Annotated in this window: 59 protein-coding genes (1 of these 59 only partly in view); 34 read left to right on the top strand and 25 right to left on the bottom strand. The window is 72.8% G+C overall.

Annotated elements, in window-relative coordinates:
• The 7 genes from AB0F68_RS23560 to AB0F68_RS23530 form a co-directional block, all read right to left on the bottom strand.
• A protein-coding gene (locus AB0F68_RS23560) for a ribokinase (RefSeq protein WP_357341705.1) crosses the window boundary here: on the bottom strand, positions 1–714 show its 5' portion. The gene continues 243 nt to the left of window position 1, outside the view; only the first 714 of its 957 coding nucleotides appear in the window; the start codon lies at positions 712–714; its stop codon lies off the left edge, out of view.
• Positions 714–2,069 carry an ADP-ribosylglycohydrolase family protein gene (locus AB0F68_RS23555; RefSeq protein ID WP_357341704.1) on the bottom strand — a complete coding sequence of 452 codons (1,356 nt, stop codon included), beginning with the start codon at positions 2,067–2,069 and terminating at the stop codon, positions 714–716. Before AB0F68_RS23555 ends, AB0F68_RS23560 begins: the two co-directional genes overlap by 1 nt.
• Entirely contained in the window at positions 2,066–3,211 is a 1,146-nt protein-coding gene (locus AB0F68_RS23550) for an ADP-ribosylglycohydrolase family protein (RefSeq protein ID WP_357341703.1), read from the bottom strand. The genes AB0F68_RS23555 and AB0F68_RS23550 overlap by 4 nt, the downstream gene beginning before the upstream one ends.
• Positions 3,212–3,292: 81 nt before the next feature.
• Positions 3,293–4,570, bottom strand: a complete 1,278-nt coding sequence (locus tag AB0F68_RS23545; RefSeq protein ID WP_357341702.1) for a sugar ABC transporter substrate-binding protein — start codon at positions 4,568–4,570, stop codon at positions 3,293–3,295.
• A gap of 65 nt (positions 4,571–4,635) precedes the next feature.
• Positions 4,636–5,475, bottom strand: coding sequence for a carbohydrate ABC transporter permease (locus AB0F68_RS23540; RefSeq protein WP_357341701.1), 840 nt, complete (start codon positions 5,473–5,475; stop codon positions 4,636–4,638).
• Positions 5,472–6,416: a sugar ABC transporter permease gene (locus AB0F68_RS23535; protein WP_357341700.1), complete on the bottom strand. Its 945-nt coding sequence runs from the start codon at positions 6,414–6,416 to the stop codon at positions 5,472–5,474. Before AB0F68_RS23535 ends, AB0F68_RS23540 begins: the two co-directional genes overlap by 4 nt.
• Positions 6,413–7,534, bottom strand: a complete 1,122-nt coding sequence (locus tag AB0F68_RS23530) for a LacI family DNA-binding transcriptional regulator (protein ID WP_357341699.1) — start codon at positions 7,532–7,534, stop codon at positions 6,413–6,415. Before AB0F68_RS23530 ends, AB0F68_RS23535 begins: the two co-directional genes overlap by 4 nt.
• 268 nt (positions 7,535–7,802) lie before the next feature.
• Here AB0F68_RS23530 and AB0F68_RS23525 point away from each other — a divergent pair, with 268 nt between their 5' ends.
• The 14 genes from AB0F68_RS23525 (at position 7,803) to AB0F68_RS23460 (ending at position 22,857) form a co-directional block, all read left to right on the top strand.
• On the top strand, positions 7,803–8,888 hold the full coding sequence (locus tag AB0F68_RS23525; RefSeq protein WP_357341698.1) for an endonuclease/exonuclease/phosphatase family protein: 1,086 nt from the start codon (positions 7,803–7,805) through the stop codon (positions 8,886–8,888).
• A gap of 161 nt (positions 8,889–9,049) precedes the next feature.
• Entirely contained in the window at positions 9,050–10,183 is a 1,134-nt protein-coding gene (locus AB0F68_RS23520) for an N-acetylmuramoyl-L-alanine amidase (protein ID WP_357341697.1), read from the top strand.
• A gap of 137 nt (positions 10,184–10,320) precedes the next feature.
• Entirely contained in the window at positions 10,321–10,734 is a 414-nt protein-coding gene (locus AB0F68_RS23515; protein ID WP_357341696.1) for a VOC family protein, read from the top strand.
• Positions 10,735–10,830: 96 nt separating this feature from the next.
• Complete coding sequence (locus AB0F68_RS23510; RefSeq protein WP_357341695.1) at positions 10,831–11,916, top strand: endonuclease/exonuclease/phosphatase family protein; 1,086 nt, start codon at positions 10,831–10,833, stop codon at positions 11,914–11,916.
• Positions 11,917–12,112: 196 nt separating this feature from the next.
• Positions 12,113–15,328: a penicillin acylase family protein gene (locus AB0F68_RS23505; protein WP_357341694.1), complete on the top strand. Its 3,216-nt coding sequence runs from the start codon at positions 12,113–12,115 to the stop codon at positions 15,326–15,328.
• A 62-nt stretch (positions 15,329–15,390) separates the two neighbouring features.
• Positions 15,391–16,137, top strand: coding sequence for an ABC transporter permease (locus tag AB0F68_RS23500; RefSeq protein WP_357341693.1), 747 nt, complete (start codon positions 15,391–15,393; stop codon positions 16,135–16,137).
• A gap of 128 nt (positions 16,138–16,265) precedes the next feature.
• Positions 16,266–16,760 (top strand): DUF2231 domain-containing protein, encoded by a 495-nt coding sequence (locus AB0F68_RS23495; protein WP_357341692.1) that lies wholly within the window; start codon positions 16,266–16,268, stop codon positions 16,758–16,760.
• Between the two features lie 90 nt (positions 16,761–16,850).
• A complete protein-coding gene (locus AB0F68_RS23490) occupies positions 16,851–17,768 on the top strand; it encodes an NADP-dependent oxidoreductase (RefSeq protein WP_357341691.1) in 918 nt (305 codons plus the stop codon).
• Between the two features lie 39 nt (positions 17,769–17,807).
• Entirely contained in the window at positions 17,808–18,995 is a 1,188-nt protein-coding gene (gene dinB, locus AB0F68_RS23485) for a DNA polymerase IV (protein ID WP_357341690.1), read from the top strand.
• A gap of 21 nt (positions 18,996–19,016) precedes the next feature.
• Positions 19,017–19,409, top strand: a complete 393-nt coding sequence (locus AB0F68_RS23480; protein ID WP_357341782.1) for a VOC family protein — start codon at positions 19,017–19,019, stop codon at positions 19,407–19,409.
• 171 nt (positions 19,410–19,580) lie between these two features.
• The gene (locus AB0F68_RS23475) at positions 19,581–20,513 is read left to right on the top strand and encodes a hypothetical protein (RefSeq protein ID WP_357341689.1); all 933 of its coding nucleotides are present in this window, start codon (positions 19,581–19,583) and stop codon (positions 20,511–20,513) included.
• Complete coding sequence (locus AB0F68_RS23470) at positions 20,510–20,959, top strand: ABA4-like family protein (protein WP_357341688.1); 450 nt, start codon at positions 20,510–20,512, stop codon at positions 20,957–20,959. Before AB0F68_RS23475 ends, AB0F68_RS23470 begins: the two co-directional genes overlap by 4 nt.
• 9 nt (positions 20,960–20,968) lie before the next feature.
• Positions 20,969–22,234 carry a histidine kinase gene (locus AB0F68_RS23465; protein ID WP_357341687.1) on the top strand — a complete coding sequence of 422 codons (1,266 nt, stop codon included), beginning with the start codon at positions 20,969–20,971 and terminating at the stop codon, positions 22,232–22,234.
• Positions 22,231–22,857 (top strand): response regulator transcription factor, encoded by a 627-nt coding sequence (locus AB0F68_RS23460; RefSeq protein ID WP_357341686.1) that lies wholly within the window; start codon positions 22,231–22,233, stop codon positions 22,855–22,857. The genes AB0F68_RS23465 and AB0F68_RS23460 overlap by 4 nt, the downstream gene beginning before the upstream one ends.
• A 13-nt stretch (positions 22,858–22,870) precedes the next feature.
• Here the strand turns inward: AB0F68_RS23460 and AB0F68_RS23455 are convergent, their stop codons facing one another.
• From AB0F68_RS23455 to AB0F68_RS23445, 3 genes are all read right to left on the bottom strand, one after another.
• On the bottom strand, positions 22,871–23,584 hold the full coding sequence (locus tag AB0F68_RS23455) for an RraA family protein (protein WP_357341685.1): 714 nt from the start codon (positions 23,582–23,584) through the stop codon (positions 22,871–22,873).
• A 105-nt stretch (positions 23,585–23,689) separates the two neighbouring features.
• Positions 23,690–25,009 carry an FUSC family protein gene (locus tag AB0F68_RS23450; RefSeq protein WP_357341684.1) on the bottom strand — a complete coding sequence of 440 codons (1,320 nt, stop codon included), beginning with the start codon at positions 25,007–25,009 and terminating at the stop codon, positions 23,690–23,692.
• A gap of 62 nt (positions 25,010–25,071) precedes the next feature.
• Positions 25,072–25,824 carry a dienelactone hydrolase family protein gene (locus AB0F68_RS23445; protein ID WP_357341683.1) on the bottom strand — a complete coding sequence of 251 codons (753 nt, stop codon included), beginning with the start codon at positions 25,822–25,824 and terminating at the stop codon, positions 25,072–25,074.
• Between the two features lie 128 nt (positions 25,825–25,952).
• On the opposite strand from AB0F68_RS23445, the gene AB0F68_RS23440 reads away from it, so the two are divergent.
• The 4 genes from AB0F68_RS23440 to AB0F68_RS23425 all read left to right on the top strand — a co-directional run bounded on the left by AB0F68_RS23440 (position 25,953) and on the right by AB0F68_RS23425 (position 27,857).
• Positions 25,953–26,285 carry a hypothetical protein gene (locus AB0F68_RS23440; protein WP_357341682.1) on the top strand — a complete coding sequence of 111 codons (333 nt, stop codon included), beginning with the start codon at positions 25,953–25,955 and terminating at the stop codon, positions 26,283–26,285.
• 80 nt (positions 26,286–26,365) lie between these two features.
• Entirely contained in the window at positions 26,366–27,091 is a 726-nt protein-coding gene (locus tag AB0F68_RS23435) for a L,D-transpeptidase family protein (protein ID WP_357341681.1), read from the top strand.
• 84 nt (positions 27,092–27,175) lie between these two features.
• Positions 27,176–27,574 carry a DUF2267 domain-containing protein gene (locus AB0F68_RS23430; RefSeq protein WP_357341680.1) on the top strand — a complete coding sequence of 133 codons (399 nt, stop codon included), beginning with the start codon at positions 27,176–27,178 and terminating at the stop codon, positions 27,572–27,574.
• A 13-nt stretch (positions 27,575–27,587) separates the two neighbouring features.
• On the top strand, positions 27,588–27,857 hold the full coding sequence (locus AB0F68_RS23425) for a hypothetical protein (RefSeq protein WP_357341679.1): 270 nt from the start codon (positions 27,588–27,590) through the stop codon (positions 27,855–27,857).
• A 4-nt stretch (positions 27,858–27,861) separates the two neighbouring features.
• Here the strand turns inward: AB0F68_RS23425 and AB0F68_RS23420 are convergent, their stop codons facing one another.
• Together AB0F68_RS23420 and AB0F68_RS23415 are read right to left on the bottom strand one after the other, a co-directional pair.
• Positions 27,862–28,791 carry a YegS/Rv2252/BmrU family lipid kinase gene (locus AB0F68_RS23420; RefSeq protein WP_357341678.1) on the bottom strand — a complete coding sequence of 310 codons (930 nt, stop codon included), beginning with the start codon at positions 28,789–28,791 and terminating at the stop codon, positions 27,862–27,864.
• A 62-nt stretch (positions 28,792–28,853) separates the two neighbouring features.
• Positions 28,854–30,131 (bottom strand): multidrug effflux MFS transporter, encoded by a 1,278-nt coding sequence (locus tag AB0F68_RS23415; protein WP_357341677.1) that lies wholly within the window; start codon positions 30,129–30,131, stop codon positions 28,854–28,856.
• Positions 30,132–30,243: 112 nt separating this feature from the next.
• On the opposite strand from AB0F68_RS23415, the gene AB0F68_RS23410 reads away from it, so the two are divergent.
• Positions 30,244–31,008 (top strand): DUF427 domain-containing protein, encoded by a 765-nt coding sequence (locus AB0F68_RS23410; protein WP_357341676.1) that lies wholly within the window; start codon positions 30,244–30,246, stop codon positions 31,006–31,008.
• A gap of 188 nt (positions 31,009–31,196) precedes the next feature.
• Positions 31,197–31,967, top strand: coding sequence for an alpha/beta fold hydrolase (locus AB0F68_RS23405; RefSeq protein WP_357341779.1), 771 nt, complete (start codon positions 31,197–31,199; stop codon positions 31,965–31,967).
• Between the two features lie 6 nt (positions 31,968–31,973).
• On the opposite strand, the gene AB0F68_RS23400 is transcribed toward AB0F68_RS23405, so the two are convergent.
• From AB0F68_RS23400 to AB0F68_RS23355, 10 genes are all read right to left on the bottom strand, one after another.
• Complete coding sequence (locus tag AB0F68_RS23400; RefSeq protein WP_357341675.1) at positions 31,974–32,885, bottom strand: carbohydrate ABC transporter permease; 912 nt, start codon at positions 32,883–32,885, stop codon at positions 31,974–31,976.
• A complete protein-coding gene (locus AB0F68_RS23395; RefSeq protein WP_357341674.1) occupies positions 32,882–33,832 on the bottom strand; it encodes a sugar ABC transporter permease in 951 nt (316 codons plus the stop codon). The genes AB0F68_RS23400 and AB0F68_RS23395 overlap by 4 nt, the downstream gene beginning before the upstream one ends.
• A gap of 8 nt (positions 33,833–33,840) precedes the next feature.
• Complete coding sequence (locus AB0F68_RS23390; RefSeq protein ID WP_357341673.1) at positions 33,841–35,193, bottom strand: extracellular solute-binding protein; 1,353 nt, start codon at positions 35,191–35,193, stop codon at positions 33,841–33,843.
• A 129-nt stretch (positions 35,194–35,322) separates the two neighbouring features.
• Entirely contained in the window at positions 35,323–36,453 is a 1,131-nt protein-coding gene (locus AB0F68_RS23385) for a low temperature requirement protein A (protein WP_357341672.1), read from the bottom strand.
• 189 nt (positions 36,454–36,642) lie between these two features.
• Positions 36,643–37,419, bottom strand: coding sequence for an NAD-dependent deacylase (locus AB0F68_RS23380; protein WP_357341671.1), 777 nt, complete (start codon positions 37,417–37,419; stop codon positions 36,643–36,645).
• A gap of 25 nt (positions 37,420–37,444) precedes the next feature.
• Positions 37,445–37,732 (bottom strand): DUF1905 domain-containing protein, encoded by a 288-nt coding sequence (locus AB0F68_RS23375; protein WP_357341670.1) that lies wholly within the window; start codon positions 37,730–37,732, stop codon positions 37,445–37,447.
• 4 nt (positions 37,733–37,736) lie between these two features.
• Positions 37,737–38,159: a thioesterase family protein gene (locus AB0F68_RS23370; RefSeq protein ID WP_357341669.1), complete on the bottom strand. Its 423-nt coding sequence runs from the start codon at positions 38,157–38,159 to the stop codon at positions 37,737–37,739.
• A gap of 42 nt (positions 38,160–38,201) precedes the next feature.
• The gene (locus AB0F68_RS23365) at positions 38,202–39,041 is read right to left on the bottom strand and encodes an amino acid ABC transporter ATP-binding protein (protein ID WP_357341668.1); all 840 of its coding nucleotides are present in this window, start codon (positions 39,039–39,041) and stop codon (positions 38,202–38,204) included.
• 4 nt (positions 39,042–39,045) lie between these two features.
• The gene (locus AB0F68_RS23360) at positions 39,046–39,840 is read right to left on the bottom strand and encodes an amino acid ABC transporter permease (RefSeq protein ID WP_357341667.1); all 795 of its coding nucleotides are present in this window, start codon (positions 39,838–39,840) and stop codon (positions 39,046–39,048) included.
• Between the two features lie 82 nt (positions 39,841–39,922).
• A complete protein-coding gene (locus tag AB0F68_RS23355; RefSeq protein WP_357341666.1) occupies positions 39,923–40,741 on the bottom strand; it encodes a basic amino acid ABC transporter substrate-binding protein in 819 nt (272 codons plus the stop codon).
• 215 nt (positions 40,742–40,956) lie between these two features.
• Between AB0F68_RS23355 and AB0F68_RS23350 the strand changes: the two genes are divergently transcribed.
• From AB0F68_RS23350 to AB0F68_RS23340, 3 genes are all read left to right on the top strand, one after another.
• A complete protein-coding gene (locus tag AB0F68_RS23350) occupies positions 40,957–41,556 on the top strand; it encodes a TetR/AcrR family transcriptional regulator (protein WP_357341665.1) in 600 nt (199 codons plus the stop codon).
• Positions 41,553–43,181 carry an acyl-CoA dehydrogenase family protein gene (locus AB0F68_RS23345; protein WP_357341664.1) on the top strand — a complete coding sequence of 543 codons (1,629 nt, stop codon included), beginning with the start codon at positions 41,553–41,555 and terminating at the stop codon, positions 43,179–43,181. Before AB0F68_RS23350 ends, AB0F68_RS23345 begins: the two co-directional genes overlap by 4 nt.
• A gap of 72 nt (positions 43,182–43,253) precedes the next feature.
• Positions 43,254–44,069, top strand: a complete 816-nt coding sequence (locus AB0F68_RS23340; RefSeq protein ID WP_357341663.1) for a hypothetical protein — start codon at positions 43,254–43,256, stop codon at positions 44,067–44,069.
• 39 nt (positions 44,070–44,108) lie between these two features.
• Here the strand turns inward: AB0F68_RS23340 and AB0F68_RS23335 are convergent, their stop codons facing one another.
• On the bottom strand, positions 44,109–44,708 hold the full coding sequence (locus AB0F68_RS23335) for a TetR family transcriptional regulator (protein ID WP_357341662.1): 600 nt from the start codon (positions 44,706–44,708) through the stop codon (positions 44,109–44,111).
• 142 nt (positions 44,709–44,850) lie between these two features.
• On the opposite strand from AB0F68_RS23335, the gene AB0F68_RS23330 reads away from it, so the two are divergent.
• From AB0F68_RS23330 to AB0F68_RS23290, 9 genes are read left to right on the top strand one after another with little or no spacing between them, the layout of a single operon-like run.
• Positions 44,851–45,615, top strand: a complete 765-nt coding sequence (locus tag AB0F68_RS23330; protein WP_357341661.1) for an SDR family oxidoreductase — start codon at positions 44,851–44,853, stop codon at positions 45,613–45,615.
• Positions 45,615–46,397 carry an SDR family oxidoreductase gene (locus tag AB0F68_RS23325; RefSeq protein WP_357341660.1) on the top strand — a complete coding sequence of 261 codons (783 nt, stop codon included), beginning with the start codon at positions 45,615–45,617 and terminating at the stop codon, positions 46,395–46,397. Before AB0F68_RS23330 ends, AB0F68_RS23325 begins: the two co-directional genes overlap by 1 nt.
• A complete protein-coding gene (locus tag AB0F68_RS23320) occupies positions 46,394–47,377 on the top strand; it encodes an NADPH:quinone oxidoreductase family protein (protein WP_357341659.1) in 984 nt (327 codons plus the stop codon). Before AB0F68_RS23325 ends, AB0F68_RS23320 begins: the two co-directional genes overlap by 4 nt.
• Positions 47,374–48,066 carry an HAD family phosphatase gene (locus tag AB0F68_RS23315; RefSeq protein ID WP_357341658.1) on the top strand — a complete coding sequence of 231 codons (693 nt, stop codon included), beginning with the start codon at positions 47,374–47,376 and terminating at the stop codon, positions 48,064–48,066. The genes AB0F68_RS23320 and AB0F68_RS23315 overlap by 4 nt, the downstream gene beginning before the upstream one ends.
• Before the next feature lie 6 nt (positions 48,067–48,072).
• Complete coding sequence (fabG, locus tag AB0F68_RS23310; RefSeq protein ID WP_357341657.1) at positions 48,073–48,828, top strand: 3-oxoacyl-ACP reductase FabG; 756 nt, start codon at positions 48,073–48,075, stop codon at positions 48,826–48,828.
• 17 nt (positions 48,829–48,845) lie between these two features.
• A complete protein-coding gene (locus AB0F68_RS23305; RefSeq protein ID WP_357341656.1) occupies positions 48,846–49,298 on the top strand; it encodes a MaoC family dehydratase in 453 nt (150 codons plus the stop codon).
• Complete coding sequence (locus AB0F68_RS23300; protein ID WP_357341655.1) at positions 49,295–50,323, top strand: phosphotransferase family protein; 1,029 nt, start codon at positions 49,295–49,297, stop codon at positions 50,321–50,323. Before AB0F68_RS23305 ends, AB0F68_RS23300 begins: the two co-directional genes overlap by 4 nt.
• A complete protein-coding gene (locus AB0F68_RS23295; protein WP_357341654.1) occupies positions 50,323–51,573 on the top strand; it encodes an acyl-CoA dehydrogenase family protein in 1,251 nt (416 codons plus the stop codon). Before AB0F68_RS23300 ends, AB0F68_RS23295 begins: the two co-directional genes overlap by 1 nt.
• A 10-nt stretch (positions 51,574–51,583) precedes the next feature.
• A complete protein-coding gene (locus tag AB0F68_RS23290; protein WP_357341653.1) occupies positions 51,584–52,828 on the top strand; it encodes a MalY/PatB family protein in 1,245 nt (414 codons plus the stop codon).
• A gap of 151 nt (positions 52,829–52,979) precedes the next feature.
• On the opposite strand, the gene AB0F68_RS23285 is transcribed toward AB0F68_RS23290, so the two are convergent.
• Complete coding sequence (locus AB0F68_RS23285; RefSeq protein ID WP_357341652.1) at positions 52,980–53,342, bottom strand: STAS domain-containing protein; 363 nt, start codon at positions 53,340–53,342, stop codon at positions 52,980–52,982.
• Positions 53,343–53,603: 261 nt separating this feature from the next.
• Here AB0F68_RS23285 and AB0F68_RS23280 point away from each other — a divergent pair, with 261 nt between their 5' ends.
• On the top strand, positions 53,604–54,356 hold the full coding sequence (locus AB0F68_RS23280; RefSeq protein ID WP_357341651.1) for a GAF and ANTAR domain-containing protein: 753 nt from the start codon (positions 53,604–53,606) through the stop codon (positions 54,354–54,356).
• 70 nt (positions 54,357–54,426) lie between these two features.
• Here AB0F68_RS23280 and AB0F68_RS23275 read toward each other — a convergent pair whose 3' ends face one another.
• Positions 54,427–54,987 carry an NAD(P)H-dependent oxidoreductase gene (locus AB0F68_RS23275; protein ID WP_357341650.1) on the bottom strand — a complete coding sequence of 187 codons (561 nt, stop codon included), beginning with the start codon at positions 54,985–54,987 and terminating at the stop codon, positions 54,427–54,429.
• A gap of 138 nt (positions 54,988–55,125) precedes the next feature.
• Between AB0F68_RS23275 and AB0F68_RS23270 the strand changes: the two genes are divergently transcribed.
• On the top strand, positions 55,126–55,590 hold the full coding sequence (locus AB0F68_RS23270) for a MarR family winged helix-turn-helix transcriptional regulator (RefSeq protein ID WP_357341649.1): 465 nt from the start codon (positions 55,126–55,128) through the stop codon (positions 55,588–55,590).
• The last annotated feature ends 99 nt before the right edge of the window (positions 55,591–55,689 follow it).

Raw genomic sequence — 55,689 nt, 5'->3', positions numbered from 1 at the left:
CTCCAACCGCAGCCCCTGCCGGTCGGCGTAGGCGGCCCCGCGCGCCCCGAGCGTCAGCACCACTCTGGGCACCAGGGTCAGCAGCGCGTCGAGCAGCGCGGGCGGGTCACCGTCGGGTACGCCGGCGACCACCGCCGCCTCGTGCTCGTTGACCACCAGCACGTCGACCAGGTCGAGCAGCTCCGGGGGAAGCGGGCGGGCGGGCGCGGCGTTCAACACCACCGTGGTCCCGGCCGCCCGCGCCCCGCCCGCCGCACGAGTCACGGCGGGCAGCGGCACCTCCAGCTGTACCAGGAGCACATCCGCCGCGGCGACCACCCCCTCGTCGGCGCCGTCCAGCTCGGACAGTTTTCCGTTGGCGCCCGGCGCCACCACGATGAAGTTCTCCGCCGTCCCGTCCACCGCGATCAGCGCCACCCCGGACGGGCCGGGCACCTCCCGCAGCCCACGGACGTCCACCCCGGCGCCGGCGAGGTTGTCCCGCAGCACGCGGCCGAAGTCGTCCTGCCCCACCGCGCCGATGAAGGCGCAGGCCGCGCCCGCCCGCGCCGCCGCGACGGCCTGGTTGGCGCCCTTGCCACCGGGAACGGTGGCGAACCCCTCACCGAGCACCGTCTCACCCGGGCGAGGCAGCTGCGGCGTGGTCACCACCAGATCGAGATTGGCGCTGCCGACGACCGCGATCCGGGCGGGGCCACGCTCGGAACCGGCCATCAGAGCCCGTCCACCAGCGCAGCGGTCCGGCGGGCCAGCTCGTCGAAGCCGACGCCGTCGAACGACGCGATGCTCGAGGCGAGGCGGTTCTTGAGCGGGGAGATCCACTGCTCGGGTAGCCGGTCGGCCCCGCACAAGGCACCAGTGATGGCGCCGACGCTGGCCCCGTCGGAGTCGGTGTCCCAGCCACCGACGACGGCGGCACAGATCGAGGTGACGAAGTCACCGCGTCCGTAGGCCAGGGCGTAGGTCACCAACGCCGCGTTGTTGATTACATGGACCCAGTGCAGCCCCTCGTGCATGGCGTGCAGCCGGTCCAGCGCGGCCTCCAGATCGAGGCCACTGTGCGCCAGTTCGCGGGCCGCGGTGATGGCGGCGGCGAGCCGACTGCGGGGCGGCACCACGGAGAGCCCCGCGTCGATCACCGTCTCGACATCGTCCGTGACACAGGCGGCCGCAGCCATGGCCGCCACATACATCGCCCCGTACAGGCCGTTACGCGTGTGGCTGACCCGCGCGTCGCGCCACGCCATCTCCGCCGCCGCGGCGACGTCACCCGGGTTCGCCCAGCCGTACAGGTCGGTGCGGATCTGCGCGCCGATCCACTCCCGGAACGGGTTCCCCCGGGTGGCGGTTTCCGGCGGGTCATAACCGTCCAGCAGGTTCCGGTAAGCGACACGCTCGGCGGTGAACACACGTCCCCCCGGCAGCTCGAGCAGCCAGGTCTGCGCCACGTCATCCGGGGTGAAATCCCGCCCGTACGTCTCGAGGATGTGCAGCGCCAGCAGCGTGTAGTTTAGGTCGTCGTCCTCCGGCATCCCGTCGATGTTCTCCACCAACGAGGTCGGACGGCTGGCCCGGTTCCACGGCCAGGCGGCGTTGACGTCGTCGGACAGGCCGACCGCGGTGAAGTAGTAGTCCAGCGGGTAGCGGCCGGTGTCCTTCAGGATGGCCCGGATGCCCTCGCGGGGGATCTTCTCCACCGGCTTGCCGAGCAGACACCCGCTGGCCCTGCCCAGCCAACCGCCGTGCAGCCGCTCAAGCAGCGTATTGCGGTCGGTGGATTTCGGGAGCACGGGTCCGGTCGGCCAGGTCGCCCGGATGGCCGCGAAGTCGTTCGGCTCGTCCGCGCTGCCGACGCCGGCGTGTCGGCTCAACTCGTCGAGCAGTTCCCGGGCCAGCGCGCGCATCTCCGGCGTGGCCGGAGGCTGCGACGCCCCACCGTACGGAGGTTGCGGCGGACCACCAGCGGCCTGCCACCGCGCCGCGACGTCGGTGACGTCGTGCCCCTCGGCAGCGGCCTGGCGCAGCTCGTGCGGCAGCACATCCTCGGGTTGAACCCAGGTGACCCTCATGCGCCCGCCACCTCGAGCTCCGCGAACGCCGCCTCGTACGCCTCGTGCCGCACGCGGTCCTTGGCCCGGATCTCCACCGCGATCTCGGCCATGCTCCGGCCGGTCGCCGTCAGGTCAAGCCGGCTGTTCCGCCCGACGACGTCCCGCCACTCCTCCGGGATCGCCTCGATCCCGTGGAGCGCACCGCAGATGGCACCGGCCATCGTGGCGATGGAGTCGGAGTCCCGGCCGTAGTTCACCGCGCCGAGCACCGCATCGGTGTAGTTGCCACGTGCGACGATCACCATGCCGAGCGCGATGGGAAGCTCCTCGATGGCGTGCAGCCGACTGGGGCGCCGCCCGCCCAGACCCGGTTCCCGGTAGTTCGGCCCGACGGTGTCGAAGGGCACGACGGCCTCGCGCAGCACCCCGATCGCGCTCTGCCAGTCGTCGACCGTGGTCGCCGCCTTGGCCACCACCTCGATCGCCGCCCGGGTACCGTCCCGCGCTACCGAAAGCGCGGCCTGGATGACGTCGTCCACGCCGGCCCCGGGCCGCATCGCCTCGGCCACCGCGGCGGCGAAGACGCCGGCGGCTTCCCGACCGTAGCTGAGCTGGTGGGCACCGGCGACCTCGATCGCCTCGGCATAGGCGCCTCGCGGGTTGGTCGCGTTGGCGATGCCGACCGGGGCCATGTACATCGCCGCGCCACAGTTGACGACGTTGCCGTTACCGGCTTCCCGGGGGTCGACGTGCGCGTAATGCAGGCGATGAACCAGCCACTTCTCGGCGAGGAAGATCCGGTTGAGCGCGACCGTCTCCTTCTCAAGCTCCGGGATCCACACCTTCTCGTTCATCAGGAGCGGAACCAGCAGGTCAGCCATGTCGTACGCGTCGAGGTGATCGCGCTTCGCCTCGTACACCTTGACGATCGTGTTGGTCATCAACGTGTCATCGGTGATGTGTCCATCGCCCTTGTGGTACGGCGACATGGGCCTGGCGGTTTGCCAGTCGGGCAGGAACGGTCCGACGATGCCGGTGACGTACCCGCCGTAGCGGGCCTTAATCTGCTCGGGGCTACGTCCCTCGGTCGCACCGCCGAGGGCATCACCGACAGCCGCGCCAGCCAGGCATCCGATGGCCCGCTGCTCCAGCACCTTCATTCTCGGTCTTCCTTTCCGGGGCCGCTCGCCGCGCGAGGCGACCCCGATCTCTGCTATTACCGGTCGGCTGGTAGGTCCCGACTAGCGGGTGTTGACCGTCTGCCAACCCGACTTCAGCTGGTTGCCCAGCACATCGATGCTGATCTTGTTGGCAAAGAACTGCTGGAATGCCGGGGTGGCGATCTGCGACTTCCACTGCGGGTAGGCCTCCGCCTTCTGGAACGGCGCAACCGCCAGCGACTTGCCACTGAGGATCATCGTGTCCCAGCCGTTCGCACCCTTGGTCTGCGCCATGACCGCCTGCGCGGCGTCGCTGGTGGTCGGGATGAGCCGATCCCCCTGGGCCAGTTTGGCGAGGTTCTCCGCGTTTGCGTAGTACTCGATGAACTGCGCGGCTTCCTTCGGGTGCTTGCTCTGGGCGGCCACCGACAGGGTCTGCGGGTTGGCCGCCTGGCTGGTGCTCTCGCCCTTGATCGGCGGCAGCATCTTCCACGCGAACCCCTTGGGAGCCTGCTCCATGATCTGCTGCACGTTGTAGTTTCCGGCGATGATCATCGCGTACTTCCCACCGAAGAAGCCGGGCAGGACGTCACCCGTGGCCATGCTCGTGGACGTCGGGGCGAGCGACTTGTCGGCGTAGATCATGGCGTGGGTACGGGCGAGCAGCTGCTTCTCCGCATCGCCGAACTGGAACTCCGTCTTGTCGCCGTTCGTGGTGAAGAACGAACCGTTGAAGTTCATCGACAGGCTCATGATCGCCGATACCGGCGACTTCAGACCCCAGCCGGCGCCGAAGGTGGAGCCGGAGGTGGTCTTCCTGGCGGCCGCCTGGAAGTCGTCCCAGGTCCACGGCTGGTCCGCGGTTGGCAGGCTGACTCCGGCCTTGGCCAGCAGGTCCGTGTTGACGAAGACGTTGTACGACTGCATCAGCGTCGGCATCCCGTACACCTTGCCGTCGAAGGTGACCGAGTCCCACACGCCCTGGCTCACCTGGCTCTTGGTGTTGGCGGAGAGAAGCGTTGACAGATCCGCCAGGTAACCCTGCTCCGCGAACCCGTGGATGTCGGCCGACTCATCGTGGATGACGTCCGGCGGGTTGCCGCCGTTGAACTGGGTGACGAGCTTGTCGTGCACCGAGTCGGCGTCGACCTGCACCAGCTCCACCTGCGCGTCAGGGTGGCTGGCGTTCCAGGAGGCGACGATGTCCTTGGTAGCCGCGACGGTGTCCTTCTGCCACGCGTAGGTGGAGAAGGTGAGCTTGACCGGCCCGCCACTCTCATCCGAGGACGAGGAGCAGGCCGTGGCGGGGAGCAGCACCGTCATCGCGATGGCAAGCGCCGCGACTGACTTGAGTCTCACGATGTTTCTCCTTTTCGGGGGTGGTGATGGGGTGGGAGAGGCAGACCGGGCCGACCCGCGCCGGCTCAGCCCTTGACTGAGCCGCTCATCAGCCCGGAGGTGAGTCGGCGTTGCAGGATGGCGAAGAAGACGAGCCCAGGCAGGGTGGCGAGGAGCGACCCGGCGGCGAGCGGCCCGAGTCGGACCGCCCCCTCCGCGCCGATGAACCGGGCCAGCGCGAGCGGCAGCGTGTTCAGGTCCGGGTTCTGCAGGAACACCAGGGCGAGGAAGAACTCGTTCCAGCTGATGACAAAGGTGAACATGCTGGTGGCGACCAGTCCCGGAGCGAGCAGCGGGAGCACCACGGACACGAGCGTGCGTACCTTGCCGGCCCCGTCGACGGCGGCGGCCTGCTCCAGTTCGGGCGGGATCGCTCGCACGTACCCCTGGAGCATCCACAGGGTGAAGGGCAACGCCCACACCAGGTAGACGAGCACCAGCCCGACAAGGCTGTTGAGCAGCTGGAGCTGCTTCATGATCATGAACAGGGGAATGACGATCAAGATCTGCGGGAAGATCTGGCTGACCAGGATCCAGCCCAGACTCACCTTCCGCAGCCAGGTGCGGTAGCGGACCAACGCGTACGAGGCGGGTAGCGAGATCAGCACGGTCAGCAGCGCAGTGGAGATCGCGACGAGCAGGCTGTTCATCCCCGCCCGCACCAGGCTCGACTCCTCCAGCGCCATGGTGAAGTTGGACAGCGTCGGGTGGTTCGGAATCAGGGTCGGGTGCAGCGAGACGATCTCCTGCGGCGGCTTGAAGGCGGTGGAGACCATCCAGACCAACGGGAACGCCAGGAAGACCAGGAAGCCGGCGAGCGCGGCGTACTGGAGCAACCGGATGACGGGACGAGTACGGGTGTTCACGCCGCCTCCCTCATCCGGCTCCAGAGGTAGAAGGCCATCAGCCCGATGATGAGCACGACCATCGCGTTGCCCATCGCGGCGGCGTAACCGAAGTTTCCGTACTTGAAGCCCTCGTTGTACGCGAAGAGCATCGGCAGCATCGTCTTTCCGCCAGGTCCGCCCTCGGTGAGGACGTACACCAGGCCGAACGAGTTGAAATTCCAGACGAAGTCCAGGGACGTGATGGCCACGATCACGGGGCGCAACTGCGGCAGGGTGACGTGCCAGAAGCGCTGCCAGGCGGTGGCGCCATCGACCGCTCCCGCTTCGTGCAGCTCCCCGGGGACGCCCTGCAGCCCAGCCAGCAGGGTCACCGTGGTCTGCGGCATGCCGGCCCACACGCCGACCGCTATCACGGCCGGGAGTGCGAACGAGAAGTCGGCCAGCCAGTTGATGTTCTCGTTGATCAGGTGCATCCGGGTCAGCACGTCGTTGAGCAGTCCGGCGTCCGGGTGGTAGACGAGTCGCCACATGATCGCGACGATCACGCTCGGCATGGCCCAGGGCACCAGCGCCAGGGTCCGGACCAGCCAGCGCATCCGCAGGCGCTGGTTGAGCAGCAGCGCCAGACCCAGCGCAAGCAGGAACTGGATCGCCGTGACGCCGAAAGCCCAGACAAGTCCGATCTTGAACGACTCCCAGAACCTGGAGTTGTCCAGCAGCCGGACGTAGTTCTCGAACCCCGTGAAGTGGGTGGTCCGGTTGAAGCCGGCACGGGAGTCGGTGAAGCCGAGGTAGATCCCATTCAGGAGCGGGTAGACGCTGAAGATCAGCACCGGGATCAGCGCCGGCACGAGGAGCAGATAGGCCTCCCGGCGCTGCTGCTGGCGCTGCCGGCGCTGCCGGCTCCCCCGGGACCGCCGTTCGTTCGAGCTCTCGGACCGCACCTCGGTGCTGGTCAAGCCCATTGCTTCGCCCTCCCATCCGGTGTCGGGGAAGAGTCCCTGACGACAAGGTGCGGCGCGACGGTGATGCGCCGCGGCGGCAGGGACGGGTCGTTGATCCGCTCCAGAAGCAGCTGTGCGGCGATACGGCCGCGCTCCGTCGCATCGAGAGAGACGCTCGACATGCTCGGCAGCACCATGCTGGCCAGTTCGGTGTCGTCCATGCCGACCAGGGCCACGTCGTCGGGCACCCGGTGGCCGGCGACGAGCAGGGCGTGCAGCGCCCCGACCGCGATGAGGTCGTTGGCGCAGACCACCGCATCCGGGCGGGAGCGGGCGAGCAACCGCTGCGTGGCGGCACGGCCGGCGGCGTACTGGAAGTCACCGACCTCGACCAGCCGGTCGTCGAGATCGATGCCGTGCCGGGCCAGCGCAGCGCGGAAACCGGCGTCACGGGCGGCGCCGGGAACGGTGTCGAGCGGGCCGTTGACGAAGCCGATCCGACGCCGGCCGGCCGCAACGAGGTGGTCGACGGCGAGGGCGACGCCGGCCCGGGAGTCGGTACGGACGTTGTCCACCGGCGTGTCCGCCGGGAGTTGACCGATCACGACGACCGGTACCGGGCTGTCGGCCAGCGCGCCGAGGTGTTCTTCGGTGATCCGGATCGGCGAGAGGATCAGGCCGTCGACGTAGCGGTGCGCTAGGCGACGCAGCAGTGCGGTCTCGTTGGCGATCCGCCCCCCGGTCGCGTGCACCAGCAACTGCCGGCCCGAGGAGGCAACGACGGCCTCGATCGCTCGCATCATCGCCACGTAGACCGGGTTACCGATGTCCTCCACTGCGAGCGCGATCATTCCGGTGCGTTTGGACTGCAGCGACCGGGCGACGGCGTTGGGCACGTAGCCGACCTCGGCCGCCGCGGCTCGGACCTTGCGGATGGTCTCCGGGCTGCCGCCGACGCCGTTGAGCACGCGGGAAGCGGACGCGATGGAGACACCGGCACGCGCGGCGACGGTGTGGACGGTGGGCCGGCCGTCAGCCGACGCTTGTAAACGTTTACGACTCACGCCCCGGACCTCCCGTCGATTGCTGTAAACGTTTCCGGGAGTCTGCGCCGAAGCGGTCGGCGAGGTCAAGGGCTCGTTACGAAAACGTTTCCAACCGGGTTGGCCTGCGGCGGGCGGGCCGATTGGCGGCGGCCGATCCCGCTCGCCCGGCCCGGGTCGCCCCTGCGTGGCTACGCTGCGGTCAGCCGGCTGGCGGATGCCGGGCCGAACCGGCCGCAGCCATCCACTCCCGTTCCGGGCCGCAGGCTGGTCTCGACCGGTCCCGACAAATGCCCGGACGGGTGGCATTGCCGAAGTACGGACATGAACCGGACTGGCGCCCGTTAGCTTACGGAACATGGTCGGAACGGCGTATTTCTCTCGTCGCCGGCTGGTCCCGCTCGCCACCGCACTCGTCCTGGCGGTGGCCGCCACGGCACCGCTGGCCGCCCCCGCGTCCGCCCACTGCAAGCACGACATTCGGGTGCTGACCCGCAACGTCTACATCGGCGGCGACCTCGCCCCGTCGGTGGCGGCGCAGACCCTGCCCGAATTCCTCGGCGCCAACGCGGCCCTGGTCGCCCACGCCGACCAGATGGACTTCCCGGCCCGAGCCCGGCTGCTCGCCGCGGAGATCCGTGAGCGGCGGCCGGACCTGGTCGGCCTGCAGGAAGTGGCGCTCTGGCGGACCGGACCGATCTTCGATCCGCAGCCGGCCACCTCCGTGCGCGCCGACTACCTGGCGATCCTGCTGGCCGCCCTGGCCGCTACCGGTCAGCACTACCGCGCGGTGGTGACCCAGGACGAGGCAGACCTCGAGGCCCCGGCGGGCGACCCGTTCCAGTTCGACGTCCGGCTGACCTTGCGGGACGTGATCCTGGTTCGGCAGGGCAGCCCGGTACGCGTGACCGACACGGCCCGGGCGCAGTTCCAGCACAACGTCGTCGTCACCATTCCCGCCACCGGCACCACCGCGACCCTCGCGTTCGCCTGGACGGCGGTGGACGCGGTACTGGACCGGCGGTCGTTCCGCTTCGTCAACACCCACCTGGAGGCGGTGAACCCGATCGTGCGACTGCAGCAGGCCCAGGAACTGGCGGAGGGCCCACTGCGGACACTCCGGCCCGTCATCCTGGTCGGCGACCTGAACACCGGACCGGACCGGACGAGCCCCGACGACCGGCTCGCCTACCTGATGCTGCTGGCATACGGCCTGCGGGACACCTGGCCGCTCCTGCACCACCGCGATCCCGGCTACACCGTGGACCTCGGTGTCGATCTGAACCAGCCGGCCGACAGCCTGGAGCACCGGGTCGACCTGATCCTGGTTCGCGGGGCGGTGAAACCGCTCCGGAGCGAGGTCTTCGGCACCGAGCGGCGTACCCCCGGCGGCCGGTGGGCCTCGGACCACCTCGGGCACGCCGCGACGCTCGCCGTGCGCTGACCGGTCCACATCGATCTGTTCAGCCCTCTAGCGCTCGGGCCGAGGTGGCAATATCCTCCAGGGCACGCGAGCCTCTTGGAGCTCTTTTTCACCCCCGGACGGGCCGCCGCCCGTTCCCGCGTGCCGCCTGGCCACCCCCGGCCGGCCACAGAGGAGAAGCCATGCACTTCGACCACCCCGAACTGGACCGCCGTACCCTGCTGCGGGCCGGCTTCGGCGCCGCCGCGGTCGCGGTCGTCGGGAGCGAGCTCGCCTTCCCGGCCGCCGCTCAGGCCGACCCGGGTGCGGACCTCGACTGGATCATCAGCTGCGACGAGTGGGGCGCCCGCCCGGCGGCGGACCCGCTGTCGATCAGCGCCATCGCCACCAACAAGATCATCGTGCACCACATGGCGTTCCCGAACGTCACGGACTACTCCGAGGAGCACGCCAAGCAGCTGGCCCGGGACTGCCAGAACCTGCACATGGACGTCAACCGCTGGTCCGACACCGGCCAGCACTTCACGGTCAGCCGGGGCGGGCACGTCCTGGAGGGCCGGCACGGCAGCCTGGAGCGGCTGCAGGCCGGCGACCGGCAGATGATCTCGGCGCACTGCCCCGGCGAGAACGGCCGCGCCATCGGCATCGAGAACGAGGGCACCTACGTCACCGACACGCCACCGCAGGAACTGCTCGACGCGCTGGTCAAGCTCTGCACCACCGTCTGCCAGCAGTACGGGCTGCACGCGCACGACATCTTCGGCCACTGGGACTTCCGGGCCACCCAGTGCCCGGGCGCGATGTTCTACCGGGAGTTCCCGGCGCTGCGTCGCCGGGTCTTCGCCAAGCTCGGCACCGACCTGGCCGACGTGCCCGCCCGCCGCTGGCCGGACATCTGGCGCTTCGTCGGCGGCCCGGTGGTGCAGGTCGCGCAGCGCCTGCTCACCTTCCGCGGCTACACCGTCCCGATCACCGGCGTGTTCGACGCCGCCACCGTGGCGGCGGTGCAGGACTGGCAGGCGCGCAACGGCATCCCGGTCGACATCGACGCCACCCTCACCGCGCCGACCTGGGAGACCCTCGCGCCCGAGCTGGACAAGGACGCCACCGGCATCCCGGTGCAGGCGGTGCAGTTCATGCTCAACTCCAAGGGCTACGCCGACGTGGCGATCACCGGCGAGTACGACTACCCGACCAAGAAGGCCCTCAAGGACCTGCAGGAACTGCACGGTCTCGACCCGAACGGCAAGGTCAGCACCACCACCTGGTGCGCCCTGGTGGGGGGTGTGGTGCGCCAGTCGTTCCAGAAGAACTGACGGCGCACCGGCGGGGAAGGCGGTGGAGGTGGCAACGGCGCCACCTCCACCGCTGTCCACATTCGCTCGCCGCGCCTCGTTGGCCTCCACCCGTCGCAGTGCGACGATGCGCAGGTCACAAGACCGAGGAGGGCGAGATGACATCCAGATTGAATCCCTACCTGAGCTTCGAGGACGACGCCCGGCAGGCGATGGAGTACTACCAGCGGGTGTTCGGCGGCGACCTGCGGGTGAACACCTTCGGCGAGTTCGGCAACCCGGACCCGCAGGTGGCCGACCGGATCATGCACGCGCAGCTGGAGACCGACCAGGGCTTCACGCTCATGGCCTCCGACACCCCGCCCGGCATGGCCCGCACGGTGGGCGACAACATCACGATCAGCCTGAGCGGCGACGACGCGGACGACCTGCGCCGCTGGTGGGACCAGCTCTGCGACGGCGGCACCGTCTCGATGCCGCTGGAGAAGCAGATGTGGGGCGACGAGTTCGGCATGTGCGTGGACCGGTTCGGCGTCGCCTGGATGGTGAACATCGGCCAGCCCCAGGCCTGACCGCCAGGCGCAGGTGGCCCGAACGGCGGTGTCCACGGTGGCGTGACCGGCGTTAGCGTACGCGGATCACGGATCCCGCCGGAGAGGACGACAGTCATGGACGGCAGCCCTCGCGCACACCTCCGACGCCTGGCCAGGCTGGCCACCGCGGCCGCCCTCGCGGTGGCCGGCCTGGGGCTCGTCGCCCCGCCGGCACACGCGGAAGCCGGGCCCAAGGTCGCCGTGCTGACCCGAAACCTCTACCTGGGCGGGAACCTCACGCCGTCGATCACCGCGCCGACCCTGCCGGCGTTCCTGGCCGCGAACGCCGCCCTGCTGGGCCACGTGGACCTGGTCGACTTCCCGTCCCGGGCGGCGCTGATCGCCGACGAGATCCGCGAGCGCGGGCCCGATCTGGTCGGCCTGCAGGAGGTGGCGCTCTGGCGCACCGGGCCGCTCGGCGACCCGGCGCCGGCCACCGAGGTCCGGTACGACTACCTGGCGCTGCTGATGGCGGAGCTGGCCGGGTCCGGCCACCGGTACGACGTCGTCGTGGTGCGTGACGAGGCGGACCTGGAAGCCCCGGCCGGGGCGCCCTACCTGCGGGACGTCCGGCTCACCATGCGGGACGTGATCCTGGTGCGGCACGGCGGCCGGGTCAAGGTGAACGCCACCTCGTCGAGCAACTTCGTCAACAACCTGGTCTTCCCGCTCGCCGCCACGGGCGGCACCGCCACGAGCACCCGCGGCTGGACGGCGGTCGACGCCGTGCTGGGCAGCCGCACCTTCCGGTTCGTCAACACCCACCTGGAGGCGTTCCACCCCGGCGTACGCCTGCTCCAGGCGCAGGAACTGCTGCGCGGCCCGCTGAACGTGCCCGGCCGGCTGATCCTCGTCGGTGACCTGAACAGCGGGCCCGAACTACCCGATCCGAACAACCGGCTCGCGTACCTCGCCCTGGTCGCCGGCGGGATGGTCGACACCTGGCCGATCTTGCACCCCGGCGACCCCGGCTACACCGCCGGGCTGGGCGACGACCTGACCGAGCCGGCCGACGACGTCGAGCACCGGATCGACATGGTGCTGGTCCGGGGCACGGTGGTGCCGGTGTCCAGCGAGGTCTTCGGCGCCTCTCGGCAGACCCCCGCCGGCCGGTGGGCGTCGGACCACCTGGGGCACCAGGCCGTGCTCGCGCTGCCGTGATCGAGGCGAAACGTCGGCATTCGCGCGTGGTGAACGGCACCTATCCCGAGGCATGGAACGCCATCGATCATTACCCGGAGGTAGATATGAGTCACTCTCACCTCCGGGTGTGACGCCCGGGCACGGAGGGCGAGACGTCGGCAAACGACAGCCGGGCGCAGCCCCGGCCCGACTCCGCACATCCGGAGGAATCGCCATGCCCCGTCCCACCACCCGTGCCCGGCTCGCGGCGCTGGCCGCCGCCGCCCTCACCGCGAGCGCCCTGACGGCCGTCCCACCGTCACCGGCCGTCGCCGCCACCACCTTCACCGGCAACGACTACTGCCTCGGCCAGTGCGCCGACATCCTGCCGCCCGGGGAGAACGGCAACGCCACCCTCGCCGCGATCCTCGCGCACCAGGCGCTCGGCACCCGGCCCGCGCACTCCAGCGACCAGCTCGACGAGTACGCGAACCTGGTCTACGGCTACGCCGGTCTCACCGACGAGCAGATCGCGCAGTTCTACAACGACGCCTCGTTCGGCGTGCCCGACGGGCAGGTGGAGAGCACCGTGCGGCCCCGCGCGGACGTCACCATCGTGCGCGACAAGGCGACCGGCGTGCCACACGTCACCGGCACCACCCGCTCGGGGACCATGTTCGGCGCCGGCTACGCCGGGGCGCAGGACCGGCTCTGGGTGATGGACCTGCTGCGGCACGTCGGTCGCGGCACGCTCACCTCCTTCGCCGGCGGCGCCCCGGGCAACCGGGAGCTGGAACAGAGCGTCTGGGCCAACTCGCCGTACACCGAGGCGGACCTGCAGGCCCAGGTCGACGCGCTGCGCCAGAAGGGCACCCGCGGTCAGCAGCTCTACACCGACGTCACCGACTACATCGCCGGCGTCAACGCCTACATCGACCAGTCCATCAGCGCCGACAACTACCCCGGCGAGTACGTCCTGGCCGGGGCCGGCAAACCGCAGCACTTCACCATGACCGACCTGATCGCCACCGCCGGCGTCATCGGCGGGCTGTTCGGCGGGGGCGGCGGCTCCGAGATCCAGTCCGCCCTGGTCCGGGTGGCCGCCCGGGCGAAGTTCGGCGCCACCGAGGGCGACCGGGTCTGGCAGGCGTTCCGGTCCCAGAACGACCCGGAGACGGTGCTCACCCTGCACGACGGGCAGAGCTTCCCGTACGGTGCGACCCCGCCCGGCGCGACCGGCGCGGTGCTTCCCGACGCCGGCAGCGTGGTCGCCGAGCCCCTCGCCTACGACCAGAGCGGCGGGGCCACCACCGCGAAGACCGGCAGCAGCGCGACCACCGCGAAGACCGGCGGCAGCGCCACCACGCAGGGGCTGCTCAGCGGCCTCGCCGGGCTCCGGTCGCACGGCATGTCCAACGCCGTGGTGGTCTCCGGCCGGCACACCACCACCGGCAACCCGGTCGCCGTGTTCGGCCCGCAGACCGGCTACTTCGCCCCGCAGCTGCTCATGCTCCAGGAACTCCAGGGGCCCGGGGTGAGCGCCCGGGGCGCCGCCTTCGCCGGGTTGAACCTCTACGTGCTGCTCGGCCGCGGCCAGGACTACGCCTGGAGCGCCACCTCCGCCAGCCAGGACCTCACCGACACCTACGCCGTGCCGCTGTGCACCACCGACGGCAGCGCACCGACCCTCGGGTCGAACCGCTATCTGTGGCACGGGCAGTGCGTGGCCATGGAGGTCCTCCAGCACACCAACTCCTGGTCGCCGACCCTGGCCGACTCCACCCCGGCCGGCTCCTACACGCTGCGCGCGCTGCGCACCAGGTACGGGCTCGTCGCCTACCGGGGGCTGGTGAACGGGCAGCCGACCGCCTTCACCAAGTTGCGCTCGACCTACCGGCACGAGGCCGACTCGGCGATCGGCTTCCAGGCGTACAACGACCCGGCCGCGATGGGCTCCGCGGCGGCGTTCCAGCAGTCCGCCTCGGACGTCGGCTACGCCTTCAACTGGTTCTACGTCAACTCGACCGAGGCGGCCTACTTCAACTCGGGGTCGAACCCGGTTCGGCCGTCCACCGCCGACCCGAACCTGCCCACCCGGGCGGAGGCGGCGAACGAGTGGGTCGGCTGGAACCCGGACACCAACACCGCCAGCTACCTCCCGGCCGCCGCCCACCCGCAGTCGGTGAACCAGGACTACTACGTCAGCTGGAACAACAAGCAGGCGAAGGACTTCGGCGCGGCCGACGGCAACTTCAGCTTCGGCTCGGTGCACCGGGGCCAACTCCTCGACGGCCCGGTGCGCGCCGCGATCGCCCAGCGCAAGCTCGGCCGGGCCGACGTGGTCCGGATCATGGCGGACGCCGCGGTCACCGACCTGCGCGGTCAGCAGGTCCTCGGCGACCTGCTGCGGGTGCTCGGCAGCGTGCCGGTCACCGACCCCGCGCTGGCCGACGCGGTGAACAAGCTCCGGGCCTGGCAGCAGGCCGGCGCCCGCCGGGCGGAGACCGCCGCCGGGTCCAAGGTCTACCAGCACGCCGACGCCATCCGGATCTTCGACGCGTGGTGGCCGCTGCTGGCCGCCGCGGAGTTCCGGCCCGGCCTGGGCCCCGACCTCTACGCGGCACTGGTGGACGCCATCGAGGTGAACGAGGCGCCGTCCGGCGGCCAGAACGGCGGCCGGGACGGCGGCGCCGTCTGGGCCGCGCAGGGCCAGCCGCACAAGGGCTCCTCCTTCCAGTACGGCTGGTGGGGCTACGTCGACAAGGACGTCCGCACCGTGCTCGGCGACCCGGTGGCCGGCGGGCTGGGCCGCGCGTACTGCGGCAACGGCAACCTGGGCGCCTGCCGGCAGAGCCTGCTCGACACCCTCGCCCAGGCGGCCGCGGTGCCGGCGACCACCGTCTACCCGGGCGACAAGTCCTGCGGGGCGGGCGACCAGTGGTGCGCCGACGCCATCGCCCAGTCCGGGCTCGGCGGCATCACCCACCCGCTGATCGCCTGGCAGAACCGCCCCACCTACCAGCAGGTCGTCTCGTTCCCGGCGCGCCGCGGCGACGACGTCACCAACCTGGCCCAGGGGCGCGCCGCGACCGCGTCGAGCACCCAGTTCCTCACTAGCAACACCCCGGACAAGGCGGTCGACGGCAGCCTCGGCAGCCGGTGGGCCAGCAGCTACAACGACAACCAGTGGATCCGGGTGGACCTGGGCTCGGCCCGCACGGTCGGCCGGGTGGTGCTGCGCTGGGAGGCCGCGTACGGCAGCGCGTACCGGATCGAGGTCTCCGCCGACGGCGGCACCTGGCAGCCGGTGTTCAGCACGACCGCCGGCAACGGCGGGACGGACATCGTGACCCTCACCCCGGTCACCGCCCGCTACGTGCGGATGTACGGAATCAAGCGGGCCACCTCGTACGGCTTCTCGCTCTACGAGTTCGAGGTCTACGGCCGGTGACACCCGGGGGCCGGCCGGCGGGACCGCACCCGCCGGCCGGCCGCCCGGCATAGGGTCATCCGGTGACCGGCGGCACCGTACCGATCGGCCCGGCGCTGGTCGTGGCGCTCGTCGCGCTCACCCTGGCCGGCGCCGCCGTGCTACGGCTCAGCGGGCTCGGCCGGGCCCGGACGGTGCTCACCGCGGCGGCCCGGGCCACCGTCCAGCTCGCCGCCGTCTCGCTGGTCATCGTCGCGGTGCTCCGCGCCTGGTGGAGCACCGCCGCCTTCGTGCTGCTCATGTACGTCGTGGCGGGGCTGACCGCGCGTCGGCGGATCGGGGCGCAGGCACCGGCCCGGGTCGCGCCGCTGGCCATCGCCGCCGGGGTGGCGCCCAGCCTGGCCGTCCTCCTGGCCAGCCGGGCCCTGCCGGCGACCCCGCTGGTGGTGCTGCCCACCGCCGGCATCCTGATCGGCGGGGCGATGACCGCGACCAGCCTGGCCGGCCGCCGTACCCTCGACGAGCTGCGGACCCGGCACGGCGAGTACGAGGCCGGGCTGGCCCTGGGGCTGCTCCCCCGCGACGCCGCGCTGGAGATCTGCCGCCCGGCCGCCGGGCAGGCCCTCGTCCCGGCGCTCGACCAGACCCGCACGGTCGGGCTGGTCACCCTGCCCGGCGCGTTCGTCGGGGTGCTGCTCGGCGGGGCCGGGCCGATCCGGGCCGGGGCCACCCAGCTGCTGATCCTGCTCACCCTGCTGGCCGTGGAGGCGGTGGCCATCGCGGTGGTCGTCGAGCTGCTCGTCCGGGACCGGGCCCGCACCGCGCCCTGACCCGGTGTAGCGGGGGCGCGGTGCTCCGCCGCCCGCTCCGGCAGGCGATCGCCCTTCCCCGCCCGGAGGTGTAGCCGGCGCCAGGTGGGGAACTCGGCGGCGCCTGGGGCCGAGAAGGAAGGACCGGCATGGAGAGTCGCGCGAAGTCGATGGGGCACGCAATCCACCCCATCATGATCGTGTTTCCGCTCGGACTGCTCGCCACCTCGGTGATCTTCGACATCCTGTACCTGATCACCGACCGGGCGGGCTTTCAGGTCTCGGCCGCGTACACCATCGCCGCCGGCGTGATCGGCGGCCTGGTCGCCGCGGTGTTCGGCCTGATCGATTGGTCGGCCATTCCGGCCGGCACGCGCGCCAAGCGGGTCGGCGCGACGCACGGCCTCGGCAACGTGGTCGTGCTGGTGCTGTTCGCGGTGAGCTGGCTGCTGCGCCGGGGCGCGGACAACTGGGAACCGAACGCCGGCGCGCTGGTGTGCAGCTTCGCCGGCCTCGTGCTGGCCGGGTTCACCGGCTGGCTGGGCGGCGAACTGGTCGAGCGGCTGGGGATGAGCGTGAGTGACGAGGCGGGCGTGAACGCGCCGAGCTCGCTGTCCCGCCGGCCCCGCGCCCGCCGCGCCTGACCCGGGCCGGGTGTAGCCGGTTCCCGGCGGGGAAAGCCGCGCCGCCCGGACGTCGAGGTGCACCGCCGGGCCAGGGAGAAGGAGCAGCGGATGCGGGCGATCACTCTCGACCGGGACGGGGCGGAGCCGACCGCCCGCGACGACCTGGCCCGGCCCAGCCCCGGCCCGGACGAGGTGCTCGTCCGCGTTCGGGCCTCCTCGGTCAACGCCTTCGACCGGAAGGCGGCGGGCGGGATGATGCGCGGGTCGATGGACTACCGGTACCCGGTGGTGCTCGGCAAGGACTTCGCCGGCGAGGTGGAGGCGATCGGCAGCACCAGCCCGTTCCGGGTGGGCGACCCGGTGTTCGGGGTGCTCATGCGCTCCTACCTGGGCGACGGCACGTGGGCCGAGTACGTGACCGTCGGCGCCGGGGACGGCATCACCCGCGTCCCGGACGGCATCGAGCTGTCCACGGCGGGCGTGCTCGGGCTGGCCGGCGCCACCGCCCTCGACACGCTCGAGGCGCTGGCCGTCCGGCCCGACGACACGGTGCTGGTGGCCGGGGCGACCGGTGGCGTCGGCGCGCTGGCCGTGCAGTACGCCCGGCTGGCCGGCGCCCGGGTCGTCGCCACCGCCCGCCCCGGCCCCGCGACGGACTTCGTCCGGGACCTGGGCGCGGCCGAGGTGGTCGACTACACCGGCGACCTGACCGGGCAGGTGCGCGCCCTCGCCCCGGACGGCGTCTCCGCGGTGGTGCACCTGGCCGGTGACGGCGCGCCGTTGGCCGGGTTGCTCGCCGCCGACGGCCGGCTGGCCTCCACCATCGGCTTCGGCCCCGACCAGCACCCGGCGGCCGTCTCGATCTTCGGCAAGCCGGAGCGGAGGACGCTCGACCGGCTCGCCGACGACGTGCTGGCCGGTCGCGTCCGGGTGCCCGTCGACCGCCGCTACGAGCTGGCCGAGGTGCCCCGGGCCCTGGCGGAGTTCTCCGGCGCCCTGGGCAAGCTCGCGATCAGCATGCCCTGACCGGCCCGGCCTTCGAACATCTGTGCGAACATGGTGGTCGTGTCGAGCGAGGCCACCATCCTGCACGCCGACCTGGACGCGTTCTACGCCTCGGTCGAGCAGCGCGACGACCCCCGGCTGCGCGGCCGGCCGGTCATCGTCGGCGGCGGCGTGGTCCTCGCCGCCAGCTACGAGGCGAAGGCACGCGGGGTGCACAGCGCCATGGGTGGCCGTCAGGCCCGGCGGCTCTGCCCGGACGCCGTCGTGGTGCCGCCCCGGATGGCGGCCTACACGGCGGCCAGCCGGGCGGTGTTCGAGATCTTCCGGCGCACCACCCCGCTGGTCGAGGGGCTCAGCATCGACGAGGCGTTCCTCGACGTCGGCGGGCTGCGCCGGCTGGTCGGTCCGCCCGCCGACATCGCGGCGGAACTGCGCCGGGAGGTACGCCGGCAGGTCGGCCTGCCGATCACCGTCGGGGTGGCCCGGACCAAGTTCCTCGCCAAGGTGGCCAGCGGGGTGGCCAAGCCGGACGGGCTGCTGGTCGTCGCACCGGAGGGCGAGCTGGCCTTCCTGCACCCGCTGCCGGTGGAGCGGCTCTGGGGCGTCGGCCCGGTCACCGCCGCGAAGCTGCGCGAGCGGGGCCTGCGTACCGTCGGGCAGGTGGCCCGGCTCGACGAGCCGACCCTGGTGTCGCTGCTCGGCCCGGGCGCCGGCCGCCACCTGCACGCCCTCGCCCACAACCGCGACCCGCGCGCCGTGCAGGTCGGGCGGCGGCGCTCCTCGATGGGCGCGCAGCACGCGCTGGGCCGCGAGCCGCACTCCCCCGCCGAACTGGACGCCGTGCTGGCCGGGCTCGTCGACCGGGTGACCGGGCGGCTGCGGGCCGCCCGGCGCACCGGCCGCACGGTCACCCTGCGGCTGCGTTTCGCCGACTACACCCGGGCGACCCGCGCGCACACCCTGGACAAGCCCACCGCGCAGACCGGACCGCTGCGGGCCGCCGCCCGATCGCTGCTGCGCGCCGCGCTGCCGGAGATCGAGACCCGGGGCGTCACGCTGATCGGGGTCGCCGTCGGCAACCTCGACGACGGGCACGTGCAGCTCACCCTGCCGTTCACCCGCGAACCGGGGCCGGCGCTGGACGCCGCCGTGGACGCGGTGCGGGACCGGTTCGGGTCGCGGGCGCTGACCCGCGGGGTGCTGCTCGGCCGCGACCCCGGATTCGAGATGCCCCGGCTGCCCGACTGACGGTACGGTCCACCCGTGTCGATGTTCCGCACCCCGCAGGTGATCCTGTTCAGCGAGGACGTGACCCGGGCCGCCGCCTTCTACGCCGGGCTGGGCTTCACCGAGACCTTCCGGGTGCCCGCCGAGGGCGCGCCGATCCACGTCGACCTGACGCTGGACGGCTATCGGATCGGCATCGCCTCGGTGGCGTCCACCCGGGACGACCACGGGCTCGACCCGGTGCCGAGCGGGCAGCGCGCCGCCGTGGTGCTCTGGACCGACGACACCGCAGCCGCGTACGCGACGCTGACCGCCGCCGGCGCGCCGGCGCTCGCCGCCCCGCACGTCTGGCTGGACCGGCTGCTCATCGCCTGGACCGCCGACCCGGACGGCAACCCGGTCCAGCTCGTCCAGCCCCTCGCGGGCGGGTCGTGAGCGCGCCGCCGCGGGCGGCCGGCCGGTTCGACCAGGTCACCTCCGCCGTCCTCGACGCGGCGTTCGGGCGGCGCCTCCTCCCTGGGTAGGAGGCGCGTCCCGGACCTGCGGCCGGCATCGGGGCTCCAGGTCGGGCGCGACCGGGCGGCCCGGCCACCAGCATCTACAGGCATGACTACCGTGCTGAACCGGGCGGCGCGCTGGCACCGCCCCCTCATGCTCTTCGTCGCGGCGATGGCGGCGCTCACCGTCGTCGCGGCGGTCGGCGTCGTCGCCGACCCGCGGGTGCTCACCGGCGCGCCGATCTGGCTCAAGCCGCTGAAGTTCGCCATCTCCTTCGTGCTCTACGGCACCACCCTCGCCTGGATGCTCACCCTGCTGCCGCGCCGCAGCCGGATCGCCGAGTGGGCGGCCACGGTCATCGTCGCGGTGTCGGTGGTGGAGATGGCGATCATCGTCACGCAGGTGCTGCGCGGCACCACCAGCCACTACAACGGCACCACCCCGCTGAACGCCGCCCTGTTCTCGGCGATGGGCGCGGCGATCATGGTGCTCTTCGTCGCCCAGCTGGTCATCGGGATCGTGGCGCTGCTGCGGCCGGCGGCGGACCGGGTCGCCGGGTACGCCGTGCGGCTCGGCCTCGGCCTGTCCCTGCTCGGCATGCTGGTCGCCATCCCGATGGTGACCCGCACGCCCGAGTCGGCGGCCGAGGGGATCAGCGGGGCGCACAGCGTCGGCGTGGCGGACGGCGGGCCGGGGCTGCCCCTGGTCGGCTGGAGCACCACCGGCGGCGACCTGCGGATCGGGCACTTCGTCGGCCTGCACGCCCTCCAGGCGCTGCCGCTGCTCGCCATGTTGCTCAACCGCTTCCTCGGCGCCCGGCTGGACGAGCGGACCCGGGCCCGGCTGCTGCTCGTCGCCGGCGCGGCGTACGGGGCGGCCACCCTGCTGGTCACCTGGCAGGCGTTGCGCGGGCAGCCGCTGCTGCGCCCGGACGCGCTCACCCTCGCCGTCACGGCGGCCCTGGTGGTGGCGACGGCGGCCGCCATCGGCGCGGTCCTGGCCCGCGGGCAGCGCCGCGCCGGCCTGGTGCTGGTCGCATGACCGGGGCGCTGTTCACCCTGACGTTCGCGGTCGCCGCGCCGTTCTGGGCGCTGATGATCCTGGCGCCCCGCTGGTCGTGGACGGCCCGGATCGTCGGCTCGCCGCTGATCGTCCTCCCGGTCCTGCTGATCTACGCGATCCTGGTGCTCCCGGCGCTCGGCCGGGTGCTGCCGGTGGTCACCGCGCCGACCCTGGACGGCGTCCGGGACCTCCTGGGCGGTGCGGACGGCGCGGCGGCGGCCTGGGCGCACATGATCGGGTTCGACCTGTTCGTCGGCCGGTGGATCTGGCGGGACAGCCGGGAGCGGGGCATGCCGGCCCTGCTCCTGGCGCCGGTGCTGCTGCTGACCATCCTGCTCGGGCCGCTCGGCCTGGCCGTCCACCTCGGGCTGCGGGCGCGGTGGGCCGGGCCGGCGGTCCCCCCGGCTGCCGGCCGCACCGCCTAGGCTGGCGTCGTGGGCTGGGTGGGTCGGCTGTTCGACGCGCGGGACACGCTCGCGCGGATGCTGCTGCTGGACCTCAGCGGCCTCGGCTATCTGGTCTTCGGCGCCCAGGGCCACCACGTGCCGACGGCCACCCAGTGGGCGCTCGCCCTGGTCGCGTTCGCCACCGCCCTGGTGTGCCACCGCCGGCCCCTGGTGAACCTGGTGGCGCAGGCCGCGCTGTTGGCGGTCGCCTTCCCGCTGGTCGACGACACGACGATCAACCAGGTCGGGGCCAGCTGGGCGCTGCTGGAGCTGACCATGTGGGCCGGGCGGCCCCGGACCATCTGGCTGGCCGCCGGCCTGCTGACCGCGGTCGACATGACCGACTCGATCGGCGACCCGGTCCGGCGGCTGCTCTCCGGGGTCTTCGGGCTGACCGTCGAGGTCGGCCTGCCGCTGCTGCTCGGCCTGGTCATCCGGACCACCCGGGAGCTGGCCCGGCAGGCCGAGGAGCGGGCCGCGGCGGAGCAGCGCCGGCGGGAGTCCGAGAGCCGCGCCGCCCGTGCCGACGAGCGCAGCGCCATCGCCCGCGAACTGCACGACGTGGTCGCGCACCACGTCGCGTCGATGGTGCTGCGGGTCGGGGTGGCCCGGCACGTGCTGCCGGACCTCGACCCCCGGGTGAGCGGGGTCTTCGACGACGTGCACGGCACCGGCACGGCGGCCCTGAACGACCTGCGCCGCCTGGTCGCGGTGCTGCGCGATCCCGACGGGGTACGCGGGGACGCCGCGCTGACGGCGATCGAGCCGTCGGCGCTCCCGGCGGCGCTGGACACGGCGGTGGACCGGGCCCGCCAGGCCGGCGTCACCGTGGAGGCCGACGTCGACCCGGCGGTCGGGTCGCTGGACGCGGTGCGCGGCCAGGCGGTCCTGCGGCTGACCCAGGAGGCGCTGACCAACGTGGCCAAACACGCCGGCGCCGCGGCCCGGGCCCGACTGTCCGTGGCGGTGGTCGACGGATCCGTGCACTGGGAGGTGTCGGACGAGGGGCGGGGGTCGGTGCCGGCCGCGGTGCCGGCCGGCGGCGGCCACGGCCTCACCGGGATGCGGGAGCGGGTCGAGGTGCTCGGCGGGCGGCTGGAGGCCGGTCCCACCGGCGCCGGCTGGAGCGTCCGCACGGTCCTGCCGGCCGGGGGCGCCGCACCGGCCCGGCCACCCGGCTCCCCGGCCCGCCCGCCGGAGCCGCCGACGCCGCGCCCGCGCCCGGCCGGCCCGCACGCGCCGGAGCCGGCATGATCCGCGTCCTGCTGGTCGACGACCAGCACCTCATCCGCGCCGGCCTGCGCATGCTCTGCGACGCCCAGCCCGACCTGGAGGTGGTCGGCGAGGCCGACAACGGCCGCGAGGCGATCGCCCTCGCCGGTCGGCTGCTGCCCGACGTGGTCGTCATGGACCTGCGGATGCCCGGCGTCGACGGGATCACCGCGACCAGCCGGATCCTCGCCGACCGACCCGCCACCCGGGTGCTGGTGCTCACCACCTTCGGCGACGACGACCACCTCTACCCGGCGCTGACCGCCGGCGCCTGCGGGTTCCTGCTCAAGGACGCGCCCCCGACCGACCTGCTCGACGGCGTACGCCGGGCGGCCGCCGGGGACAGCCCGTTCAGCCCGGAGGTGCTGCGGCGGCTGGTCCAGCGGGCGGTGCACGCCCGCGCCGAGACGCCGGGACCGGTGCCCGGTCTGACCACGCGCGAGCGGGACGTGCTGAACCTGGTGGCCGAGGGCCTGTCCAACACCGAGATCGCCGACCGGCTGCACATCGGCGTCACCACGGTCAAGACCCACATCACCAGCCTGATGACCAAGACGAACAGCCCGAACCGGGTACGCCTGGCGCTCCGGGCGCGGGACGCCTGAACGCCGGCCGGGCTCACTCCTCGATCGCGCCGCCCATCGCACGCAGGTGCTCCCGGAAGGTCAGCGCCGGGTTCTCCGCCCGGCCCGCCAGGTACGCCCCGAACCCGACCTGTGCCCGCAGCGGCTCGCCGGCCCGGATCCGGTCGGCCTGCCGGCGCTCGGTGTCGCGAATGGACTCGGCCAGGTCGAACAGTTCGCCGGCCCGGCCCGCCGGCACGAAGAGCACCCCGTCCTCGTCGGCCAGGGCCACGTCTCCCGCGTCGACCGTCCACTGCCCCACCCGCGCCGAGGCGAGCGCCTCGGCCGGCGGGGGGTCCAGCCGCTGCGGGCCGGTGGGCGTGGCGCCCAGGCTGAACACCGGCAGCCCGACGGCCCGGATGTCCCCGGTGTCCCGGTGCAGGCCCCAGACCACCAGGCCGGCCAGGCCGGCGGCCTGCGCCTCCAGCACCACCAGGTCGCCGACGCACGCCTCGTCGGTGCGCCCGTCGTTGTCCACCACCAGCACGTCGCCGGGGGCGGCGCGGTCGATCGCCTCGAGGAAGATGTCGACGCTGCCGACGTGCCGGGCCGGCAGCACCCGGCCGGCCAGCCGTCCGCCGGTCAGCACCGGCCGTACGCCGGCCGGGGCGCAGCGCGCCGGGACGGCGGCCCGCAGGCAGGCGTCGGCGACGTGAGCGGTGGTCAGCGCGGCGAACCGCCGGGTCAGCTCTGCGCGGTCGATGCTCATGCGCCCGACGCTAGCCAGCCCGGCCGGCCGTGGGAGGGGCCAGTTCCCGGCTCGTGGCTCCGGTTCGTCGCCCGCGCACCGGCGGCGCCGGATCCCCGCGCCGGCTCAGGTGGGCTGGGCTGTGCGGGTCGGTGGGCGGAACGGTTCGGGGCGGGCTCGGGTGCGCCGCGCCATCCGGATCCGCCGCCGGGCGCGCGGGGTGTGCCGGGCCGGCCGGGGTAGGTGCGCCCGCAGCGGCGGGCGCCGTTCCGCCTCGCCCGCGCCGGCCGCCGTACGCACCACCCGGTTGGCGTCGTCCGGGTCGCACCCGGTGGCCCGCAGCAACTCGCTGTCCGCCGTACGCAGGTCGGTGATCACTCCGTCGCCGTAGGAACGGACCCCCTGGGCCCAGGCCCGGCCGGCCAGCTCGGCGCTCTCCCGGACCAGCCGGCGGGTGTCGGTCAGGTCCTCGCCGTCTCGGCACTCGCGGCGCATCACCCGGACGGCCTGGCCGAGGCGGGTCACGGCGTCGGCCAGGACCGGCGGGATCGGCTCGTCGTACTGGAGGGCGGTGGCGGAACGGCGGGCCATCGAACGGGCGTACAGGATCACCCGCTCCAGGTGCTCCGCGGCGCCCGCGTACCGGTGGAACCGGGCGCGCCGGCGCCAGCGGACCGGCGCGAGGGTGACCACCTCCTCGGCCCCGCTGAGCGCCTCGTTGAGCCGCCCCACGTCGGCGTCGAGCCCGCGCATCCGCTCCAGGGCGTGGACCGCCGCGTCGGCGTCCCGGGTGGTCAGCGCGCGGGCGACGGCGTCGAGTTCGGTGGTGAGCGTGGAGATGATCGGCTCGGTCGCCCGGTCCAGCACCCGCAGCGGGTTGACCGGCAACAGCAGCACCACCACGCCGAGGCCGACCAGGCCGCCGACGAGCGCGTCGAAGATCCGGGGCAGTTCCAGGCCGGGTTCGACCGGGGCCAGGGTGGCGATCAGCACGGCCGTACCGCCGGCCTGGCCGACCAGGGCGCCGCCGCGCCCGGCGACCAGCAGGGCGGTCGCGATGGCCAGGGTGACCACCAGACCGGTCTGCCAGGACCCGGTGCCGAGCAGGTCGCGCAGCACGTCCCCGACCAGGATGCCGAGCCCCACCCCGATCAGCAGCTCGAAGGTACGGCGGGCCCGCTGGCCGATGGCGGTGGCGATGGTGCCGACCGCGGCGGCGGGTGCGAAGACGTGCGCGCCGGGCCCGAGCAGGCGCTGGGCGAGCAGCGCGGCGAGCGCGGCGGCCAGCCCGGCCTGGACGGCGATGACGACGGTGACCTCGAGCTGGCGCAGCCGCAGCCGGCCGGCCGCACCCCCCGCGGCGCGGGCGTCGGCCAGCGCGTGCCCGGTTCGCGCGGCGGCCCGGTCCAGCGGTGAGCGGACGCTGTCCGGGCGGTCGTCGGCCATGGCGGCGGTTACCCGGCGCGGCCCGGGTGAATCGTCCGGTTGGGGTCGGGCGGACCCCCGGGTCAGCGCCGGAAGGTGCGGTCGAGCAGGTCGAACAGGGCGGTCCAGTGCCGCTCGGTGGCCTTCTCGTCGTACATCGGCGTGTCGGACTGGGTGTAGCCGTGGCGAGCGCCGGGGTAGACCTCGGAGCGGTAGGTGACGCCGGCGGCATCCAGGGCCTTCTCCAGGGTGGCGATCTGCTCGGCGGTCATCGACGGATCCTGGTCGGCGTGGCCGAAGTACAGCTCGCCGCGGACCGCGCCGACGCCGAGGTGCGGGCTGTCCGGGGCGTCGGTCGCCATCCGCCCGGCGTGGAAGGCGGCCGCCGTGGCGATCCGGTCCGGGTGCGCCTCGACGGCCCGCAGCGCGTTGGTGCCGCCCATGCAGTAGCCGGTGACGGCCGCCGGGCCGGGCGCGACGCCCGGCTGGGCGGCGAGGAAGTCCAGGTAGGCGGCGGTGTCCCGGGCGACCACGTCCGGGGTCAGCGACCTGATCATCGGGGTGAGTTTCTCGAACAGCTTGCCGCGCCGGTTCTCGTCGCCTAGGCCGGAGAGGTCGACCAGGGGGGCGCGGCCGAAGCGGTGGAACAGGTTCGGCACCAGCACGACGTAGCCGCGCGCGGCGATCGTCTCGGCCATCTCGGCCATCCGCGGGCGCAGCCCGAACGCGTCCATGAAGACCAGGACCGGCGGGAAGGGCCCGGCTCCGTCGGGCCGGACGAGCAGGGCGTCCGCCACCCCGTCGCCGGTCGGCACGTCCACGGTCGTCGTCTGCACTCTCGGGACCTCCCTGCGCTGCGCGTTCCGCCGTGTACGCTACCCCCGCTCCCGGAGCCGGGCACGGCGAGGCCCTTCCGGTGGGCACGGCGGCGGAGCATCCTGGGTGGATGGGAGAGGTGCGGCCGATGCCCAGCTTCGGAGACCTGTTCACCGACCTGCGCGGCGAGGACCGGACGCTGCGGGTCAGCTACCACCCGGACCGCGGCGCCGTGGTGCTGTCGCTGTGGAGCGGCACGCTGTGCCGAGGCTCGTTCCGGCTGCCCGCCGACGACGTGGACCGGCTCCTCGCGCTGCTCACCGCCGTCCGGACCGCCGGCGTGGACGACGCGGCCGGGCCCGGGACGGCCGCCGGCGGGAGCGAGAGCACGGCCCCGGTCCCGGAGCCGTCCGTGGAGCGCACCGGCGACGTCTCCGGTACGGCCCGCCGTGTCGTCCTGCCGACTCCCCGGGTCGCCTGAAAGCTGAAACCGGACGAAGGGGCAGCTTTTTCTTCTTCCGCGAACTACCGTCTCGGTAGGAGTTCGGAAGGGAGGGAACAATGCTTCCCGTCTCACCACACGTCATTCGCCACCGCCGCCCCGCCGCGCACGCCGCGCTCGGGATGGCCCTCCTGGTCGCCGGCCTGGCCGTCCCGGCCACTCCCGCCGCGGCCGCCGGCCCGACCACCGGCACCACGGTCACCCTCGCCGCCGCCAGCCAGCCGACCCTGCGACAGGGGTCCCGGGGCGCGGCGGTCACCACGCTCCAGAACCGGCTCACCGCCCTGCGCTACGACGTGGGCGGGGTCGACGGCATCTTCGGGCCGTCGACGCACCACGCGGTCGTGGCCTTCCAGAAGGTCAACGGCCTGGTCCGGGACGGCATCGTCGGGCCGCGCACCTGGGCGGCGCTCGACCGTCCGGTCGTGCCGAAGCCGAAGTACACCCACCCGGGCTACTCGGTGGAGGCCAACCTCACCCGGCAGGTGCTCTACCTGGCCAAGGGCGGGTCGGTGGTGCGCATCCTGGACGCCTCCAGCGGCAAGGCCAGCACTCCCACGCCGACCGGCAACTGGACGGTGCAACGGCGCATCGACGGCTGGCGGCAGAGCGACCTCGGCCTGCTCTGGCGGCCGAACTACTTCTACCGCGGCTACGCGGTGCACGGCGCCAACTCCGTGCCCACCTACCCGGCCAGCCACGGCTGCGTCCGGGTGCCCGTTCCGGCGATGAACCGGCTCTGGACCACCATCCGCATCGGCACCCCGGTGCACATCTACCGCTGACCGTCCGGTGCGGCGGGCCGCCGGGCCGTTTGCGGCGGCGGAGTGCGGGAAGACGCCTTCCTCAGCCGAGAGGGAGGCGTCGAGGTGGACCAGGACGAGTTCATCGGCTCGGTGGCGAAACGCTGCGGGATGTCGCCGGAGCAGGCCACGGCCGTCACGAGGGCCACGTTGACCACGCTGGCGGAGCGGATCGACGGCGGGGAGGCCCGGGATCTGGCCGCCCGCCTCCCCGAGGCGCTGCGGGCGTACGCGTTCGGCGGCAGTGAGACCGGCGAGCGGTTCGGCCTCGACATCTTCGTGGAGCGGGTCAGCGAGCGCGCCGACGTGGACGTCGACCGGGCCAAGGACGGGGTGACCGGCGTCTTCGATGTGCTCCGCGACGCCGTCGACCCGACCGCCTACGCGCAGGCGGTCGGCCAGCTTCCCACCGAGTACGGCGAGGTGGCCGACCAGACCGCGCCGTTCGTCCAGCGCAGCCGGTGACGGGCGTCGGACGATGAGCGTCGGCGACGAGAATCCGCTGCGCCGGCCGCCGGAGGCCGACGCGCAGGAGCAGCGGCAGGACGAGACGGTGGTCGGCCCGCCGGACGCGATCGAGGACGCGGTGCCCGAGGCGACCGAGGCGGACCTGGCCGAGCAGGGCGTGCTGACCCCGCCCAGCGACGTCACCGGCCTGCCCGAAGCGGTACGCGGCGACCTCACGGCGGCGGACGCGCTGGAGCAGAATCAGGAGATCCCGACCCCCGACGAGGACCGCCGGGACTGACCGCTCAGCGGTCCGGGCTGTCCGCCGCGGCCATCACGCGCAGCGCGTTCGGGTCCAGGCCGATGCGCACCGGCGTCTCCCCGTAGGGCTCGCCGTCGACCTCGATCCGCGCGGGCCGGTCCGTCTCCAGCCAGAGCTGGCGAACGGCCAGGAACGGCTTGTCGCCGAGGGTGCGGCGGTGCCCGGCCGCCGCGTTGCGTGCCGTCTCGCGCAGCAGGCCGCGCCGGGTCGGCCCGCCGACCGGGTACGCGACCAGCAGCCGGTCGTCGGCGTTGGCGTCGGCCGTGATCGGCCGGCCGGCGTGGAAGCCGCCGTTGGCCACGTACACCTGGTGGGTGTCGAAGCCGTGCTCCCGCCCCTCGGCGCGCACCGTGACCCGCAGCGGCCGGTGCCGGGCCAGCAGCCCGAGCGCGGTCAGCGGATACGCGAGCCGGCCGACCACCCGCTTGAGCCGCGGCGGCGCGGTCAGCATGATGTCGGCGGACAGCCCGATCCCGACGTGGTTGGTGAACCGGGTGTCGCCGATCAGCCCCAGGTCGACGTCGATCACCTTGCCGTCGGTGAACAGGGCGACGGCGGCGTCGAGGTCGAGCGGGACGCCGACGGTGCGGGCGAAGTTGTTGGTGGTGCCCAGCGGCAGCAGCCCCAGCGCCATGTCCCGGTGGGCGAGCAGCCGGGCGGCCGTGCCGATGGTGCCGTCGCCGCCCCCGGCGACCAGCAGGTCAGGCCCGAGGTCGGCGGCCTCGGCGAGCACCCGGTCCAGCTCGCCGGGCCGGTCGACCGGAAACGCGCCGAGCAGCGTGAAACCGGCCGCGCGCAGTCGGGAGTGGACGGTCTCGTAGAGCCGACGGCCACGGCGGGAGTGGGCGTTGACGACCAGCGCCGCCCGCCGCCGTTCCCGGATCGCCGCCCCCAGCTCCTGCTTGGTCCGCACGGTTCCCGACCCTATCCGCCGGCCCGCCGCTCAGGGCGGCAACGGCGGGGCGGCGTCCGGGGTCAGTGCACGGCGACGGCGACCGCGGCCGGCTCGACCTCGGCCAGCCGCGCCGGCCGGACCACGGTGAGCAGCACGGCCAGGGCCACCGCCATGCCGCCGGCCACGACGGCGGCCATCGCCACGCTGCCCGTGCCGAGCACGCCGACCAGCGGCGCGGCGAGCGCGCCGACGCCGAACTGGACCGCGCCCAGCAGCGCGGCGGCGGTGCCGGCCGCCTCCCCGTGCCGGGACAGCGCCAGGGCGGGCGCGTTCGGCATGGCGAGCCCGGCCGCGGCGAGCACCACCCAGAGCGAGGCCAGCACGGCCGCCAGGCCGCCGACGCCGGTGGCGGCGAAGCTCACCAGCACCAGACCGGCCGCGGTGCCGACGGCGAGCGCGGTGACCAGGATCCGCTGCGGGGTGTACCGGCGCAGCAGCCGCACGTTGAGCTGGGTGGCGGTGATGAGGCCGACCGCCCCGGCGCCGAACGCCAGCCCGAACTGCTGCTCGTCCAGCCCGTACCGCTGCTGGAAGACGAAGGACGACCCGGCCACGTACGCGAAGAGCGCCGCCATGGCGAGCCCGGCGACCAGCACGAGCCCGACGAACGTCCGGTCCCGCAGCAGCGCCCGGTAGTCGCGGCCGACGGCGGCGAGGCCGCCGTGGCGGCGGCGCTCCGGCGGCAGCGTCTCCCGGAGCCCGACCACCGCGACCACCACCAGCAGGAGCCCGAAGGCGGCGAGGGCCACGAACACGCCCCGCCAGTCCGACCAGCGCAGCAGCGCGGAGCCGAGGGTGGGCGCCAGGATCGGGGCCGCGCCCATCACGAGCATGAGCCGGGAGAAGAGCCGGGCGAAGGCGGCGCCGTCGAACAGGTCGCGGACCACGGCCATGGCGACGACCGAGGTGGCCGCGACACCGAGCCCCTGGAGCACCCGGAGCACGCCGACCACCTGGACGGTCGGCGCCACCACGCAGAGCAGCGAGGCCAGGATGTGCAGGGCGATCCCGGCGAGCAGCGGCAGTCGCCGGCCCACCGCGTCGGAGAGCGGGCCGATCAGCAACTGGCCGAGGGCGAGCCCGGCGAGGGTGCCGGTGAGGGTGAGCTGCACGGCCGCCGAGGTGGTCTCCAGGTCGGCGGTGATGGCCGGCAGCGCGGGCAGGTACATGTCGATGGTCAGCGGCCCGATCGCGATCAGCGAGCCGAGCACCAGCACGAGGCGCAGCTGCTGCCCGCTGCTCATCAGGTCACCGGGTGTCTCGGCGGTCGGGGCGGGCGAAGACTGCGCAGTGGTCACACCTGGCAGCAAATCCCCGACGGCCGATCTCATTCCCAGCGCCGGCGAAGGTGCCCCAGGTCACACCGGCTCGTTGAACCGTCCGCCGCACATTCCACCGGGAGGAGACACCGTGCCCGACTACCCGCAGCCGGCCGCCGAGGTCGGCCGGATCGAGCCGGCGCCCCGCCGGATCCGCGCCTTCCTCGCCGGCGAACTCGTGCTGGACACCGCCCGCGCCCGGTACGTCTGGGAGTGGCCGCCCTACCCGCAGTACTACGTCCCCGCCGCCGACGTCCGCCGGGACCTGCTGGTCGACGAGGGACGCACCGAGGAGACCCGGCGCGGCACGGCGCGGCTGCACGGGCTGCGGGTCGGCGAGTTCGCCCGGGCCGGCTGCGCCCGGTGGTACGGCGGCGACGCGCCGCCCGCGCTGACGGACACCATCCGGTTCGACTGGGCCGCCCTGGACGCCTGGTTCGAGGAGGACGAGGAGGTCTTCGTCCACCCCCGCAACCCGTACTCCCGGGTGGACGCGCTGCGCTCCACCCGGCACGTCCGGGTGGAGCTGGACGGGACGGTGCTGGCCGAGTCGACCTCGCCGGTGCTGGTGTTCGAGACCGGCCTGCCGACCCGCTACTACCTCAACCGGACGGACGTGCGCTTCCGGCACCTCGTGCCGTCGCAGACCCGGACCGCCTGCCCGTACAAGGGCCGCACCAGCGGTTACTGGTCGGTGCGCGCCGGCGACCGGGTCCATCCGGACCTGGCCTGGTCCTACGACTACCCCACCGCGGCCCTGCGGCCGATCGCCGGGCTGGTCGCCTTCTACAACGAGAAGGTCGATCTGGTGGTGGACGGGGAACGCTTCGCCCGGCCGCGTACGCACTTCTCCTGAGCGGCGCGGCGGGCAGCGGGCGACGCCACCGGCTGCGTAGGGTGAAGCCGCAGTCCGTGACCTCGCGGCCGGCGCCGTCGGGGTCCACGCCGCCATCGCCGAACGCGCACGGGAGGAGCGTCAGCGTGACCGCCACTGACTGGACCACGGACGTCGAGGGCACCGGCCGATACGCCGAGGTCAACGGCATCAATCTCTACTACGAGACGCACGGCACCGGGCACCCGCTGATCCTGTTGCACGGCGGGCTCGGGTCGGGCGAGATGTTCGGGCCGGTGCTGCCCGCGCTCGCCGCGCGGCACCAGGTCATCGCCGTCGACCTGCAGGGTCACGGCCGCACCGCCGACGTCGACCGTCCACTCGACCTGCGGACGATGGCCGACGACATCGCCGCGCTCATCGACCACCTCGGGCTGGACCGGCCCGACCTGGTGGGCTACTCGCTGGGCGGCGGCGTGGCGCTGCACGCCGCGGTGGCCCACCCCGAGAAGCTCGGCCGGCTCGTCGCGGCGTCCGCGCACGTGCGGTCGGACGCCATCTACGCCGAGATGCGCGCGCAGCAGGGCCAGGTGACCGGCGCCGCCGCGCAGTTCATGACCGACACCCCCATGTACCAGCTCTACCAGCGGGTCGCGCCGCGCCCGGAGGACTTCCCCCGGCTGCTCGACAAGATCGGCGAGCTGATGGCGAAGGACTTCGACCTGACCGAGGAGGTCCGCGGCCTGCGGGTGCCGACGCTGATCGTCGCGGCCGACGCCGACATGGCGCCGCCGAGCCACTACGTGGAGGTGTTCAAGCTGCTCGACGGCGGCCTGCGCGACGGCGGCTGGGCGAACGAGGGCCGGCCCAAGGGCGGGCACGCGCTGGCGATCCTGCCCGGGCTGACCCACTACAGCATCTTCAGCTCGCCGCTGTTCGCCGCGGTCACCCTCGCCTTCCTCGACCAGCCGGCGGGCTGATCGCCGTCACCCCTTGCGGCCGGTGGTGGCGATGCCCTCCACGAAGTGCCGCTGGGCCAGGAAGAACAGGATGATCATGGGTACGGTGGCGATCACGCTGCCGGCGAGGACGATCTCCCACTGCTGCTCGCCGCCGTACCCGAACCGGTCGAGGATCACCTTGAGCCCGCGGGGCAGCGTGTAGAGCTGCTCGTTGCGCAGGTAGATCAGCGGCTTGATCAGGTCGGTCCAGCTCGCCTTGAACTCGAAGACGAACGCCACCAGCAGCGCCGGACGGATCAGCGGGAAGGCCATCTTCCAGAACAGCTGCGGATAGCTCGCCCCGTCGACGCGCGCCGCCTCGAAGTACTCCCGGGGCAGGGAGAGGAAGAACTGCCGCAGCAGGAAGATGTAGAACGCCGAGCCGAAGAGGTTGCCGGCCCAGAGCGGCACCTGGGTGTCGACGAGGCCGAGCCGGTTCCAGATCAGGTACGTCGGGATCATGGTGACCGCGAACGGCAGCATCATGGTGGCGAGCACCAGACCGAAGAGCAGGTTCCGGCCGGGAAAGCGGAAGTACGCGAACCCGAACGCGACCCAGGCGCTGGACAGGGTCGTCGCGGCGGCCGCCGCCACCCCGACCACCACGCTGTTGAACAGCCAGGTGAGCAGCGGCATGGCCTGCCAGGCCTGGGCGTAGTTGTCCGGGGCGAACGGCGTGGGCAGGAAGCCGGGGGCGAAGACGTACTCGCGGGGGCGCAGCGAGGCGCTGACCAGCCAGACGAACGGCACCATGAAGATCACCGCCGCGCCCACCAGGGCGACCACGAACAGGATCCGCTGCCAGCGCGGTCGCCGGCCGTCCTCCCGGGCCGCCACCACCGGCGCCACCAGGGGGCTCGCGACGCCGGTGCCCACCGGCTGACTCGTCGTGGTCACCGGTCCTCCCCCTCGTAGTAGACGAACCGGTTGCTCAGCTTCACCTGCACGGCCGTGATGATCAGGATGATCAGGAACAGCAGCCAGGCCATCGCCGAGGCGAAGCCCATGTGCAGGAACTGGAACGCCTGCTGGAACAGGTGGATCACGTAGAACGACGCCGCGTCGCTGCTGAACGAGCCCTGGGTCTGCCGGTTCCCGAAGTACATGGTGTAGACCTCGGTGAACATCTGCAGCGAGGCGATGGTGTTGACGATCAACGTGAAGAACAGCGAGCCGGAGATCATCGGCAGGGTCACGTGGCGGAACCGCGCCCACGGGCCGGCCCCGTCGAGGTCGGCGGCCTCGTAGAGGTCGCGGGGCACGTTCTGCAACGCGGCCAGGTAGATGATCACTGTGGAGCCGAGACTCCAGAGGCTCATCAGCACGATCCCGGGCATCACCCAGCCCGGGTCGGTGGTCCAGCTCGGACCGTCGATGCCGATCAGCGCCAGGCCGCGGTTGATCAGGCCGTCCTGGGTGTTGAGCAGCAGGAGGAAGAGGATGCCGACGGCCACCGCCGGGGTCATCACCGGCAGGTAGAACACGGTACGGAAGAAGCCCTGCCAGCGGCCGACCCGCTTGAGCAGCAGCGCCAGCCCGAGCGAGATCAGCATCACCAGCGGCACGTGCAGGGCCGTGTAGTAGACGGTGTTGCCGAGGCTGCGCGCCACCTGCGGGTCCGACACGAGCTGCCGGTAGTTGTCCAGTCCCGTGAAGCGCGGCGCGTTGATCACGTCGTACTCGGTGAAGCTGAGCCAGAGGCTGGCGATCATCGGACCGGCGGTGAACACCAGGAACCCGACGATCCAGGGCGCGAGGAACAGGTACGCCCAGCGGGCCTCCCGCCGGGCCAGCGGCGTGCGGCGCCGCCGGCCCGGTACGGGAGGGGTGACGGTGGTGGCCATGGCCGGGCTCAGCCCGCGGCCTTGTCCAGCGCGGCGGTCGCCTCCTGCTGGGCCCGGGCCAGCGCCTCGGCCGGCTGCGCCTGCCCGGAGAGCACCCGGTTCACCGCTTCGGTCCAGGCCTTGTCGAACTCGGCGCCGGCCGGCGAGGCGGGCATGGCGAACGCGATGTCCTGGGCCTCGCGGATGGTGGCCACCGCGTCGTCGAAGCGCTTGTTGCCGGTCGGCTGGTACAGCTCGTCGAAGATCTTCTTGTCGGCGGCGGTGTTGCCGGTCCAGACGCCGGTGAACGGCAGGTTGGCGGCCTTGCGCGCCTCGGCCCGCGCCTTGGCGGCGGCGAACCAGGTGTCCGTGGCGGTCATCTGCTTGACGAAGGCGCAGGCCGCCTCCGGGTTCTTCGCCCCCTTGGTGGTCACCCACGCCTGGCCGTTGGACATGGTCAGCGGCTTGCCCTGCCGGTCCACGAAGGGCTTCACAACCAGCTCGGCCTTGGGGCTGTTCTTGGCGGCCTGGTTGAGGAACCACTCCTCCATCGGCCACGCGGCGATCTGGTTCTTGGCGAGGGGGTTCTCGGCGCCGAAGAAATCGAAGGTGTCCCGGAAGGACTTGAACTTGCCCCAGCCGCCCTGGTCCTGGATGAGCTTGACGCCGGTGGTCAGCGCCTCGACCACCTTGGGGTCGGTCAGGTTGGCCTTCGCGCCGTCGGCCGAGATCATCTCGGCGCCGTTGGCCTTGGCCCACATCGGCAGGAACTCGGGGATCTTCGGGTCGATGCCGATCCGGCTCAGCCGACCGCCGGAGACCTTGGCCAACTTCGCGTTGACCGCCGGCAGGTTCGCCCAGTCGGCGAGGTTGACGTCGTCGGCGGTGAGACCGGCCTGCTTGAGCAGCGCCTCGTTGAGGTAGAGCACCCGCACCTGGGAGAACTCCGGGATGCCGTAGACCGTGCCGTCGAGGGTCACCTGATCCTTGGCGGCCTGCCGGTACTGCCCGAGGTCGATGTGCTGCTTCTTGACGCAGTCGGTCAGCGGCTGGATCGAGCCGCGCTTGGCGTACGTGCCGATCAGCTTGCGGTCCATGTAGACCAGATCCGGCGGGTTGCCCGAGGCCACCGCGGAGAGGAACTGCTGCTCGTCGAAGGCACCCTCGGTGATGTTCAGCTGGACGTCCGGGTGGTCCTTCTTGAAGGCGTCCACCCGCGTCTTGGCGATCTCGTCGGAGAGGCCGAACCCCATGGTGCTCAGCGCGCCGCTGCCCTTGGCGTCCCCGCCGCCGGAGTCGCCCCCGCCGCCCACTCCGCCGCAGCCGCTGATCGCCAGGGTCAGCACCCCGGCCAACGCGGTCACCCGCAGATTCCGTGACATTGCCACCTCCCGAGAACGCACGGGCCACCCTGTCCGCGCGACCTGCACTTCTCCGGTTCTCGGAAATTTCAAACCAGGGGCCGGGGAGCCCTTGATCATCCGGTGTCCGCCGGCGGAGCGGGCGGGCGTCTACCGCCGCTCCGGAAGGCGCTCGACGGTGACGGCGGCGAGCAGGAGCAGGCCGAGCAGGCCGAGCGCCGCGGCGGGCGGCAGCAGCACCCCGATCGGCAGCAGGAGCAGGGCCAGCACGGCGACCGCCGACCGCGCCGGCCCGACCGGCTGCCCGGTGAGCCGGAGGAAGAGCAGCCGGCCGCCCAGGTAGAGCACGGCGCCGCCGTAGAGGGCGACCGAGCCGGACCAGGTGAGGGCGGCGTGCCCGTCGCCGCCGTGCACACCGGCGACGAGCGCGAGCACCTGCTCGATGCCGAGCGCCAGGTAGATGACACCGCTGATCAGCAGCAGGTGGGTCTGGCTGTAGGCGTCCGCGGCGATCCGGTCCCGCCGGTCCCCCGTCGCCGTGGCGAGGACGCGGGCGGCGGCCGGCCCGGCCCGGCCGAAGTACAGCCACCACAGGCAGGCGGTGACCGCGAAGCCGACCAGCGCCACGCCGAGGACCGGCGGCGCGGTCACCGCCGACGCGGCGCCGATCCCGGCGGCGACCAGCGACTCGCCGAGCGCGATGATCAGGACCAGGCCGTGCCGTTCGGTGAAGTGGCTCGCGCTGCGCAGCGGCCAGGTGCCGCGGCGCCCGTACGACAGGCGTTGGCCGCCGATCTCGATGACGAACGCCGCCACCCACAGCACCCCGTGCGCCGCCCCGGCCAGCAGGGCGCCAAGCACCAGCGGCACCCAACTGGCGGCGCTGATCGCCGCGAAGAACCGGATCCGCGCCCGCAGCCCGGGCACGTCGCCCGCCGCCCGGTGGTAGAGCGTGAGGTGGACGACGCGGAGCAGCACGTAGGCGAGCGCGACGAGCAGCGGCCCGTCCAGGCCCGGCCCGGGCGTCCAGGCCTCGGGCATGGCCAGCGCGGCCACGAACAGCGCGGCCATCGCGACCAGGAAGCCGCCGCGGACCATCCCGACGTCGGCCCGCGTGTGGTTGCCCAACCAGGTGTACGAGGACCAGGCGAACCAGAGCAGCACGAGCAGGATCAGCCCCTGCGCCATGCTGGTCGCGGTGGCCCGCTGCCCCACCAGCGCCATGATCCGGGTGAGCGCGAAGACGAACACCAGGTCGAAGAAGATCTCGAACGGCGTCACCGTACGCTCGGCCGGCGCCGGACCGGGCGGGCGCGGCCGGGCCGGATGCCGCCGTGCCCCGTCCCGCCGCACCTCGTCGCCCCTCCGCCACCCGACCCACCGGTCGCCTCCGCCGACGGTAGGCCCGGGACGTGGGGCGATTCGCGGATTCCGGTGATTGGCCGCCGGTCCTCGGGAGAGAGCCCTCGGTCAGGCCGGGGCGGCGTCACCCCACGCGGCCCGCACGAGGGCGGGGAGCACGTGCGCCGCCGGTCCGTGCAGGTTCAGCTCGCACACGGCGTCCAGCGGCGTCTCCTCCGGGTTGATCTGGATCACCGTGGCACCCAGCCGGGCCGCGACCTGCGGGATCTCGGCGGCGGGATACACGAGCCCGGACGTGCCGACGGTGAGCAGCACGTCGCAGCGGTACGCCGCCTCGACGGCGGCCTCGAAGGCCTGCTCCGGCAGCGCCTCACCGAACCACACGACCCCGGGCCGGACCGGCGCGTCGCAGCGCCCGCAGCGGGGCGGCGTCAGCGGTCGGCCCTCCCCCGGCTCCGCGACGCCGTCGGGCACGGGCGCCGGGTGGGCGCAGGCCGAACAGCGCGGCGCGAACAGACTCCCGTGCAGGTGGACCGGGGCGGCGGAGCCGGCGCGCTCGTGCAGGTCGTCGACGTTCTGGGTGACGACCACCGTCCCCGGCACCCGGGCCTCGATGGCGGCCACGGCCCGGTGCCCGGGGTTGGGTTCGGCCCGTCGGACGGCGGTGCGCCGCCACTCGTACCAGCCCCAGACCAGGGCAGGGTCGGCGCGGAACGCCTCCGGGGTGGCGAGGGCCTGGGCGTCGAACTGCTCCCACAGGCCGGTGAGCGCGTCGCGGAAGGTGGGCACGCCGCTCTCGGCCGACATGCCGGCGCCGGTGAAGACCACCGGCCGCCGCGCCCGCGCGAGCAGCTTCCCCGCTTCCGCCGTGCCCGAGAGTTCCATCCGCTCCCGCTCCCCCGTCGCCGATTCAGCGCATGACGGTCAGGTGGACTGCCACCCGGTCGCCCAGCGCGATCCCTTCGGCCCTGCGGACCGCCGTCTTCACCGGCACGACGTAGCGGCCGTCCTTGGGCCACAGCGACGTCTGCCACCCCGTCCCGCCGATCCGCGCGGTCACCGGGATCATCCCCCAGCCGTAGGTGACCGACGCCGAGGCCGCCTCCAGCTCACCGCACAGCTCGTCGGGCACGGTGACGAAGTGCCAGGGCGCGGGCCCCCGCCAGAACCACACCTCACCGCTGAACTCCAGCTCCATCGGCTCAGAGGTTCATCGGCGCCGGGTCGGTGGCGAGCTGCCGGAACCGCACGCGCGGGTCGGGCACCAGCCGCCGGGAGGCGAGGTCCAGCAGGCCGCCCACCCCGGTGATCGTGGCGGCCTGGGTGCCGTCGGGGAGGGTGAGCTCCTGGACGATCTGGAAGGTCTTCCCCTCGCCCCAGCGGAACTCGCAGGACACGTCCACCTCGTCGCCGCCGCGCAGCTCCCGCAGGTAGCGCACGGTGACCTCCAGGGCCACCGGCCCCACCCCGCCGGCGAGGAGCCGGTCCTGCCGGATGCCGGCGGCGCGCAGGCACTCCCAGCGGGCGTGCTCGCCGTACTGGAGGTAGACGGCCTGGTTCAGGTGGCCCTGCGTGTCGAGCTCGTAGCCGCGGACGGAGACGCGTACCCGGAACGGATCTGCCATGCGGTCGAGCCTAACCAGGGGTACGACACCGCCGGGCGGCCGTCAGAGCTGGTGGCGGTCGTCGGCCGGCAGCCCGGGCGCCTCCGGCGGCTCGGCGGCCTCGTCGGGCCGCCCGAGCTGCGCGACGTGGGTCGGGTCGAGGACCCGGGAGAGGAACGAGCGGGTCCGCTCGTGCCGCGGCGAGCCCAGCACCTCCTCCGGCGGCCCCTGCTCGACGACCACGCCACCGTCCATGAACACCACCCGGTCGGCGACGTCCCGGGCGAACGCCATCTCGTGGGTCACCACCATCATGGTCATGCCGTCCTCGGCCAGCTTGCGCATGACGGTGAGGACGTCGCCGACCAGTTCCGGGTCGAGGGCGGAGGTCGGCTCGTCGAAAAGCATCAGCTTCGGGTCCATCGACAGCGACCGGGCGATGGCCGCCCGCTGCTGCTGCCCGCCGGAGAGCTGCGCCGGGTACGCGCCGGCCTTGTCGGTGAGGCCCACCCGGTCCAGGTTGTCCCGCGCGATCCGCTCCGCCTCGGCGCGGCCGCGCCGGAGCACCCGGCGCTGGGCGATGGTGAGGTTGTCCAGCACGGTCAGGTGCGGGAACAGGTTGAACGATTGGAAGACCATGCCGATGCCGCGGCGGACCGCGTCGATCTCGACGTCCGGGTCGGTCATCTCGGTCCCGTTCACCCAGATCTTGCCGGCGGTCGGCTCCTCCAGCAGGTTGACGCACCGCAGCAGCGTCGACTTGCCGGACCCGGACGGCCCGATGACGCAGACCACCTCGCCGTGGCCGACCTCGAAGTCGATGCCCTTGAGCACTTCGAGCGGCCCGAAGGACTTGTGCAGGTCGCGGATCTCGACGGCAGGCTGGGACTGGCTGGTCGTCATGGGATCACCGAGCCTTGGCGTAGCGGAGTTCGAGGCGGCGTACCACCTGGGACAGCGGCAGGGTGATGACCAGGTAGGTGAGGCCGGCCACCAGCAGCGGGGTGGCGTTCACCCGGTCGTTGAGCGTGTCCCGGCCGAACTTGGTCACCTCGATGGTCTGCGCCGTCACGCCGAGTACGTAGGCGAGCGACGAGTCCTTGGTGAGCAGGATGAGTTCGTTGGTCAGCGGCGGGATCACGATCCGGAACGCCTGCGGGATGACGATCGTGCGCATCGCCGTGAAGTGCGACATGCCCAGGGTGCGCGCCGCCTCCATCTGCCCCTTCGGCACGGCCTGGATGCCGGCCCGGATGGTCTCGGCCATGTACGCCGCGGCGGTCAGCCCGAGACCGATCGTGATCGACCCGAACACGCCGCCCGGAATCTCCCGCTCCGGAAAGGCGATGGGGATGCCGTACCCGACCAGGAAGAGCACCAGCAGCGCCGGCAGGCCGCGGAACAGCTCGATGTACGCGGTCGCCACCCACCGGTACGGAGCCACCCGGGACAGCCGCATCAACGCGAGGACGGTGCCGAAGATCAGGCCGAAGGCGAACGCGCCCAGCGTGTAGAGGATCGTGTTGCGCAGCGCGACGGTGATGATCGTCGGGAACATCGACTCGATGATGTCGACGCGGAAGAACGCTTCCCTCAGCCGGCCCCAGTCGGCCGCGACGATCACCACGGCGATGACGGCCACGAAGGCCAGGTACTGGAGCCAGAGGGACAGCCGCTCACGTTGGCGGCGTCGCAGCTTCACGGTTGGGCGCTCCTTGAGAGGTGCGGGGGTTGCCGACGCGGAGGGCGCGCGCGGGGCGCGCGCCCTCCGGCCGGGCGGTGGATCAGGCGTTCGGCTTCTTGCCGATCCACTTCTCGTAGATCGAGTCGTAGGTGCCGTCCTGCTTCGCCTTGGCGAGCACCTCGTTGATCTTCTTGAGCAGCTCCGGGTTGCCGTCCTTCTTCACCGAGAAGCCGTACTGCTCACCGGTGTCGAACTCGGCGGTCACCTCGAAGCCGCCCGGGTGCTCCTTGATGTACTCGGTCCAGACCGGCAGGTCGTTGACGGCGGCCTCGATCTGGCCGTTGGCCAGGGCCTGCTGCTCGGCGGCGAGGTCCTCGAACTCGACGAGCTTGAGGCCCTTCTCCTGCTCGAACTTCTTGGCGTAGTCGCGGCCGGTGGTCGCGGACTGGACGCCGACCTTCTTGCCCCTGAGGTCGTCGAGCGACTTGTACGCCTTGCCGGTCTTGACGAGCAGGGCCTGGGTCGCGTCGAAGTACGGGTCGGAGAAGTTCATCACCTTCTGCCGTTCCTCGGTGATCGTCATGCCGGCGGCGGCCGCGTCGCACTTGCCGGTGTTCAGGTCCTGACCGGACTTGATCCCCTCGAACGGCGTGTCGACGATCGTCTGCTCGACGCCCAGGTCCTTGGCGACCAGGTCCATCACGTCGACGTCGAACCCGACCACCTTGCCGCCGGCGTCCTTGGACTGGAACGGCGCGTACGGCAGGTGGGTGCAGACGGTGAGCTTGCCCTTCTCGACGAGCTTGACCCCGCTCGCCTGGGTCTCGCCGTCCTCCTTCTTGGCGCATCCCGCGCTCGCCGCGAGGGCGGCGATCGCCACGATGAGGCCGGCCTTGCGGACTGCGCTCTGGAAAGTCACGGGCGGTGTCCCTCCGATCGACCCCGGCATGACAGGCAGCCAGGGCTGGTGCAAAGACGATGTGACAGGGGACGGTACCCGATCGGAGGAGCCGCACCAAGATCGTCACGGGGTCCCGCGCCCAAGCTGTGACCGTTCCCGCCGGTGAACCCGGCACCCGGCACGCAACCGGGCGCACCTTGCGGGCAAGGACTGAATGATGGTTCACTTCTTCCGTGGCCTACCGGAGCACCGAGCGGGTGAAGGCTCGGCTGAGCGCCTCGCGCGAGCGGATCATCGCGGCCGCGCTGGAGATCATGGCCCGGCACGGCTACGCCGGCTGCTCGGTCGCCGCCGTCGCCGAACGCGCCGGCGTCGCCACCGGCAGCGTCTACCGCCACTTCCCCACCAAGGCCCACCTCTTCGCCGAGGTCTTCCGCACCGCCTCCCAGCGCGAGGTCGACGCGGTGGCCCGCGCCGCGGCACGGCAGGCCACCGTCGCCGCGCAGGTGGCGGCCGTCGTCGAGACGTTCGCCGGCCGCGCGCTGCAGTCCCCGCGGTTGGCGTACGCGCTGCTCGCCGAGCCGGTCGACCCGGCGGTCGACGCCGAGCGGCTCACCTTCCGCCGCGCCTACGCCGACCTGATCGCCGGCTACGTCGCGGCGGGGGTGGCGAGCGGCGAACTGCCCCCGCAGGACCCCGAGTTGACCTCGACCGCCGTGGTCGGCGCCCTGGCCGAGGCCATGGTCGGTCCGCTCGCCGCCGGGGTCGCCGGCCCGGGCACCATCCCGGGCCTGATCAGGTTCATCCACCGCGCCCTTGGAGTGTCGCCGTGACCACACACGAGGTCCTCAACCAGGTTCCCCCGCTGACCGGCTACGACGCGGCGGACGACCCGGCACTGCTCGACGGGCTGGACCGGGAGGGCGCCGGCTGGGCCGCCGCCGAGGTGCGCGAACTCGGCCGCCTCGGCGGCGCCGCGCCGGCGATCGAGCACGGGCGGCTGGCGAACGAGCACCCGCCGGTCCTGCGCACCCACGACCGCTACGGCCACCGGATCGACGAGGTGGAGTTCCACCCGGCCTGGCACGAGCTGATGCGCACCGCGGTCACCCACGGCCTGCACGCCGCACCGTGGGCGGACGGCCGGCCGGGCGCACACGTGGCCCGGGCGGCCAAGTTCTACGTCTGGCGCCCGGACGCCGGCCACGGCTGCCCGATCTCGATGACCTACGCGGCCGTGCCGGCACTGCGGCACAGCCCGGAACTGGCCGCGCGCTACGAGCCGCTGCTCACCGCGAGTGCGTACGACTTCGGGCTGCGTCCGCCGCTGGCCAAGCGGGGGCTGCTGGCCGGCATGTCGATGACGGAGAAGCAGGGCGGGTCGGACGTGCGCGCCAACACCACGGTGGCGCGCCCCGACCCGGACGGCACCTACCGGCTCCTCGGGCACAAGTGGTTCACGTCGGCGCCGATGTGCGACGTCTTCCTGACCCTCGCCCAGGCGCCGGGCGGGCTGACCTGCTTCCTCGTCCCGCGGGTCCTGCCCGACGGCACGCGCAACCCGATGCGGCTGATGCGCCTCAAGGACAAGCTCGGCAACCGGTCCAACGCCTCGGCGGAGATCGAGTACGAGCACGCGGTCGCCTGGCGGGTCGGCGACGAGGGCCGCGGCGTGCGCACGATCATCGACATGGTCAACCTGACCCGGCTCGACTGCGTCATCGGCGCGGCGGCCGGAATGCGCCAGGGGGTGCTCACCGCCGTCCACCACGCCACCCACCGGCGCGCCTTCGACCGGTACCTCGTCGACCAGCCGCTGATGCGCAACGTGCTGGCCGACCTGGCGGTCGAGTCCGAGGCTGCCACCGTGCTCATGATGCGGCTGGCCGGAGCGACGGACCGGTCGGCGCGCGGCGACGCCGGCGAGACGGCGTTCAAGCGGCTCGCCCTCGCCGTCGGCAAGTACTGGGTGTGCAAGCGCTGGCCGGCACACGCCGCCGAGGCCCTCGAATGCCTGGGCGGCAACGGCTACGTCGAGGAGTCGGGCATGCCGCGGCTGTTCCGCGAGTCGCCGCTGAACTCGATCTGGGAGGGCTCCGGCAACGTCGCCGCGCTGGACGTGCTGCGCGCCGTCGCCCGGGAGCCCCAGGTCATGGAGGCGTTCCGGGCCGAGGTGACCGCCGCCGCGGGCGCGGACGCGCGACTGGACGCCGCAGTGCGCCAGGTGCGGGCCGACCTGGCCGACCACGCCGACCTCGAACTGCGGGCCCGCCGGGTCGTCGAGCGGCTCGCGCTGGTCCTGCAGGGCGCGCTGCTGGTGCGGCACGGCCACCCGGCCGTCGCCGACGCCTTCTGCGCCTCCCGCCTCGGCGGCGACCACGGCCAGGCTTTCGGCACCCTGCCCGGCGGGGTCGACTTCGCCACGATCATCTCCCGCGCCGCACCGAAGCTGGGCTGACCGGGAGGCGGGGTTGCCAGATCGAAGTACAACGATGTAGGTTTCCGCCAGGCGCGAGCTGAGGAGTGGCGGATGTCTCGATGGCGTGACGTGACCCGGTTCGCGATGGTGCTGGCCGCCGTTCTGGCGGTGACCGCACTGATCGCCCCCTCCCCCGCCGCCGCGTGGGGATACGGGGTCAACCGGGTGCAGACGGCGGCCGAGGACTCATGGGCGCAGACCGGCATGGGACCGGGCTGGGTGCTGCTGAGCTACAAGGCCAACGGGCCGATGGTCGGCTACCTCTTCGCCCGCGACTTCGTCTTCGCCGACGGCGCCGTCAAGTCCAGCTTCGACCACATGGACATCCGCGACACCGGCGACGCCAGCGCCGGCAACACCGAGGGCATCACGCGCTGGCCCTGGGGCTACGCCGGCGGCAGCTTCGACGGGTGCGCCTACGCCTACGGCACGCGCAAGTTCGCGATCGAGCGCACCGGGTTCATGTCCTCGAGCTGCGCCGGCGGCCCCAACGTGGTCGGCTCCAGCAACGCCGACGGCTCCCCGGACCAGCTGCGCTGGTGGCACTCCGAGCAGGTCTTCTGCACCGCCAACGGCGTCGACCCGCTGTGCAGCCCCTACGGGGTGTGGAGCGAGAACAAGGGCGGCGGGCTCAAGGCCACCACCGCCCGCACGACCTGCGGCGCGTACGGCAACATCAGCGCCGCCGCGGCGTACGGGTCAGGACCCGCCGTCGCCGTCCACCCGCTCGGCACCGCCCCCGCCGGCGCGCAGATCGACATCCGGTACGTCACCAAGGATCGTCAGTGGATCATGGCGAAGTGGCGCGGGAACCGCTTCGCCGCCGGCATCGCCTGGGCGTTCATGCCCCGATCCTGCGTGTGGTGACCTGCCACCCGGCTGGTCCTGACCGCGTCGACGTGTCGCTCAACGGGCGCCGACGATCCGCAGCGCCATCTCGGCGTACCGGGCGGCGATGTACTCGGGGACCAGGTCGCCGCCGTCCCGATACCATCGGCCCACGTCGACGCCGAGGGAGAGCAGGGCGGCGGCCGCCATCCGTGGATCCGGGGTCTCGAAGACCCCGGCGGTGACACCCGCCTCCACGAGCTGCCGGATCGCCTGCTCGATGTGGTGGCGGATCTCGCGGATCTCGGCCAGGTGCACGGGGCTGAGCGCCGCCAGCTCGTAGTTCACCACCCGGGTGGTGGTGTGGTCGCGGGCGTGGGTCACGACGAAGTCGTGGACCACCCGCCGCAGCGCCGTGGCCGGGTCGGCGGAGGACGCCGCGGCCTCCCGCACCAGCCGCAGCACGTGCTCGTGCCCGGACCGCGAGATCAGGTAGAGCAGTTCCTCCTTGGACTTGTGATGCACGTAGAGCGCGGCGGGGCTCAGCCCGGCCGCGGCCGCGATGTCGCGGGTCGTCGTGCCGTGAAAGCCCCGCTCGGCGAACGCGGTGACGGCCGCGTCGAGCAGCCGGGCGCGGGTCGCGTCGGCGCGGGACTGCTCGGCGCTGTCGGTCACCACGCGTCCACCTTCCCTCCTGAGCCTCGGCCGGCATTGATACCACAGCCAACCGGGCGAACCTGTTGACGACGTCCACCGGGCTGTCGCACACTCCCTCAGACACATCCTAAGCAAGCGCTTAGTAACTGCGGAGGGGGTGGCCGTGTCGGAGGCTGCGTCGACCAGATTCGCCGGCCGTACGGCGATCGTCACCGGTGCCAGCCGCGGCATCGGCCTGGCCATCGCCGAACGGCTGGTCGCCGACGGCGCCAGGGTGGTGATCACGGCACGCCGGCCGGAGGCGCTGGACCAGGCGGTCGCCCGGCTCGGCGCCGCGCACGCGGTCGGTGTCGCCGGCCACGCCGACGATCCCGACCACCAGGCCGAGGTGGTGAGCCGGGCGGTCGACACCTTCGGCAGCGCGGACTTCCTGGTCAACAACACCGGCATCAACCCGGCGTACGGGCCGTTGGTCGATCTGGACCTCGGCGCGGCCCGCAAGGTCTTCGAGGTGAACTGCCTCGCCGCCCTGTCGTGGGTCCAGCAGGTCCACCGGGGCTGGATGGCCGAGCACGGCGGCGCCGTCGTCAACGTCTCCTCGGTGGCCGGCGTCCGGCCGGCGTCGGGCATCGGCTTCTACGGCGCCAGCAAGGCGATGCTGACCCACCTCACCCAGCAACTCGCCGTCGAGCTGGGCCCGGACGTCCGGGTGAACGCCGTGGCCCCGGCCGTGGTGAAGACGAAGTTCGCCACCGCGCTCTACGAGGGCCGCGAGGAGCAGGTCGCGGCCGCGTACCCGCTCAAGCGGCTCGGCGTCCCCACGGACGTCGGGAGCGTCGTCGCGTTCCTGCTCTCCGCGGACGCCGCCTGGATCACCGGTCAACTGCTCGTCGTCGACGGCGGTCTCACCCTGACCGGAGGTGTCTGATGCCGGTACGGGATCGGGGCGTCGTCGTCACCGGCGCCGGGCACGGCATCGGCCGGGCGCTGGCCGCCCGACTCGCCGCCGAGGGAGCGCGGGTGGTGGTCAACGACCTCGACGCCGACGCGGCCCGCCGGGTGGCCGAGGAGATCGGCGGCCACGCCGCTCCCGGCGACGCCGCCACCGAGCAGGGCGTCACCGCGCTGGTCGAGACGGCCCGGGGCCACCTGGGCGACGTCGACATCTGGTTCGGCAACGCCGGCATCGACCGCGGGCGCGGGCTGGACGCCGGCGAGGCGGAGTGGGCCGCCAGCCACGAGGTGAACGTCATGGCGCACGTGCGGGCCGCGCGACTGCTGATGCCCGCGTGGGTCGAGCGCGGCGCCGGCCGTTTCGTGGTGACCGCCTCCGCGGCCGGGCTGCTCACGACGCTCGGAAACCCGGTGTACGCGGTCAGCAAGCACGGCTGCGTCGCGTTCGCGGAGTGGCTCTCGGCCACCTACCGGCATCGCGGGATCGTGGTGCAGGCCATCTGCCCGCAGGGCGTGCAAACCCGGATGCTGGAGCACGCCGGGCCGCTGCGGGAACTGATCAGCCGCGACGGGGCCCTCACCCCGGAGGACGTGGCCGAGGCGACGTGGCAGGCCCTGCACGACGACCGGTTCCTGGTCCTGCCGCATCCCCGGGTGGCCGACTACTACCGGCACCGCGCCGCCGACACCGACCGCTGGCTGACGGGCATGAACACGCTCCAGCGACAGCTCGAGGACCAGGGGGCGCTCCGATGAAGGCATGGCGGGTGGCGGCGCTCGGCGAGCCCCTCGACGTGTTGCGGCTCGTCGAGGTGACCGACCCGGAGCCGGGCCCCGGGCAGCTCGTGGTGAAGGTGCTGGCCTGTCCGGCCAACTTCCCCGACGTCCTCATGTGCCGCGGCGAGTACCAGGTCAGGCCCGAGCTGCCGTTCACCCCGGGGGTCGAGCTGTGCGGCGAGGTCGTCGGGCTCGGCGCGGGTGTGGACGGATTCGCCCTCGGCGACCGGGTGCTCGGTGGCGCCACGCTGCCGTACGGCGGGTTCGGCGAGTACGCCCTGCTGGACGCCGCGACCACCTTCCCGGCGCCGGCGGCGCTCGACGACGCCGAGGCGGCCGCCCTCTACATCGGCTACCAGACCGGCTGGTTCGGCCTGCACCGGCGGGCCGGGCTGCGCGCCGGCGAGACACTGCTGGTGCACGCGGCGGCGGGCGGCGTCGGCAGCGCGGCCGTCCAGCTCGGCAAGGCGGCCGGCGCCCGGGTGATCGGCGTGGTGGGTGGTCCGGAGAAGGCGGCGGTGGCCCGCGCACTGGGCGCCGACGTGGTCGTCGACCGGCGCGACGAGGACTTCGTCGAGGTGGTTCGGGCCGAGACCGGTGGCCGGGGCGCCGACGTCGTCTACGACCCGGTCGGCGGGGAGACCTACCAGCGGTCGACCAAGTGCGTCGCCTTCGAGGGCCGGATCCTGGTGGTCGGCTTCGCCGGTGGCCGGATCCAGTCCGCCGCGCTCAACCACGCCCTGGTCAAGAACTACTCGATCGTCGGCCTGCACTGGGGCCTCTACCACCGCCACGACCCGGCCGCCGTCGCCGAGTGCCATCGCGCCCTCACGGCGCTGGCCGCCCAGGGCGCCGTACGTCCCCTGGTCAGCGAGCGCCTCCCACTCGACGAGGTGGCCGCCGGGGTGCAGCGGCTCGCCGACGGCTCCACCGTCGGCCGGGTGGTGTACGTCCCGTGAGCGGCAACCAGGTGGAGGCGGTGGTCTTCGACTACGGCGGTGTGCTCACCGGGCCGGTGCGGGCGTCCATCGCGGCGTGGCTGCGCGGCGACGGCATCGAGCCGGGGTCGTTCTCGCGCACACTCAAGGCCTGGCTGTCCCGCGACGCCCCGGACGGCACGCCCATCCACCGGCTGGAGACCGGGGCGCTCAGCGTCGAGGAGTTCGACGCCCTGCTCGCCGCCGAGCTCACCACGCTCGACGGACGTCCCGTCGACCCGGTCGGGGTGCTGGGCCGGCTGTTCGCCGGGGTCCGCCCCGACCCGGCGATGTTCGCCCTCGCGCGGCAGCTGCGCGACCTCGGCGTCCGCGTCGGGCTGCTCTCCAACAGCTGGGGCAACACCTACCCCCGGGAGCTGATCGACGGGCTCTTCGACCCGGTCGTCATCTCCGCCGAGGTCGGCCTGCGCAAGCCGCTCGCCGCGATCTACACCCTCACCCTGGACCGCCTCGGCCTGCCGGCCGACCGGGTGCTGTTCGTCGACGACGCCGAGCCGCACGTGCTCGGCGCCCGCGCGGTCGGCATGCGGGCGGTCTGGCACACCGACGCCGACAGCACCCGGGCCGCGCTCGCCGAGGTGATCCCCGCCCTGCCGCCGGCGCCGCACCCCGGTGCCGACCTGCCACATCCCCACCCACCGAGGAGTTGACCGCACATGACCATCACCCGCACCGCCGTCGTCACCGGAGCGGCCCGTGGCATCGGGGCAGGCGTCGCGAGGCGACTGGCCCGCGACGGCTTCGCCGTCGCCGTCGTCGACCTGGACGAGGCGGCGGGCCGGCCGGTCGTCGACGAGATCGAGGCCGCCGGCGGCCGGGCCCTGGCAGTCGGCGCCGACGTCGCCGACGAGCAGGCGGTACGGGCGGCCGTGGACCGGATAACCGGGGAGCTGGCCGAGCCCACGGTCCTGGTCAACAACGCCGGCATCACCCGGGACAACCTGCTGTTCAAGATGACCGCCGACGACTGGGACGCGGTCATGGGCGTGCACCTGCGGGGCTCGTTCCTGATGACCCGGGCCGTACAGGGCTACATGACCAAGGCCGGTTGGGGCCGGATCGTCAACCTGTCCAGCACCTCCGCCCTGGGCAACCGCGGCCAGGCCAACTACGCGGCCGCGAAGGCGGGACTGCAGGGCTTCACCAAGACCCTCGCCCTGGAACTCGGCAAGTTCGGGGTCACGGCGAACGCGATCGCCCCGGGCTTCATCGAGACCGAGATGACCGCGGCCACCGCGGCCCGGCTCGGCGTGCCGTTCGAGGAGTTCAAGCAGGCCGCCGCGGCACAGATCCCGGTCGCCCGCACCGGCACGCCGGAGGACATCGCGCACGCGGTGTCCTTCTTCGTCAGCGAGGGTGCCGGCTTCGTGTCGGGCCAGGTGCTGTACGTCGCCGGTGGGCCGAAGGCCTGAGTGGAGAGGCAGGGACGATGAAGGTCTTCCAGGGCATCGAGGAGCTGAGGCAGGCGGTCGGCACCCACCTCGGGTACTCCGGCTGGCACCGGATCACGCAGCAGCAGATCGACGCCTTCGCCGAGGCGACCGGTGACCACCAGTGGATCCACGTGGACCCGGTGCGGGCGGCCCGCAGCCCGTTCGGCGGCACCATCGCCCACGGCTACCTGACGCTCTCGCTGGTGCCGATGCTGGTCTGGCAGGTGTACCGGGTCGAGGGAGTGAGCATGGGCGTGAACTACGGCGCCAACAAGCTCCGCTTCCCCGCTCCGGTCCCCGTCGACTCCGAGGTACGGGCCGGAGTGGAGCTGCTGTCGCTGGTGCCCGGCGGCGGTGGCTACCAGTCGACCGCGAAGGTGACCGTCGAGCTGGCGGGCGCCGGGAAGCCGGCCTGCGTCGTCGAGACCGTCAGCGTCCTGGTCCCGTGACCGCTCCGGCGCCGCAGGACCCGCCCGGCCTCGACCTGGCCCGGCTCGCCGACTGGTTCGCCGCCTCGGTGCCCGGGGCCGCGGGCCTGTCGACCGCCCGGCTGCTCGCCGGCGGGAAGTCCAACCTCACCTACGAGGTCGGTGACGGGCGGGCGACCTGGATCGTGCGGCGGCCGCCGCTGGGGCACGTGCTGTCGACCGCCCACGACATGGCCCGGGAGTACCGGGTCATGTCGGCGCTGCACGCCACCGACGTACCGGTGCCGGCGACCTACGCGCTCTGTTCCGACATCGACGTGCTGGGTGCGCCGTTCTACGTGATGGAGCGGGTCACCGGCACGGCCTACCGGCAGGCGGCCGAACTGGAGCCGCTCGGCCCGGAACGCACCCGGGTCATCTCGACCCGGCTGGTCGACACGCTGGTCGCCCTGCACGCGGTCGACCCGGCGGCCGTGGGGTTGGCCGACTTCGGCCGGCCCGCGGGCTTCCTGGGCCGGCAGGTGCGGCGGTGGAAGAAGCAGCTCGACGCGTCGTACTGCCGGGACCTGCCGGCCGCCGACGAGCTGTACGCCCGCCTGGCGTCCGGCGTGCCGGCCGATTCGGCGCCGGGCATCGTGCACGGCGACTACCGCCTCGACAACGTCCTCGTCGACGACCGCGACCGGCTCGCCGCGGTCATCGACTGGGAGATGGCCACGCTCGGCGACCCGCTCACGGACCTGGCGCTGCTGGTGCTCTACCAACGGCTCGGCCGGCTCGTCGGCGCCGCGGTGGCCGAGGCGTCGTCCGCGCCCGGCTTCCTGACCGAGGACGAGATCCTCGACCGGTACGCGGCCGCGAGCGGACGGGACCTCCCGCGACTCGGTTTCCATCTCGGCCTGGCGGCCTTCAAGCTGGCCGCGATCCTCGAGGGCATCCACTTCCGGCACCTGCGTGGCCAGACCGTCGGCGCCGGCTTCGAGCGGCTCGGCGAGGTCACCGAGCTGCTCCTCGACGCCGGCCTGACCTATCTCAAGGAGCACTGATGGACTTCACCCTGGACCCGCGGACCGAGGGGCTGCGCGACAACCTCCTGGACTTCATGGACCGCGAGATCCACCCGGCCGAACAGGTCTTCCACGAGCAGCTCGGTCAGCTCGGCGACCGCTGGGCCTGGGACTCGGTGCCGGTGCTGGCGCAGCTGCGCACCGCGGCGCGGAAGCGAGGGCTGTGGAACCTCTTCCTGCCCGGTGAGCACGGGGCCGGCCTGACCAATCTCCAGTACGCCCCGCTCGCCGAGATCACCGGACGGAGCCAGCTGGCGCCCGCCGTGCTGAACTGCGCCGCTCCGGACACCGGCAACATGGAGGTGCTGGCCATGTTCGGCACCGCTCAGCAGCGGAAGCAGTGGCTGGAGCCGCTGCTGGACGCCCGGATCCGGTCGTCGTTCGCCATGACGGAGCCCGACGTGGCCTCCTCGGACGCCACGAACATCGCCACCCGGATCGAGCGGGACGGCGACCACTACGTGATCAACGGTCGCAAATGGTGGATCACCGGCGCGATGAACCCGAACGCGCGAATCTTCGTCGTGATGGGCAAGACCGATCCGAACGCCGAGCGGCACCGCCAGCAGTCGATGGTGCTGGTCCCGCGGGCGACCCCGGGCGTGGAGATCACCCGGGGCATGGAGGTGCTGGGGTACGACGACCACGACCACGGCGGGCACGCCGAGCTGGCGTTCCACGACGTACGCGTGCCGGTCGAGAACCTGATCGGCGCCGAGGGCGACGGGTTCGCGATCGCGCAGGCCAGGCTGGGCCCGGGCCGCATCCACCACTGCATGCGCTCCATCGGCCTCGCCGAGCGGGCCGTCGAGCTGATGTGCGCCCGCGCCGAGCAGCGGGTGGCGTTCGGCCGGCCGCTGGCCGAGCAGGGCGTGATCCGCGAGTGGATCGCCGAGTCGCGGGTGCGCATCGAGCAGTTGCGCCTGCTGGTGCTCAAGACGGCCTGGCTGATGGACACCGTCGGCAACAAGGGCGCGCACACCGAGATCCAGGCCATCAAGATCGCCACCCCGGCGACCGTCCAGTGGATCCTGGACAAGGCCATCCAGGTGCACGGCGCGGCGGGGCTGTCCCAGGACTTCCCACTGGCGAGGGCCTACGCCGGCATCCGCACCCTGCGGTTCGCCGACGGACCCGACGAGGTGCACCGCAACGCCCTGGCCCGTCACGAGTTGCGGCGCCAGGCTGCCGCGCGGCAGCGGAACGGCACCGGGCGTCAGACGGCCTAGGGTGGTGGGCATGGCAGGCCTCGCCCCCTCCGCCGACGGCTCCCCGGCCCGGAATCCGCTCACCGTGCTCACGCTGGCCGAGCTCCGGCAGCGCAGCAGCGTGAAGTGGCGCATGCATCCGCCCGACGTGCTGCCCCTCTGGGTCGCCGAGCAGGACGTACCCCTCGCGGCCCCGGTGGCCGACGCGCTGCGCCGCGCGATCGACCTCGGTGACACCGGGTACGCGCACGGCACGGCGTACGCCGAGGCGCTCGGCGAGTTCGCCGCCGGGCGCTGGGGCTGGCACGGCTTCCGCGTCGACCACACGACGGTCGTTCCCGACGTGATGGTGGGCATCGTCGAGGTGCTCCGGCTGGTCACCGACCCCGGCGACGCGGTGGTGGTCTGCTCCCCCGTCTACCCGCCCTTCTACGCCTTCGTCAGCCACGCCGGCCGGCAGGTGATCGAGGCGCCGCTCGGGCCCGACCTGCGGATGGACCCCGCCGCTCTGGACGAGGCGTTCCGCCGGGCCCGGGCCGCCGGCCGTCGGCCGGCGTTCCTGCTGTGCAACCCGCACAACCCGACCGGCGTGGTCCACCGCCGGGACGAGCTCGAGGCGGTCGCCGACCTGGCCGGCCGGCACGGCGTACGGGTGATCTCCGACGAGATCCACGCCCCGCTGGTGCTTCCCGGGGCGCACTTCACCCCGTACCTCACGGTGTCCGGCGCCGAGAACGCGTTCGCCCTCGTCTCCGCCTCCAAGGCGTGGAACCTCGCCGGCCTCAAGGCGGCGCTCGCGGTCGCCGGGCCGCGGGCCGCCGCCGACCTGCGCCGCATGCCGGAAGAGGTCGGCCACGGCCCCAGCCACCTGGGCGTGCTCGCGCACACGGCCGCGTTCCGCACCGGCGGGCAGTGGCTCGACCTCCTCCTCGACGGGCTCGACGCCAACCGCACCCTGCTGGAGACCCTGGTGGCCAAGCACCTCCCGGCCGTCGCCTGCCACCGCCCCGAGGGCACCTACCTCGCCTGGCTGGACTGCACCCGGCTGGGCGTCGCCACCGACCAGCCGGCCGGCGAACCCGGGGTGGCCAGCGACCTCGCCGGGCCCGCGAGGATGTTCCTCGACGACGCGCGGGTCGCCCTCAGCTCCGGGCACGTCTTCGGCACCGGCGGGACCGGCTTCGTACGCCTCAACTTCGCCACCTCACCGGCGATCCTCACCGAGGCCGTCACCCGGATGGGCCGGGCCGTCGACGCGCGCCGCCCGCCGGCCTGAGCCCCGGCCCCACCGAAGGCTGCCGGTGGCTCGGATCACCGGCGTTCCGCCGTTTCGGGCTGATCCACTCCGGGTATCACGGCACATGCCGGCGGGCCGGAGTCCGATGTGACCGCTGCCGTCCGCCGACAGACGTGGAGGGAAAGGCAGGTCACTCGGTGGTGAATTCGTCCTTGAGGCCGACGATGTCGAGGACCGCGACGGTGATCCGGGAGGGCCTGCGCACCACCAGGGTGCAGCCGGCCGAGCCGACCCGATGGCGGACCGTCAGCAGCGCGTTGACGCCGGCGGCGCAGAAGAAGGTCACCCCGCTCAGGTCGAGCACCAGCACCGCGGGCGGTCGGCCGGCCACCAGCCGGTCCACGAGGTCGACCAGCGGGTCGACGGTCGCCATGTCGAGCGGGCCCCCGACCTCCACCACTATCGCCGGGCCCTCCCGGGCGAGCGCCAGGGACAGGGACGACGGGCGGGTGTCTGCCGACGCCGCGTGATGTTGCGCGTGATGGACGGACATGAGGTGCTCCTCCAGGTGAGGATCTCCGGACCGGGTTGATGGCCGGGCTCACCGTCGGCGGCCCGGCACTGGTCCTGGGCTCATGTCCGAACCCACCTCGACCCTAGCCCCGTCCCACCCCGATTCGCACCCTGCCGACCGGGGAAACGTGGGCTCCTCAGCAAGGAAGCACTGGCCGCCGCTCCCTCAGGGGCAGGCCAGAGCAGTGGCGTCACCTTCGGTCCAACCGAACGGGCACATGGAATTCAGGAGGTAGCGGTGGTGTCCGATGCTGCTGACCCGTCTCTGGCCTCGGCCTCCGGCCGACTCTTGGCCCTGCTCGCCGATTCGCCCCACGTCGACCTGTTCCTGGATCAGATCGTCCGGGTCGCGGTGGAGGTGGTCACCCCCGCCGTGGGGTGCGGGCTGACGGTGCGCCGGGACGGCGGAGCCTTCACCGTCGCCAGCAGCGGCGGCCTGGCCGCGCAGGGCGACGAGATCCAGTACGGGGCCGACGAGGGCCCCTGCCTCGAGGCCCTGCGCCAGGGGCAGGTCGTCGAGGTGTTCGACCTGCGCGAGGACGGACGCTGGAGCCGCTACCGGGAACACGCGCTCCGGCTCGGCATCGTCAGCTCGCTGTCGCTGCCGATGACGGTCGACCGCGAGACCGTCGGCGCGTTGAACCTCTACGCCACCCAGCCGCGCGCCTTCACCGACCCGGCGCGCCGGCGGGCCCTGGCCTTCACCGACCAGGGGTCGGCGGCGCTGGGCGTCATCCTCCGCCAGGCCGACCAGGCCCTCCTGCATCAGCAACTCGCCGACGCGATGGCGTCCCGCAGCGTCATCGACCAGGCCCTCGGAGTGATCATGGGCCAGCAGCGGTGTACCGCCACGCAGGCCTTCACCCTGCTCCGGCAGGCGTCGCAGAACCGTAACCGCAAACTGCGCGACGTAGCCGTGGAGATCATCACCCAGGTCACCGGCGAGTTTCCGCAGCCGGCTCCCGGATTCGTGGCGCCCCGCCAAGGGTCCTGAGCGACGCACCGGATACGGAGACGGCCGCGGAGGGTTCCGCGGCCGTCTCCGGTCGGTGCCGGAAGGGTGTTCAGCTGTTGCGCAGCGGGGCGAGCGCGGTGCTCCAGGCCACGACCTGGTCGAGGGTGGCGTTGAGGGCGTCCTGCTGGAACTGGCTGGGCTTGAAGACGCTGAAGTTCTCGAAATCGGTGAAGAGCGACAGCGCCACCTGGGACCGGACGTCGGCCATCTGCAGCTCGCCGGCGATGAGCCGCAGGTGCTCCACGGCCCGGGTGCCGCCGGCGGAGCCGTAGCTGACGAAACCGACGGCCTTGTTGTTCCACTCCGCGTAGAGGAAGTCGATGGCGTTCTTCAGGGCGCCCGAGGTGGAGTGGTTGTACTCCGGGGTGACCATCACGAACCCGTCGAACGACGCGATGGTGTTGGCCCAGCGAAGCGTGTGCGGCTGGGTGTACTGGCCCATCGCGGGCGGGTACGCCTCGTCCAGGTGCGGCAGCTGGTAGTCGAGCAGGTCGATCAGCTCGAACTGCGCGTCGCTGCGCTGCTTGGCGACGTCGAACACCCAGCGGGCCACCGACTCGCCGTTCCGACCCGGGCGGGTGCTGCCGAGGATGATTCCGATCCTGGTCATGTCGTAGATGCCCTTCAAAAGTCCTTGCCTGGTCAAGCACACGCTAGCCACTTGTTGCTTCGTCAAGCAACTAGCCGCGCTGTGGCGGCGATCACCGTCGGCCCTGTGTTTGCTCGGTCAAGCAAGTAAGATGGGGGCATGTCCGCCGCCGCACCGAAATCGCTGCGCCCCCTCAACGCCGAGGAGGAAGCGCTGGTCCGCTCCCTGGGCCGGATCATGCACGTCCTGCCCCGCACCATCGACGCCGACATGGTGGGCGACCGCCAACTGCCCCTCACCGAGTACACGGCGCTCATGCACCTCTCCGAGGCGCCGGGCCGCCAGATGCGGATGAGCGAGCTCGCGGCGGCGTGCCAGCTGTCCCTGAGCGGGATGACCCGCACCATCGGTCGGCTGGAGACGCAGGGCCTGGTCGAGCGGGCCAAGTGCGCGGAGGACGCGCGCGGCTGGAACGCCGTCCTCACCGACGCCGGTCTCGCCCGGCTCGAGGAGTCGTGGCCGAGTCATCTGGCCAGCGTGCGGCGGCGGTTCCTCGACCACTTCGAGGGCATCGACCTCGTCCAGTTGGCCCGCGCGTTCCAGCGCGTCGGAACGGCCGACTGACCCCCCCCCGTTACCTTTTTGATCGTCCCCAGCCGGGGACTCTCGGTCGCCCGGCCCGGTATGACTTACCGCCCCTGTCGTATGCATGATCCGGGGGGT

The organism is Micromonospora sp. NPDC023966 (genome assembly GCF_040639095.1).
Classification (GTDB): domain Bacteria; phylum Actinomycetota; class Actinomycetes; order Mycobacteriales; family Micromonosporaceae; genus Micromonospora.
Note: the sequence above shows the minus strand (reverse complement) of the source record. Positions and strands in the feature narration are given on the sequence as shown.

Coding starts and splice junctions, on each gene's coding strand:
- AB0F68_RS23555 (WP_357341704.1), bottom strand. CDS start 2,069: ATGAGGGTCACCTGGGTTCAACCCGAGGATGTGCTGCCGCACGAGCTG.
- AB0F68_RS23550 (WP_357341703.1), bottom strand. CDS start 3,211: ATGAAGGTGCTGGAGCAGCGGGCCATCGGATGCCTGGCTGGCGCGGCT.
- AB0F68_RS23525 (WP_357341698.1), top strand. CDS start 7,803: ATGGTCGGAACGGCGTATTTCTCTCGTCGCCGGCTGGTCCCGCTCGCC.
- AB0F68_RS23520 (WP_357341697.1), top strand. CDS start 9,050: ATGCACTTCGACCACCCCGAACTGGACCGCCGTACCCTGCTGCGGGCC.
- AB0F68_RS23515 (WP_357341696.1), top strand. CDS start 10,321: ATGACATCCAGATTGAATCCCTACCTGAGCTTCGAGGACGACGCCCGG.
- AB0F68_RS23510 (WP_357341695.1), top strand. CDS start 10,831: ATGGACGGCAGCCCTCGCGCACACCTCCGACGCCTGGCCAGGCTGGCC.
- AB0F68_RS23505 (WP_357341694.1), top strand. CDS start 12,113: ATGCCCCGTCCCACCACCCGTGCCCGGCTCGCGGCGCTGGCCGCCGCC.
- AB0F68_RS23495 (WP_357341692.1), top strand. CDS start 16,266: ATGGAGAGTCGCGCGAAGTCGATGGGGCACGCAATCCACCCCATCATG.
- AB0F68_RS23490 (WP_357341691.1), top strand. CDS start 16,851: ATGCGGGCGATCACTCTCGACCGGGACGGGGCGGAGCCGACCGCCCGC.
- AB0F68_RS23480 (WP_357341782.1), top strand. CDS start 19,017: ATGTTCCGCACCCCGCAGGTGATCCTGTTCAGCGAGGACGTGACCCGG.
- AB0F68_RS23475 (WP_357341689.1), top strand. CDS start 19,581: ATGACTACCGTGCTGAACCGGGCGGCGCGCTGGCACCGCCCCCTCATG.
- AB0F68_RS23470 (WP_357341688.1), top strand. CDS start 20,510: ATGACCGGGGCGCTGTTCACCCTGACGTTCGCGGTCGCCGCGCCGTTC.
- AB0F68_RS23460 (WP_357341686.1), top strand. CDS start 22,231: ATGATCCGCGTCCTGCTGGTCGACGACCAGCACCTCATCCGCGCCGGC.
- AB0F68_RS23455 (WP_357341685.1), bottom strand. CDS start 23,584: ATGAGCATCGACCGCGCAGAGCTGACCCGGCGGTTCGCCGCGCTGACC.
- AB0F68_RS23450 (WP_357341684.1), bottom strand. CDS start 25,009: ATGGCCGACGACCGCCCGGACAGCGTCCGCTCACCGCTGGACCGGGCC.
- AB0F68_RS23440 (WP_357341682.1), top strand. CDS start 25,953: ATGCCCAGCTTCGGAGACCTGTTCACCGACCTGCGCGGCGAGGACCGG.
- AB0F68_RS23435 (WP_357341681.1), top strand. CDS start 26,366: ATGCTTCCCGTCTCACCACACGTCATTCGCCACCGCCGCCCCGCCGCG.
- AB0F68_RS23425 (WP_357341679.1), top strand. CDS start 27,588: ATGAGCGTCGGCGACGAGAATCCGCTGCGCCGGCCGCCGGAGGCCGAC.
- AB0F68_RS23395 (WP_357341674.1), bottom strand. CDS start 33,832: ATGGCCACCACCGTCACCCCTCCCGTACCGGGCCGGCGGCGCCGCACG.
- AB0F68_RS23390 (WP_357341673.1), bottom strand. CDS start 35,193: ATGTCACGGAATCTGCGGGTGACCGCGTTGGCCGGGGTGCTGACCCTG.
- AB0F68_RS23380 (WP_357341671.1), bottom strand. CDS start 37,419: ATGGAACTCTCGGGCACGGCGGAAGCGGGGAAGCTGCTCGCGCGGGCG.
- AB0F68_RS23375 (WP_357341670.1), bottom strand. CDS start 37,732: ATGGAGCTGGAGTTCAGCGGTGAGGTGTGGTTCTGGCGGGGGCCCGCG.
- AB0F68_RS23370 (WP_357341669.1), bottom strand. CDS start 38,159: ATGGCAGATCCGTTCCGGGTACGCGTCTCCGTCCGCGGCTACGAGCTC.
- AB0F68_RS23365 (WP_357341668.1), bottom strand. CDS start 39,041: ATGACGACCAGCCAGTCCCAGCCTGCCGTCGAGATCCGCGACCTGCAC.
- AB0F68_RS23340 (WP_357341663.1), top strand. CDS start 43,254: ATGTCTCGATGGCGTGACGTGACCCGGTTCGCGATGGTGCTGGCCGCC.
- AB0F68_RS23325 (WP_357341660.1), top strand. CDS start 45,615: ATGCCGGTACGGGATCGGGGCGTCGTCGTCACCGGCGCCGGGCACGGC.
- AB0F68_RS23320 (WP_357341659.1), top strand. CDS start 46,394: ATGAAGGCATGGCGGGTGGCGGCGCTCGGCGAGCCCCTCGACGTGTTG.
- fabG (WP_357341657.1), top strand. CDS start 48,073: ATGACCATCACCCGCACCGCCGTCGTCACCGGAGCGGCCCGTGGCATC.
- AB0F68_RS23305 (WP_357341656.1), top strand. CDS start 48,846: ATGAAGGTCTTCCAGGGCATCGAGGAGCTGAGGCAGGCGGTCGGCACC.
- AB0F68_RS23295 (WP_357341654.1), top strand. CDS start 50,323: ATGGACTTCACCCTGGACCCGCGGACCGAGGGGCTGCGCGACAACCTC.
- AB0F68_RS23290 (WP_357341653.1), top strand. CDS start 51,584: ATGGCAGGCCTCGCCCCCTCCGCCGACGGCTCCCCGGCCCGGAATCCG.
- AB0F68_RS23285 (WP_357341652.1), bottom strand. CDS start 53,342: ATGTCCGTCCATCACGCGCAACATCACGCGGCGTCGGCAGACACCCGC.
- AB0F68_RS23275 (WP_357341650.1), bottom strand. CDS start 54,987: ATGACCAGGATCGGAATCATCCTCGGCAGCACCCGCCCGGGTCGGAAC.
- AB0F68_RS23270 (WP_357341649.1), top strand. CDS start 55,126: ATGTCCGCCGCCGCACCGAAATCGCTGCGCCCCCTCAACGCCGAGGAG.